Raw genomic sequence first — 55,419 nt, 5'->3', positions numbered from 1 at the left:
TCACACCTGTTCCCATCTCGAACACAGAAGTTAAGCACTTTAGCGGCGACAATATCTAGCCAAGCGCTAGTGAAGATAGTTCATCGCCAGGTAATTTGACACTCTATTTAGAGTGTCTTTTTTTTATATTTGTGTAAGAAGTGTGATATAATTATTCGGATGGTGATGAAAATGAAAAAACAAATAAAAACATACTCAGTAACTGAGACAATGCAATTAGGAGAGCAATTTGGACAAAGTCTGTCAAAGGGTTGCCTTATATCTTTAGCAGGTGATCTAGGCGTTGGAAAAACTGCGTTTACAAAAGGCCTTGCGAAGGGTTTAAATATTTCTGAGACAATTAGTAGTCCGACATTTACGATTCTAAAGGAATACGACGGTCGACTGAATTTAAAACATATTGATGCATATCGATTAGAAGGTGTTTCTTCGGATGCGATTGGTTTATTTGATTTGTTAGACGATGAAAATGTTGTCGTACTCGAATGGGGAAAATATCTGGATGACTTGGATTTCAAAATAGACTATCTAATAACTCTTGATTATGATGATGAAAATGAGAGAACAATTACAATTGAGGAGCTGAATTAATGAATACACTAATTATTGATACATCGCATAAATTTCTTGCTGTTGGCTTGGAGGTTGATGGGACCTTGAAAGTAAATAAACAATCTCTTATGGATAAAAAGCAATCTGAATTTTTATTAACTTATGTGGATGAAGCAATTCGAGAAGCTAAATTGGTTCCTATGGATATCGACCAAGTCGTAATTACAAGTGGACCAGGAAGTTACACTGGTTTAAGAATTGGGATGACTTTCGCTAAAACATTTGCACTGACTAATCATAAACTAAAGGTTTATAAAGTTAATACATTGCTTTCTTTATCTGGAAATAATAATGGTTTCTCATTCATTGATGCACGATCAGGTCGTGTATTCGGTGCTTATGTATCAAATGGTATAGTTAATGATGAGCGTATATATATGATGGATGAATTAAAGGATATTGATCTTGATTTATTTGGTGATCTGGATTTGTTGGATCAAAAATCAGAAAACCCACGCATTATACTGAATATTCTTGATGTAAAGGACTCTTGGGAAGTAGAAACAAATATTGATTTACTTGTTCCGAATTACATCAAATAATGATTCGTAACGCAACAATTGATGATGTTCAAGCAATTATTCAAATTGATCAACTTACACTTGCTTCGCATTGGACTGAAAAACAATATTTGGATGAACTATCAAACACAAATTCCGTGGTGGATGTCATTGAAACGAATCATAGCGTGATTGGTTTTTATAGTCTTAGGTTGATTGGAGATACATGTGATATACTCCAAATTGCAATTCATCCAGATTATCAATCCCAAGGTTATGGAAAGAAACTTATGAATCATCTATGTAGTATTTCCACAAATTACAAGGTAAAAGAAATCTTCTTAGAAGTTGAAGAAAATAATACAAATGCACTCCAATTCTATCTAAAATTTAATTTTGAAATGATATCAATTCGTCAAAATTATTATGGTACAAACAGAAATGCAATTGTGATGAGAAAGGTGTTATAAATGTTAATATTAGCTATAGAGTCAAGTTGTGATGAAACATCTTGCGCAATAATTAAAGACGGTATTGAGGTTTTAAGTAACTCGGTATCAACTCAAATTGAAATTCATAAACAATATGGTGGTGTTTTTCCAGAAGTCGCTTCAAGACTTCATGTAGAAAACATCAACATCGTAATTAAGGATGCTTTAAACAAAGCAGATATAAAAATTGAGGACGTGGATGCGATTGCTGTTACACAAGGACCCGGTTTAATTGGGTCTTTACACGTAGGTGTTATGGCAGCCAAAACAATTGCCTGGAGTTTAGGAAAACCTTTGGTACCAGTACACCATATTGCGGGTCATATTTATGCCAATAAATTGGTTGGAGATTTGAAATTTCCATTGCTTGCTCTTGTTATTTCGGGAGGTCATACTGAGCTCGTCTCAATGATCGATGAATATCAATTCGAAGTAATTGGTAAGACTCAGGATGATGCTGTAGGAGAGGCATTTGATAAGGTTTCGCGTCTACTTGGATTAGGCTATCCCGGCGGACCGGTAATTGACAAACTCGCACAGACAGGAAAAACGAATTATCAATTACCAAAAGTAAAAACAGAAAATCCACTGGATTTCTCTTTTAGCGGACTAAAATCTGCAGTGAGACAATTAACGCTTCGTGAGGAGCGCAATGGTCGTGAGGTTATTGTAGAAGATGTTGCATATGCATTCCAGCATGCAGCGGTTAGAGAGCTCATGTCACGTGTTGAATACGCTCTTGAGAACTCAACAATTCAATATAAATCGCTTGTGTTGGCAGGCGGGGTCGCTGCTAACTCAGAGGTTCGTAAACAAATTGTAGATTTAAATATAAAATATCCAAACTTAAATATTTTAGTTCCGCCACTTTGGGCATGTATGGATCAAGCGGCCATGATCGGATTAGCTGGTCAAATCGCTTATGATAAAGGTGTGCGCGGAGATTGTGAAATATCGGCGCTTTCTAACAAACAACTAATTTCTTATTAAAGTTTTCACATTTAATATAGGAAGACTTTGTGATATGATTTACACGGTGGTGATATCATGAGTAATATATCTAATGTACCAAAGGCAACTATGCAAAGGTACCCAATATATTTAAAGGCATTAAGAAAACTCTATAATATGGGAGTTGAACGTATTTTATCGCGAGAATTATCTTTATTTGTAGATATTGAATCTACTACAATTCGTCGTGATTTTTCGTTTATTGGTTCTCTCGGTAAGCAAGGATATGGTTATGATGTGAAAACGTTAATTGAAACGTTTGATAATCTTTTAGGTGTGAGTTTTGAAGAAGAGTTGATTTTAGTGGGTGCCGGTAATTTAGGGCGTGCTATTCTAAATTATAATCGTTGGAATCACGTAGTTGGAGAAATTGCGTGTGCATTTGATATTGATCCTAATAAATTAGGGGAGGCATCGGACATTCCGATTTACCATATGAGTGAGTTGGAAGAGCGAATGCCCAAAGGATGTCGCATTGCTATCGTAACGGTTTCAAAAAATGTGCAAGAAACAATCGATAAACTTGTGGATTTAGGAATTGTAGGAATTGTTGACTTTTCGAGTGAACATATTCAAGTTCCAAAACATGTAATCGTAAAAACTGTAGATGTCGTATCTACGGTTCAGGAATTAATTTTCCAAACTAATAATATTCGTTAAAAATAGTTGAGGTGTAAAGATGATTTCATATTTAACAATACGAGAGTGCTATGACTTATTAGCATATGGATCGGAAATTGAAGTAGATGCAATTGAGTTTGTTCAATTGCAAGGTTGGGTTCGAACCAACCGCAAAGGGAAAAATGTTGGGTTTATAGAACTGAACGACGGAACCTATTTTAGAAGTGCTCAATGTGTATATGCAGCAAATCTTGAAAATTATGATGAAATTGGTAAATATAATACAGGAACAGCCATTACCGTAACAGGTTTGTTTAAAGTAACACCTGATGGTAAACAACCTTTTGAAATTGAAGTTAAAGAAGTCAAGTTGGAAGGTGAATGCAGTTCAGACTATCCGTTACAGAAAAAACGCCATAGCTACGAGTATTTACGTGAGATTGCTCATTTACGCGTTCGTACCAACTCATTCATGGCAGTTTTCCGTGTTCGATCGGTGCTTTCAATGGCAATTCATGAATTTTTCCAAAACCAAGGATTTGTTTACGTTCATACCCCAGTTATTACTGGAAATGATGCTGAAGGCGCAGGAGAAGCGTTTGTTGTTACAACACGTGATGATGCAAAATATGAAAAGGATTTCTTCGGAAAAAAGGCAAGCCTTACGGTATCTGGACAATTGCATGCAGAAGCTTTCGCACTTGCATTTAGGGATGTGTATACATTTGGTCCAACTTTCCGTGCAGAAAACTCAAATACAGCCCGCCATGCAAGTGAATTTTGGATGGTTGAGCCAGAGATTGCGTTTGCAGATCTCGAAGACAATATGAATTTAATCGAAGACCTTGTAAAATATTGTATTGAATATGTCCTTGAAAATGCACCTGAGGAAATGAAATTCTTCAATGAACGTATTGATACATCATTGTTAGAGCGACTCAATCAATTACTCTCAAGTGAATTCAAGCGAATGACTTATACTGAAGCAGTCGAGTTACTTCAAAAAGAGAATGACCGCTTTGAATATAAAGTTGAATGGGGAACGGACTTGCAGTCAGAACACGAACGTTTTATTAGTGAAGAAGTTGTTAAAGGACCTGTATTCATTACGGACTACCCTAAAGAAATTAAGTCATTCTATATGCGTCTCAACGATGATGGTAAAACCGTAGCAGCTTGTGATTTACTCGTTCCGCACGTTGGTGAACTCGTAGGTGGATCACAGCGTGAAGAGCGTCTTGATGTCCTTGAAAAACGTATGGAAGAACTTGATATACCAAAAGAGAGTCTTGAATGGTATCTTGATTTAAGACGTTATGGTGGTGTCAAGCATGCAGGATTTGGAATTGGATTCGAGCGTTTCTTAATGTATATTACTTCAATGACTAATATTCGTGATGTGCTTCCATTTGCACGTACACCACGTCATTTAGATTACTAGGAGTAGGACATGGATTTTAAATCAAATTATGTTCCAAAAGAAAGAAAAAGAGCGAACTACAAAATTGTAGTTCCTTTTATTCTATTAGTAGGGCTGCTAGTTTATGCTGTTTATGACCTTTATAAGCCTGCAAATCAAGAAATGGATTCTCATTTTTCGATATGTAAGACGGATTTTGTTCAAACACAAGAAATCCTTGCACATTTAGAACATCAACCGCCCATTGATTTGAATGATTATGGTATCTATGGACAAACGTTAGGATTGTATAATAAATCATACACAGTTCATGAACAAGATCCTTTTGATGGCAAAACTGTGTTTTTGAATAACCTTTGTAAAAATGAAGAAAGTGTCTATATGATGAACGTTGATTTGGACAATAAAATTCCAATGGAGATGCTTGAAGATGGTTTTTATCAAATTAAAATACTAGAAGGGCTCAAGCAGTTGTCACTTCGATCAGACAATAAAATTGATGACGTCTTTTATTCCGTATCCAAGGATGGCTATTCTAAAAAAATTCGAATTATCGCGGATAAGGATTTGTTTAATGACGATCAAGAAGTTATGAATGATAATTATGTATTTTTAGAGGTTTCATCAGTAGAAACACCGAAAGAAAATATTGATATCGTTATTGATCCAGCAGCATTTATTGAAGATGAGAATGGAAATATTGATTATGGTGGTCAACGCTCGGATCTAATCGAAAGTCAAGAAATGTATCGTACCGCTGAAGGAATCAAAACTCAGTTAGAGGCTAAGGGACTGACGGTAATGATTGCACGTGATGATAAGCTTCCGAAGTCATTAAATGGTCCGGATGGACGTCTAAAGACTGCTTACGATGTTGGTGCGAAGTATTATATTCAATTGCGTTTTCCGAACAGTCCATATGAAGGTGATAAGGGTGCAACGATTATGTACTCTAACTTTACCTCTAATAAGCTCGCTACAAATATTATGAAAAACATTATGTATACAACGTCCTTAAAACCATCGATCTGGTCTTCAGGTAGAAGTATGGATGGTGTGTATCATCCAGAACAAGTTGATGGGTATGATTCCATTGATTCTATACGTGAAGCAGGTGGTCGTTTTACTGGGGCGGGAAGTATGAATGAAACATATCTCGAATTAAATCAATTTGCGTCGTCAAGTAACAAGGGTATGCAATCGATTGTAATTGAATATGGGTTCATGAATGATGATGAAACATTTAAGACATGGAAACAAGAACATTCGAAAATTGTTGATGCAACGGTAGCGGGAATTCTTGCAGAATTAGGGTATTCAAAATAATTAGGTGAAAGTATATGTTAGTTCAAGTTAAAAGTGCATTTAAATCTTTTGGAAGTCAGGAGCTTTTTAGAGATTTAAATTTAATTATACAAGAGAATGAAAAAGTTGCGCTTATTGGAGCCAACGGTGTTGGGAAAACAACATTATTCAATGTTCTCTCAGGTAATGAAATTTTAGATAAAGGGAATGTGTTTTGGAAGTCAGGTATCCGGACTGGATTTCTAGAGCAAATCCATATAACGCAAGATCAAGTGATCCTCAAAGATTTTTTCGCAGAGGCATACAGTGACATAACTCAACTTCAGGCTCAACTTCATGATTTAGAGCAAATTATGAAGACTGATCATAGTGAAAAGGTTCTAAAATCATATGACCGTATTCAAACTGAATTTTTAAGACGTGGTGGATACTCGATTGAGACAGAAGTTCATACGCTTCTTACAAAATTTAATTTTTCTGTAGAAGATTTGAATCGACCATTGAATACATTTTCCGGAGGTCAAATCACACGTTTAGCGTTCGTAAGACTCTTATTAAGCAAGCCAGATATTCTATTTCTTGATGAACCGACAAACCACCTCGATATTTCAACGATTGAATGGCTCGAAGGGTATCTTAATGCATACGATGGTTCTGTCGTTGTGGTATCGCACGACCGATTATTTTTAGATCGTGTATGTAATGTTGTTGTGGAGATTGAAGATTACATTGCTACAAGATATTCGAGTAATTACTCAGGATATCAAGTTCTAAAAGAAAAAGATATTGAGCGTCATAATATTAAAGTTCGAAATCAACAAAAAGAAATTGAACGTATTGAAGGTCTAATTGAAAAATTTAGATATAAAAAAAATAAAGCAGCTTTTGCGCAATCAAAGATTAAGTATCTCGAGCGTATTGATCGACTTGAGACAAAGGATTCGAAAACAAAAGAGTTTAAAGCAGAATTTAAATCCCAAGTAAGAGGTGGAAAGGATGTTTTAACCTTAAGTGATTTTGTTATTGGTTATGATAAACCTTTAACAACCGTGACACAAACCTTTACGAGGGGGCGTCGTTATGCAATTGTCGGTGATAATGGTACGGGAAAATCAACGCTTCTAAAATCTTTGGCGGGACGTTTAGAACCGCTCAGTGGTGACATTTTACTCGGACATCAAATTGAAATGGGATATTTTGACCAAAATCTTCTAGACTTTTCTATGGAAAAAACTGTTTTAGAAGAAGTATGGGATGACTTCCCTCAGTTAGATCATACAGAAATTCGAACTGCTTTAGGCCAATTTCTTTTTAAGGGTGAAGAGGTTTTTAAATCTGTTTCGGTTCTTTCTGGGGGTGAACGTGTTCGTTTGTCTTTAATTAAATTAATGCTCAGTCACGATAATCTTCTAGTTCTTGATGAACCAACCAATCATCTTGATATCCAAGGTAAAGAAGCACTGGAAAAATCATTAAGTCATTATGATGGTACTATGATTTTTGTTTCGCATGATCGGTATTTTATTGAAAAACTTGCGACGGATATATTGCTCTTAAAAGATGGTGTTCTTGAACACACAGAAAAGAGTATGAATGAGATTGTAAGTGAAAACAAACAAAAGTCCATGGAGCAAAAGGAATCGAACAAAAAAGAATATGTTAATCTAAAAAAATATAAAAATAGACAAAAGAAACTTGAAGAAGAACTGATTGAGTATTATGAAGATTTAGAAATTCATCGTGAACTTCGGTTCAATCCCGATTATTATCATGATTATGAAAAAATGAATGAATTAAATCAAACGATAGATGAAATTCATAATGAAATTAAGAACCGAGAAAATGAATGGGCTGAGGTTTCTGAAATCTTAGAAGAAAACGCTTAGAAATTGCTTTCTTATTTGGCTATTTTGATATTATTGTGTATAATAGGAATTGGTAAAAAATAAAGGAGTAGATTACTATATGGCTAAATGTTTAGTGGCTCAATCAGGTGGGCCAACATCAGTAATTAACGCTACTGTTGCAGGTATCGTTAAAGCAAACCAACTGAACCCAATTTATGATGTGGTTTTAGGTGGTCTTCACGGAATTGAGGGAATTCTTGAAGAAAAATTTGTGGATTTAACACACATGAGTGAAGACGAAAACAATGTTTTACGTCAAACACCTTCAAGTGCTTTAGGTTCATGTCGTTATAAGTTAAAACGCGAGAACGTTGCAGATTTCGAAAAATTGTTTACAATTTTAGAAAAACATGATATCCGTACAATGTTCTACGTTGGTGGAAACGACTCAATGGATACAGTGTATGCATTGTCACAATATGCAGAAGCAAATGGACATACAGAATTCCAGTTTGTTGGTTGTCCAAAAACTGTTGATAATGACCTTATGGTTATCGATCACTGTCCAGGATTTGCAAGTGCAGCGAAATTTATTGCTACAACTGCTTACCAAACATGGTTGGATAGTACAGTTTATACACGTCAAGATGTATTCATTCTTGAAACAATGGGACGCGATGCTGGTTGGTTAGCAGCAAGTGCATGTGTTTCAGGTGTTGTTGATATGGTAGTTCTTCCTGAACTAGCGTTCGATAAAGAAGCATTCTTGAAAACAGTTCAAAAACACATTGATGAAAAAAATAAATGCTATATCGTTGTAAGTGAAGGTGTTCGTTATGAAGATGGAACTTACTTAGCTGCTGGTGAATCAAAAAATGATACATTTGGCCATGCAGTTCTTGGTGGAGCAGGAAATGCTTTACGTGAAATGATTCTTGAAGCAGGTATTTCAGAGCGAGCTAAAGTTCAAGATTTAAGTAACGCTCAACGTTCACACGCTACAGAACAATCAAAAGTAGATGTTGATGAGTCATTCAAACTTGGTATGTCAGCACACATGCGTTCAATGGAACCATCATTTACAGGTAAAATGGTAGCTCTTAAACGTGTTGAAGGTGTAGAAGAATACGATGTTGAATTCTTTGCAACAGATGCAAGCAATGTCGCAAACCATGTTAAGAACTTCCCAGTTGAGTGGATCTTACCAGAATTTGCAGGTATCACTCAAGAAGCACATGACTACATCGCACCTCTATTAGTAGGACGTCCAGTAGTTATGTTTGACGAAAAAGGTTTACCTCGTCAAGTAAAACCATTCTACATGCGTTAATTCAAAAGACTCCAAACGGAGTCTTTTTTCTTTATAATCAAGAACACATCGCGTAAGTTGTTGATTTAAAATCAATAAAGTGGTTAAATGTGGATATACATGCTAATAAAAAAACAATCACTACAAAGTGATTGTTGAAATTTTATTATGGCGGAGAAAGAGGGATTTGAACCCTCGCGAGCTTTCACTCCTATCGGTTTTCGAGACCGACCCCTTCAGCCTCTTGGGTATTTCTCCAACAATGTGTATTATACCAAGTTTTAATAAAAAAAGGAATATTTTATTGAAATTTATTTTTGATAGGAGTATTATAGGTTTTGTCTTTTTAAGGAGGGCAAATTATGGATGAACATATTCTTCGAATATTGAAAGCAAATCAAAGTGCAAAGCAGTTGGTTCATGAACATGAGTTGACGAATGAATTTGATCAAGAACACTTTGAAGAATTAAAAAAATCGATAGATAATGCGTTATCAGAAGTATTTGAACACGAATCTGCAAAGATTCGAGAAGAGTCTAATGCACGCTACGAACGCCTTAAGCCTATGTCAGATCATGAATATAACGAACGTGTCAAGGACTTGGACGAGCGGTTTAATGTAGCCAAAAAAGAATGGGAGCAAATTCTTTTTAAAAGAATTACTACATTAGATGGCAAGTGATTATGCAATGTCTACAAAGGCACGTTCGTTTTATAGTCAACATTTGACGGCTGCACACTATCGATCGATGCTAGAAATGCCTGATATTCCGGGAATTGCAAGTTTCTTGAAGAATGAAACACGATACGAGGATGTATTAGAAGGCATTAATGAAAAAGGGATTCACCGTGGTTTTTTTGAACAGCGTATTCGTTTAAAATCACATTTAGAGTTCTTAAGTCTTATGCGGTTTATTCAAACTAGTAAGCATCATTTTTATGAGTTCTATGTTCGCGAAGTCGAAATCTCGCAAATAATATTTATTCTGCATGCGATTGATGCAGGAACAAGTCATTTTGTGGAGGACTTTGTTGAAGATCTTAATCATCTTATGTCATTTGATGTATATGGTTTAGCGCAATGCACAACATTTGAAGCGGTTTATAAGTATTTAGAACATACGTCTTATAATAAACCACTCGCGTTCCTTACAGATAGTGTTGTTGATATTTCAAAGTGCGAAGATAGCTTAAAAATATTCTATAACCAACGTATGTTGGATCTAATTCGCCATGAACCAAACAACAAAGAATTACTCGAAGTTTTTCGAATTAATATTGAACTTGAAAATATTTCGAACGTTTACCGAATGAAAAAGTATTTTAATATGACATCGAATGAGATTCTAAAACGCGTTCATTATGAACCATACTATATCTCAGAAAATAGACTTCAAGATTGGATTTTTAACTGCGACGCAGACAGTTTTTTAGAAGCATTTAAAGAGACACCTTATGGTAAGTATGAGGATTTTGAAGGAGACCGTCACATCGAATATTACTTTGATATGATTCGCTATAGTATCATGAAACGAAAAATTCGTTTTTCAACAAATTCAGATGTGATTTTGTTCTCTTATATGTTTTTACTGAAAATAGAAATCGAGAATATTATTGATGTTGTTGAGGGAGTTCGATACCAGATGAGCCCCGAAGAAATTGTTAAGTTGCTGATTATTTAGGAGGTGGTTTAGTGGCAATAGAAAAAATGAGACTTGTTATGGTATCAACGGAACCTAAAAATGTGTTATCGATGATTGACAATATTATGACTTGTCCAAACTTTCATCCTGAACTTGCGACGGAGGTTGTAAAGGATGGAGACGGTGGGTTGTTATATCCCAACGATCGAATTTATGACAGTTATCTTTCACGATGTGAGCGTATTATTACAGATTTACATTTAACGCTAAGTGATAACCATGATCGCAGTTATTCAGTGGAACAAATTGAAAATGCTCTACAAGAAGCTGAGCAACGATATAATACACTTCACCGACAAGAATCGTCTTTATCAAGTTTAAATGATGATGACAAAATAGCATTAAGTAAGTTGCGAGAGTATCCTTTAGATCAAGTAGAGGAGGGCTTTATCCGTGTACATTTCGGAAGAATTCCTACTAATTCATTATCTAAAATTACACTGCACAATGATGAACGATTTGTATTCACAGAATTGCATCGAACGAAGCAGTATGGTTGGATTGTTTGGATTTGTTTGGAAGAAGATGAAAATCATCTTGTCCCAATGTTTGAGACGTTATTTTTTGAACCGCTCGCGATACCGATTGGTGCGGATGATAGTTTAAGAAAAGAATGTGCCGATTTGTTAGAGAATATGTATGGATATATTAAAGAACAATCGATGAAAGAGGCATACTATAAATATATAACAATCTACAATCAAGAAGCGGTAATTGTTGGATTTATTCCAGAAACAAGACTTTCGGTTTTTGAGTCGTTATTTCCAAAAGAAATGAAGGTTTTAAACTTTGATGCATCAACGCAAGAAGGTTTATTACCGCCAACACGATTGAAGAATGGTTGGTTCTCTCGACCGTTTGAGACTTTTGTTGAAATGTACAGTTTGCCTAAATATGGCGAATTTGATCCAACTACATTTTTTGCAATAACATATTGCTTGCTGTTTGGGATTATGTTTGGCGATTTAGGTCAAGGGTTTGTAATCGCATTAGGCGGGTATTATTTATCTAAGAAAAAAGGGATTAAGCTTGGAGATGTGGCGGTCCGAATTGGAATGTTCTCCATGTTCTTTGGATTAATTTATGGTTCGTTTTTTGGAAACGAAGAAATTTTGAAACCAATTCTAGCGCCATTTGGATTACCGATTCATGTTACAAGTCCTGATTTCACGATGACGTTGCTCTTAACAACAGTCACACTTGGAGTTGTCTTGATTTTAATGTCAATAGTGCTCAATATCTTTTTATCGTTAAAGAAAAAAGATTTCACGAACGCAATTTACAGTCAAAACGGTATTGCGGGCTTGATGTTTTACGGGTTTATTATGGGGGCCGTCGCATTAAATTCTCAAGGAATCAATGCTGTCAATCCACTAACAATTTTCCTGTTTATTGTTTTACCGTTAGTCATGATTTTATTTAAAGAACCGTTATCGAATCTTATGAATAAAATGAGTGCCTCTCCCCATGAAGGTTGGGGTGGTTACTTAGTCGAAAGTTTCTTCGAATTATTTGAAGTTTTATTAAGTTTTATCGCCAACACGATGTCATTTCTTCGTGTTGGAGGGTTTGTCCTTTCACATGCTGGAATGATGAGTGTTGTTATGACTCTCAATGAGATGGCGGGAAATGCGGGTATTTTAATCTTAATATTCGGTAATATTTTCGTTATCGGTTTAGAAGGACTTATTGTGGGTATTCAAACATTACGCTTGGAATATTATGAAATGTTTAGTCGTTATTACGACGGTGGTGGAAAGCCATTTAAATCAGTTTACTAAGGAGGAAATATTTATGTCATTATCATTATTTGAAATTCTCGGACCAATGCTTTTAATTGGTCTTATCACGTTACCACTTATACCGGTATATAAGAAAAAAGTGGATCCACAAAATGCGAAGTTCCGAGTTTGGTTCCAAGTATCATGTTTCTTTGCAGCATTAATTGGTGTTGTTTTGATTAGTGGTTATACACATGCTGATGAAGCTGTCTCAAATGCGTTTCAAGGAAGTAATGCACAGGGAATGGCTTATTTAGCTGCTTCGATTGCTGTAGGCTGTTCTGTACTTGGTGCTGGATATGCTGTTGGTCAAGCGGCACCTGCTGCAATTGGTGCTATTTCTGAGAAGGGTGAAAACTTTGGTAAAGCAATGATTTTCGTTGCACTTGCTGAAGGGGTTGCGATTTATGGGCTCTTAATCGCTATTCTTATTATTAATAAATTATGAAAATGTATCTTATCAGTGACAACATCGATACCCAAATGGGACTACGTTTAGCTGGTATTGAGGGTGTGGTTGTTCACGAAAAAGAGGAACTTAAAAAAGAACTTGAAACTGCAATTCACAGTGCTGATATTGGAATTGTTTTACTTACAACTAAAATTTTCGATTTAGATCGTGAGTATATTCAAGATTTAAAATTAAATCTGTCGAGTCCTTTAATTGTTGAAATATCAGACCGACATAAATCTCATGAAGTTCAATCGATGATTGATGAAACAATTTCTAAAATTATCGGAGAGGTGGTATAAATGGCTGGAGAAAAAGCTAAGGTTTCAAAAGAAATCGTTAATATTATTGATGAAGAAGCACGAAATTATACAGAAATGAGTCAACGTGCTCAAAAAGAAAAAGTAGATTCAGAACTTTCAGCATATAAAATTCAAGTTGAACATTCAATTAAATCACGTATTCGAAGTATTAAAGATCGCGAAGAAAAAAAACGCAGTCGCGTCGAATCGGAATTAAGATTCAGTGTGCAAAAGCGTCTTAGAATGCGTCGTCAAGAATTGCTTGATTCATTTGGAAATGAAATTAAGGAGAAAGTAGTTCATTTTCGAAAATCGGAGGACTATAAAAATTATCTCGATCAATGTCTTGATGATTTAAATCTTGATCCAACACTGCCGGTAGTGATTTCGATTTGCAGAGAAGATCAGTTATTATTTGATGTAAAAAATGCAACAATCGAGTTTATTGAACTTGAACTTGGCGGGTTTTTATGTGAAGTTGGCAATGTTGTTTATGATTACACATTGGATTCTCGATTTAATGATGCAATGAAATATTTTGTTCAGGAAAGTCAATTATGGATATAGAGGTGATCAATATGAGTACAATTTATTGGATTAATGGTCCAATTATTAAGAGTCAAGATGTTGATAACTTCACAATGTCTGAGATGGTGTATGTTGGACATCAAAAATTATTAGGAGAAGTTATTGGAATCGATGATGATTTCGTGACCATTCAGGTTTATGAATCAACATCTTCTATGAAAGTTGGAGAACCCATTGAACATACGGGCCAACCCTTAAGTATTGAGTTAGGACCTGGACTTTTGGGTAATATTTATGATGGTATTGGGCGTCCTCTCCAAGGATTGTCTGAAAAATATGGTTCCTATCTCGATGTGGGTCAAAGTATGCGTACATTGTCCGAAGATCGTGAGTGGCACGTGAATTTTTCCGTTTCAAAAGGCGATTTTGTTGAGTTAGGTCAGATTTACGCAACATTTGAAGAAACAGGTTCAATCGAGCATCGTTTGATGGCTACGACGGCTGGAACTATTGTATCGGAGTGTCAAGATGGACTTTATAAACTTGATGATACGCTGTTAACATTAGAAGATGGAACCGTGTTTACACTTTCTGTAATGTGGCCAATTCGCCATGAACGCCCTGTTGCGCGTCGTATTGATGCGAAGCAACCATTGATTACGGGACAACGAGTTATTGACACGTTGTTCCCAATTGTAAAGGGCGGTAGTGCCGCAATTCCAGGTGGTTTTGGCGCAGGTAAAACAATGCTTCAACATCAACTTGCAAAATGGTGTGATGCCGATATTATTGTCTATATTGGATGTGGCGAACGTGGGAATGAAATGGCTCAGGTTCTTGAAGAATTTTCAGAATTAATTGATCCAAAAACGGGACGTACGCTAATGGAACGAACCATTTTAATTGCAAATACATCTAACATGCCTGTAGCAGCGCGTGAGGCCTCTATCTATACGGGAATTACCTTTGCAGAGTATTACCGTGATATGGGCTATCATGTAGCCCTTATGGCTGATTCGACGTCACGCTGGGCAGAAGCATTGCGAGAGTTATCAGGACGCCTTGAAGAAATGCCAGCAGAAGAAGGATTTCCAGCTTATCTTGCATCAAGGTTAGCGGCCTTTTATGAAAGAAGTTCGTTTGTTGATACGCTCAATGGTGATGTGGGTTCAATTAGTATTATTGGTGCGATATCACCTCAAGGTGCTGATTTTTCGGAGCCTGTAACACAAAATACGCAACGTTTTATTGGTTGTTTCTGGGCTTTAGATAAAGCTTTAGCGTACATTCGTCATTTCCCATCTATAAACTATAATTTATCCTATAGTGAGTATCTTGTTCAATTAGATGGATGGTATGATCAACATATTGCACCTGAGTTTTTGGAGTATCGACAAATGATTCTATCTATTCTTAATGAAGAAACAAGTCTGATGGAGATTGTGAAATTAATTGGTCAGGATGTCTTGGCAGATAGACAAAAATTAACGCTTGAAATGGGACGTGTGATTCGTGTCGGATACCTACAACAGAATGCATTTCACGAGTACGACAGTTCTGTTTCGCTCCAAAAGCAATTTGAAATGTTGAAGCTCATTAACTATACATATCAACAATGTCAATTGGTGCTACATGATAAAAAACCTATGAACGCAATCACAAACACCCATATTTTTGATGAAATTGTGGGAATTAAATATGCCATTGATGAAGATTTATCAAAGTTTGATGCATACTATAAAAAAGTAGACGACGCACTTGCGTCCATTCAATAGGAGGAGATCGATATGAGTATATTATTTAAAGGATTATCGAGTATTAATGGTCCTCTAGTAGCAATTGAAGGTGTTAAAAACGCATCCTTTGATGAACTCGTGGAACTTGTAGATGATGACAATCATAGACGTCTTGGACGCATTATTGAATTGCAAGGTGAGCGAGCATTAATTCAAGTTTTTGAAAATACTGAGGGCATGTCGAAGAAAAACATGTTAACACGATTAACTGGAAAGCCTATTGAGATTGGTCTTTCTGAAGAAATATTAGGTCGAAGTTTTAGTGGCTCTGGAGTTCCAATCGACGGATTAGGACCCGTGTTTACTGAGAAATTCTCGGATATTAATGGACGAGTTATTAATCCTGTATCTAGAATTTATCCTCGAGATTATATTAATACAGGTGTTTCCGCAATTGACGGGTTAAACACACTTATTCGTGGACAAAAATTACCGATTTTCTCAGGGAGTGGGTTATCCCATAATGAGCTTGCTGCACAGATTGTTCGTCAAGCGAAGTTGCATGGAGATAGTAATGAAGATTTTGCTATTGTCTTTGCTGCGATGGGAGTAAAACATGATGTTGCGGCATTCTTTAAACAGACATTTATGGAACACGGTGTAATGGATCACGTAACCATGTTCTTAAACCTTGCCAATGATCCAATCATTGAGCGAATTTTAACACCACGATTTGCACTTACTGCGGCTGAATATCTTGCGTTTGAAAAAAATATGCATATTCTTGTTGTGATGACAGACATTACATCATATTGCGAAGCATTGCGTGAATATAGTTCTTCCAAAGAAGAAGTTCCAGGTCGAAAGGGATATCCAGGGTATCTCTATTCAGATCTTGCAAGCATGTATGAGCGAGCAGGATGTGTTGAAGGAAGTACTGGATCATTAACTCAAATTCCTATTTTAACAATGCCTAATGATGATATATCACACCCGATTGCGGACTGTACAGGTTATATTACAGAAGGTCAAATTGTACTGGATCGAGGCATGACGCAAAAAGGAATCTATCCACCCATAAACGTTTTACCGTCCCTCTCACGTCTAATGAAAGACGGGATTGGAGAGGGTTTAACTCGGGGCGATCATTCAAGTGTTTCGTCACAACTCTTTGCTGCCTATGCAAAAGTAATTGATGTTCGAAATTTAGCCTCAGTTATCGGGTTGGATGAACTTTCGAAAGCGGATCAAAAATACCTATCTTTCGGTAAGATTTTTGAAAACTATTTTGTTGGTCAAGGCGATGGAACAAACCGCGGTGTCGCTGAAACCTTAGATATTGGTTGGCATTTGTTATCATTGCTACCAATTCATGATCTTGACCGCCTTGATTCAAAATTACTTGAAGCGCATTATGATCATGCTGCTGCAGTGGTATATTTTAAAGAAAATAGCCCCGAACTTGTGGATGCAGTCTTGTTAGAAGGAATGCACTAACGTGTTAATTACTAAAGGAAATTTACTTGCATGTAAAGAGTCGTTACGATTAGCAAAGTTGGGCTACGAGCTAATGGATCGAAAACGAGTTATTCTCATGCAAGAGTTATCCAAAATGATGGATGACGTTAAAGAATTGCGTGATGTGATCGACGAAACTTACGATAAAGCATATCTTTCTTTACAACGTGCAAATGTTTCATTAGGTGTAATTGATCGCATTGCAAAATTAATGCCTGTTGAAGAAGACATTAAAATAGTCTATCGATCTGTTATGGGGATTGAAATACCTAAAGTAACCATCGAGGAAAAGGAAGTTAAAATTCCATATGCACTTAGTGTAAGTAATTCGAGACTTGATGAAGTTTTTTTGCAAATGCGTCAGGTTAAGCTCTATACCGCAAAACTAGCTGAACTAGACAACGGTATGTATCGACTTGCAAAAGCAATTGAGAAAAGTCGAAAACGAGCTAATGCACTTGAACAAATTGTTATTCCAGATCTTGAGATTAAAATCAAAACAATTTCAGATGCGCTCGAAGAAAAAGAGCGTGAAGAATTTATTCGAATGAAATTAGTAAAAAAAATGTAATTGAGAAATGACAGACGGTTATCGTCTGTTTTTTTTATAACTAAGATAAAGCAGATGGCTGAAAAAGATAGAATAAAAATTGGAAATTGCGTATAAGAGCAACTCTGTAATAGAGATGGAATGTTTGGAATGTGATTATTCCAATATTGAGCATCAAAGTTTCATACTAACTTTTACTAAAAACTTTGATTACGCTAGTAAAAAGTGCTAAAATGACAATGATGAATTAGGGAAAAAGGAGATTATTCTATGATTAAAGGTATTGCTGCTTCAGCAGGTGTTTCAGTATCAAAGGTTTTTAAACTTCAACATCCAGTTTTAGAAATTGAAAAACGTGATGCAAACGCCGAAGAGGAAATCAAAAAATTACAAGATGCTGTTCTTGCTACTCAAAAGGATATTACAGCGATTAAAGAAAATGCAGTTGGACGTCTTGCTGATGAAGAACTCGCAATTTTCGATGCTCACTTAATGGTTACTCAAGATCCAGAATTTGTGGGTCAGATTGAAGAGATGATCAAAAATGATGCTGTTAATGCAGAATTTGCAATTAACGAAATTGGTAATATGTTTATTGGTATGTTTGAAAGTATGGATGATCCTTACTTCCGTGAACGTGCTGCAGATATTAAAGATGTGACGTATCGTATGAAGTGTCATGCTTGTGGCTTAAACATTCCTGATTTAACAACAATTAGTGAAGAAGTTGTAATAGTTGCAGAAGATTTAACACCATCCGATACAGCACAATTGGACCGTAATTTTGTTAAAGGTTTTGCTACCGAAATCGGTGGACGTACATCTCACTCAGCAATTATGGCTCGTAGTTTAGAGATTCCAGCAGTTGTGGGTGCAGGAAGTCTTTTAGACCAATGTGAACATGGTGATGAAGTGATTCTTGATGCTTTAGAAGGGGTTATCATTTTTAAACCATCTGAAGAAGAAAAAGCTTCGTACTCTAAAAAAGCTGCAGAATATGCAGAACACCGTAAGAGTCTTCTAGCGTTAAAAGATGCTGAATCTGTATCAAAAGATGGACGTCACGTTGAACTTGCCGGAAATATTGGTACACCTAATGATGTAGAGGGTGTCGTTAATAATGGTGGAGAAGCTGTTGGACTTTATCGAACAGAATTCCTTTACATGGATGCTTCTGAATTACCAAATGAAGAAGAACAATTTGAAGCATACAAGACTGTTCTTGAAAACATGGCACCTGGTCGTGTAGTCGTTCGAACACTTGATATTGGTGGAGATAAGGAATTATCATACCTTAAATTTCCACATGAGATGAATCCATTCTTAGGTTATCGAGCAATTCGTTTATGCCTTGACCGATTAGATATTTTCCGTGTTCAAATTCGTGCACTTCTTCGTGCAAGTGTTTATGGAAAATTAGCAATCATGTTCCCAATGATTGCAACAATTCAAGAATTCCGTGATGCTAAAGCGATTGTGGAAGAAGAAAAGAAAAACCTATCAAAAGAAGGTATTGCATATAGTGATGAGATTGAACTTGGAATGATGGTAGAAATTCCTGCAGCAGCGATGCTTGCAGATCAATTTGCTAAAGAAGCAGACTTCTTCAGTATCGGAACAAATGATTTAATCCAATACTCAATGGCTGCTGACCGTATGAATGAAAAAGTATCATACCTCTACCAACCATATAATCCTTCCATTTTACGTCTTGTAAAAATGACGATTGATGGTGCCCATAAAGAAGGTAAATGGTGTGGAATGTGTGGTGAAATGGCAGGGGATGAGAAGGCAATTCCTTTATTATTAGGACTTGGTCTTGATGAATTCTCGATGTCAGCCTCATCAATTTTAGAAGCACGTCGTATTATCCGTGATTTAAGTTACGAAGATATGAAAGAATTAACAGATAAAGCGCTAAACTGTGCAACAACAGAAGAAGTGCTTGAACTCTTGGATAATGCTATCCAATAATCAAATTTCTATTTTAAATAATCTTGATCAAAATATTTTTGAGATGATGTCTGCGGACAAATCAGGTCATGATTATTATCATATTAAGCGTGTTGTGAATCTCACTTCACGCTTAATTTCTGAAACGGATAATGAGTTCGTAATAAAATCAATTGCTTATTTACATGATGTGTTTGATGATAAAGTATTGAAAACAGACAATCTCGAGTTATCACTACAAAATCTTTTTAAGAAATGGAATCTTGATTTTGAGGGCTTTGAGGATGAAATTATTCTCGGTGTATCTCAAATTGGATATAAAGGTGGATTTGGAGTTCAAAATAAAATTCGATCTGCACAAATCGTATCGGATGCGGATTATCTCGATGCAATGGGTGCTATTGGGATCGCGCGAACATTTTATTATGCTGGAAGTAAGGGGACACCGCTCTATGATCCGACACTAAAAAGTGTTGAGATCGATTCCTTATCAGCTTATCGCACATTAAAACGAAACGCGATTGAACATCTCGATGAAAAATTAGTCAAGCTCTATGATTTACTCGAGACAGAAAAAGCCAAACGTATAGGTAAAGCAAGGCATCAGCGTTTATTAGATTTTTACCAAGATTTTTACGATGAAATGAACGAATCGGAAATGTAAAAAAGACAGGAAACTGTCTTTTTTTAGAGTGCAAGAAAGAATCCAATACTAATAATTGGTACAAACGGGTAATGTTCTTCTAGGGATTGACGTCTCAGTATCAATGAACAAAAGAAAAAAAACGCAACGAATCCCATATAATAGATGCCCATTATACTTTTTTGTATTCCAGAGTAGAAACAAAGGGCCTCGATGAGTAGGACATCTCCGTATCCTATACTAGCTCTAAATCGATAGCAAAGATAAAAAGGGAGTCCAAAAACAATCGAACTAATAAAGTTATCGATTGTGATGGGTATTGGACAGATGATTCGTAAAATGTAGATTAGGTAAATAAAACATTTTGGTATTTTAAGTAATTTAAAGTCAAAATAAGATAAGAGCACCAGGATGACGACTAATAATGTGTTCGTGGTTTCAATAAAAATCCCCCCTTATTAGATAATCTTCATATCAAGGTAACCATAAAAAAAGAGCTTACGCTCTTATTTTGAAAAGATTGTGATTGAAGCAATAAAAGGAAGTTCACCGTGTTTGCATTGGCCATCTGCTTTCCAATTTCGATAATGACCACCGGTAATCTTTCCACGGATATGATAGATTGAATTGAAAGATTTGTGGACTTCTACGAGATGTTTTGTGGGGATGTAACCAATAAGAACAAGATCATCATCAGAAACACCTGCCATAACTTTAATATGAGTAAGTGTTTCTTTACGATTACGCTCCTTAACAAGACTGATTGAAGGAATGTCGTTGAAGATGGTTTCAAAGATATACTTATCCAGTAATTTATGATTTTTTATTTGATCATAGTTCATCTTGTATGCAACGGATTCTTTGAGGAGTCCTCGTGCATTCATTTTGTGTAGTAATTGATAGATATTCTCTTGGTTTTCATCACTTCGCACAAGCGTTAAGGTAATTCTTGATGATTCGTCCGTTGGTTTTGTGCTTTCCAGTGCTGGGTTAGACGCTTCTTTTGGTACGAAAGACGTAGCATTCTTCAGCGGATCATCAAAATTTGAAGGGTTGAAGATACGTGTTGAATTTGTTTCTTCAAATGCTTGCGAATTAGAATCGCTTGATTTATTTTTTTGATTGGTTAGAGCAATATCGAAATCTTCTTCATCTTGATTGTCGAATACGGGCTCTAAGGGATCATCTTCTTCCTCATCATCGGTTAAGTCTTCATAATCCTGTCCCTTATGAATGGAGATTACAATAATACTCATGATTACGAAAAATAATGATGTACCACAAGCTAAAGCTGCATAGAGACGGTAACCTTCTTGATTCAGAATGTAAGCACCACCAAGACATCCGAGTCCAATTAAAATTAATAACGTTGGTAATATATTTCGTTTTTTCATCTAAACACCCTCTCTTTACGACTACATTAAGTGTAACCTATCCCTCTGTCAGAAGGCAAGTAAATAACCAATGTGTTTTCAAATAAAAACAGTAGATTATCTACTGTTTTTATTTATCTTCAAGCGATTTAATATCTTTTCGTAACTTCAAATATTGTAGTGAAAAGTATCCACTCATAAGAACTAATAATACAATTCCAATATACATAATCCATAAGTCAAACTCTGATGGATTAAAGCGTCCGTCTGCATTTCGTGTAACAAGGATAATAATTACAAGCAAAGGCACGATTACATAGGATCCAGTATCGGTTTTTTTGGATTTTAAAGCACTGAGAGAATTGAGTTTCGCATAGTCTTCATCTGATATCTTAATTATGTTGCGATCTTTTAAAAAGATGTATTTTTCATAAAGATAAAAACCGATAAACACTACGACTGACACGATAACTGAAACGAGAAGGGATTGTCTTAATAATCCATAAGACAATACGAATCCAAGCAGAACCCAAAGATTTCGTCCTGTAATAATGTTCATAATCTTCATTTCACGTTCAAGGATATGGTAACCTTCTTGTTTTCCCTTGATGACATAAAGTAAACGACGACGTTTATCTTTTAGCATGTCCATCTTAAATAATTCTTCATCTGTAAAATTCATAATTCGCTCCTACCTACAGTACACCATGATATTTTAAAGCATACATAATGCCGTCTTGATCAACGTCATGTGTAATAAAATCAGCGACTTCTTTTGCGGAATCACACGCATTTCCCAGTGCAACTGAATAATTCGCATTCTTTAAGAAATCCACATCGTTGTCACCGTCTCCAAAACCTACATAACGTGTTACATTGAGGTGTTGGTTTAAGGTTTTTAATCCGTTGTATTTCCCGCCCTGAGAAGGAATTACTTCGAGATTTCCAAGTTGATCAAAAGCGGTGTTTTTATCACCGATAAGTCTATTATAATCATCTTTTGAGAGTGTGTCGATATCATAACTAATTAAATTATAGATTTTTTCATTTTGATAGGGCACAACAGGATACTCAGCAGGGATTCCAAAATGCTTCAAAGAATCCAATAAACGTTTATTGGCCTCACTTGTAAGCGTGTTTCGCGCTCCTTCTAAAAGCAAGGGTCCTTTATTAACTGCAATAAGATCATGTATAAATTCTGGTTCAAAATATATTTCAGAAATAACACGTTGCTCCGAATCTAAAATAAGCGAACCATTTGAAAGAACATAGCCATCCCATGGAAAGATATTATCGACTCCAGCCTCATGAATACCTAATAAACTCCGACCTGTACATAAAGCAACTAAGTATCCTTTTTCTTTTAACAGGTACAATGCATCAAGTGTACTTTGTGGAACTGTATGAGTGGTATTATCCAATAACGTTCCATCAACATCAAAATAGAATATTTCATTGTTTTTCATTTTATCACCTTAGATAGTATAGCATGAATGTGCTATGATACCCTTATGAATATTGAAATCAGTAGAAGTAAACGCAAGACGATGTCAATTTTAGTTCGAGATGGACGCGTTATCGTGAAGGCTCCCTATGGGACATCTGATACCGTAATTGAGTCGTTTGTTGCGCAAAAGACATCGTGGATTGAAAAACATTTACAAGCCTATGAACCCCTTGGATACCATCATAAGAGCATGGATCGGCTTCGTGTTTTTGGTGTGTACAAACACATAATATCGCTTGAAGGAAGCCCCTTTAAGATTGTGGAGTCAGCAGATAGCATAGAAATTACGATTCCGCCTTCGATGTCTGAATCCCGTATCAATCAAAGGGTGGATGATTATTTCAAAGAACAACTTGAATTACGATTAGATGCACTTGTGTGTTTGTATGCATGGCGATTGAAATTAAAAACGCCTCCCTATAAGGTGAGACGTTATAAACGCTTATATGGTCGCTGCAATCAAAATCACGAACTAGCGTTTAATACATATTTATATCATGAGAGCCTTCCATTTATTCATTACGTAGTCCTTCATGAATGTGCTCACATTATTGAATTTAATCATAGTGATCGATTTTATAACGTCATATCATCTATTATGCCAACTTATAAGGCGGTCATTCGTTCAAATAAGATAAGACCAACGTCTCATCTGGATCAATAAAGATGCTCTTTTGTGTCGAAATACTTACCAATCCAGGGTTTGCACCCGGGATTTTTTTTATATTTTTTGCTTGTGTGTAGTATACCTCAACACTGCTTCCATGTCGGGCCTTGGAATAATATGCTGCAAGATGTGCACAGAGACGAATCTTGGATTCATCCAATTCAGATGATTTAATGATGACATGAGCGCCAAATGTATTGGCAGCATGAAACCACATATCATCTTTTCGTGCGAGTTTAAAGGTTAAATAGTCGTTTTGAAGATTGTTTTTACCAATGAAGATTGTTGTTTCATCATCATAAACAATTGTTGAATAGTTCGGCTTTTTCTTTTTCTTTATGGTTTGTTTCCGGATTCGCTTTTGATTAATAATTCCAAGAGAAATTAGCTCGTCACTAATTTCTTGAGCATCCTCAACAGTGGCTTGCTCAGCTTGGGTTTGAAGTTGTTCAAAATAATGGATTCGTGCCTCTGTTTTATGAATTTGCTCCTCAAGATAGAACAAACTGGTCTTTGCCTTTTGATAACGTTTAAAATAGCGCTTCGCATTGTCTTTGCCATTAAATCGTGGATCCAGTTCAATGGTCACATCATTGCCTTCGAAATCTTTTACGGTAATCTCACGGTGCCCGCTAGGTAAGGTGCTTGCGAAAGCAAAGAGGAGGTCACCTTTTTCTCTCAAATAATCACTGTCTTGTGCTTGATCATAATCATCATACAATTTAGGAAGTTTAATGCGACTACGTTTTAACTCGCGTTTGATTAGTTTTAAAAGATCTCCGGTATGGGCTTTAATGCGATCTTTCTGCTGTAAATCCTTAAAGTATAAGTCAAGACCTTCCATGATTGGCTCTTTTTTAAAATCCTGTTTTAGGTGGGTTAACTCAAGAATATGAAAATCACGTTCATACAAATAGATGTTTTGGGACTCAGATAAGCATCGAATGATTGCTTCTGGAGTTTGAGTTTTTAAACGGAATGTAATTTCACGTTCTAAAAGGGGAGAAATTCCATTAAATTGATTTTTTAATGCGTCCTCAGGATTATAAGAGGCAAGTTCCAAAAATGATTTCTTATCAAATTGAGGGGGATATTCATAGAGACCTCCGCTCACGATTGCTCGCGAAGCATTTTCAAAAGGCGCGATGCGCTTGAGTGCATCAATAATCACACCATCCTCATCGACAATGATAATGTTTGCATATTTCCCGAGAAGTTCGACTACGAGACGGTAAGGTCTTATCACTCCCATGTTGTCACGGTGCTCAATATGGATCTCGAGAACTCGATCAAAACCATATTGGGTAATTTGTGTAATAATACCGCCTTCGAGATGTTTTCGCATGAGGGTTAACAAATGTGTCTGATCGAGATTTGCAGTCGGTTTTTCTTTTGTCCATTGAACTCGACTAAACACAGGGTGTGTTGAGATAAACATATTCAATTTTTTACCTGCAAAACAATGAAGCATAAATTCATGATTCGAAGGTTGAGTAATTTTATTAATTTTAACAGGACAATCTTCATTCATCATCCTCACAATTCGATTTAACAGTACGCCATCTATAGCCATTTAATCTACCTCTCAATACTAATATTTAATATTATACCATTAAGTCTGCATGGTTTATAAAATTGTTTGACTTGTTATGGTATAATAAGTAAAATTATTAAAAGGGATGGTGTTTATGAGACGAGGATTATTAATTATTTTTTCAGGTCCTAGTGGGGTAGGAAAAGGAACAGTTCGTAAATTGTTTTTTGATCGTGAAGAGTTGAACCTAGCGTTTTCTATTTCAATGACAACACGCAAACCACGAAATGGTGAAGTAGATGGACAAGACTACTATTTTGTTACTCAGGAGCGTTTTGATGAAGCACTCGCAAATAATGAGTTGCTTGAGCATGCTGAGTTTGTTGGGAATCATTATGGAACGTTGTTAGCGGAAGTGGACCGATTACGAGATTTAGGTAAAAATGTATTACTTGAAATTGAAGTTCAAGGTGCACTCCAAGTGATTGATCGAGTTCCAGATTCACTCAGTATTTTTTTAGTTCCGCCAAGTATGGAAGAACTCAAACGTCGCATTGAGGGAAGACAAACGGAATCCCAAGATGTCATTAATGAACGACTTGAAAAAGCAGCAAAGGAAATGGAATTAATGAATCATTACCGCTATGTAATTTGTAATGAGGATCCACAGAAAGCTGCAGACTCTGTTGCTTTAATTATTAAACGAAACATTGAAACAACTCTATAAGAGTTGTTTTCAGTCTATAGGAGGTGAAGTCATTGAAATACTTAGAGGTTTATATTGAAGAGAGTTTCTTAAATAATCAAACACTTACATACTCAAATAATGGTTTTAATGTCTCACCCGGTGTTCGGGTTATGGTTCGCGTACGAAATCGCTTAATGGTTGCCTTTGTGCACTCTGTAAAAGAACCGTATGAAACATCATATAGAGTCGCGCCCATTGATTCAGTTTTGGATGATGTTCCGATTTTATGTGAGGAACTCTACGATCTTGCATCATGGATGAGTTATGAGTACATGACACCCATGATACGCTGCTTACAAACGATACTACCCAATAAATTAAAACCAAAGCGTTCTGCAGGTACGATTAAAACAGAACGTATTTTGAGCGTTAAGTCTCAAAAAGATTGGTCAGTACTCACACCGAAACAACGTGCTTTTCTAAAGTACCTGCAAGAACATTCAACGCTCACATTAAAAGATGCGCGAGCATATTATTCCGACTATCGAAAACTCATTGATCGAGGTTTTGTGGAGGAATTTGAACGTGAAGTCGCTTATCAGCCTCAATTTGTGAATGCAAATTATCAAAAACCTATTCTGACACAAGACCAAAGGAGTGCACTCCAAAAAATTGAATTTGGTGTGTCCCATACCTACTTATTACACGGTGTAACAGGAAGTGGCAAAACAGAAATATATCTTAATGCTGCTGCAAAGGTATTGAAAGATGATAAGCAAGTATTAATTATGGTGCCGGAAATTTCGCTCACACCTCAAATGATTGAAAGGGTTTCGAAACGATTTGGTGAAGATGTTGCGATTTACCATTCTGCATTAAACGATCAAGAAAAATATGAACAATATGTTAGGGTGCAAAAACAAGAAGTTAAGATTGTTGTCGGGACACGCTCTTCGATTTTTATGCCTTTTGATCATTTAGGGTTAATTGTCATGGATGAGGAACATGATTCAAGTTATAAACAAGATCAAATCCCGATGTATCATACTCGAGACGTCGCCATCAAACGCAGTCAATATCATCAGTGCCCCTTAGTTTTAGGGAGTGCATCCCCAGCTTTGGAAAGTTATGCACGCGCCCTTAGGGGAAAGTATCAACTGTTAGAACTCAATGATCGCATCAATCATATGTTTCCCAGTGTTACGCTTGTCGATACGCGAACAGCGCTTTATGATAAACAGTCGCCTTATCTCACTCAAACACTTATAAATGGCATTCATAAACGGCTAAGTCAGGGCGAGCAAGTGATTTTGCTGCTTAATCGAAGAGGGTATAATACCCTTCTGAAAAACGCTAATACAGATGAGGTATTGCTTTGCGAACATTGTGATGTTGCTTTAAATTATCATAAAGATGACCAAACAATTCGCTGTCATATGTGCGGAGAAATCTACCACCAATTACCACTGGTTGATGGAAGACCACCCAAAATAATCGGAAGTGGTGTTGGAACACAACGCTTGGTTGAGGAGTTGGAAAGTATTTTTCCTCAAGCACGCATTGCGCGGATGGATGCTGATACGACTTCAAAGAAAAATGCGCATCAACGCATCCTCAATGATTTTATTGATCATCAATCGGATATTCTTGTAGGAACACAGATGATTGCTAAGGGATTGGATGTCGAAAATGTAACGTTAGTCGGAATCGTTAATGCCGATGCAACACTTGCGTACGCTGACTATCGCTCAGTTGAGTTGACCTTCAATATGTTGTTACAAGCTTCAGGCCGAAGTGGTAGGGGTCAGTACCCAGGGGAAGTCATAATTCAAACAAGTAATCCAGATCATTATGCAATTGTGTGTGCAGTAAACCAAAAATATAAACATTTTTTCAAACAAGAAATGGAATACCGAAAAATTGCGGGCTACCCTCCTTACAATTACTTAATTTCACTTGTTTTTTTAGATGAGGATCCTTTGAAATCGTGGCAAGCTGCCGAAGATTTCCAAAAATTATTAAGTGACCAAAAATTTCAAATATTAGGTCCAACTGAACTTCGAAAGCTTCAACGAAAATATCGAACGCGCATGATCCTAAAAGGAAAAGATTTAGATTCAATGATTAACATCTGTAATCAAGCATTGCAGTTATACCGAAAAATTAATGGAACAGGAGTTGTCGTGGACGTTAATCCCATGACGTTAGAATAAGTATGAGAAGATTAGAGACTTATAAAGTACTAAGTGAAGTGTATTTCAAAGGCAGACACGCACACCTTGTGCTCAAAGAACTGGATTTACCAGTGCAAGATCAAGCATTTGTGAGTGCTTTTGTTTACGCTACGCTGCAGAATAGCTTATTTTTAGATTATCAATACGAAGATTTGGTGGATGCAAAGTTGCCTAAAGAAGTACGCCTTGTAATTAAAATGGGATGTGCTCAATATTTCAAAATGGATAAAATCCCTGATTACGCATTAGTGAGCGAGACGGTTGATCTTTGTAAAACCATTGGGAAACACCGTTACGCTGGTGTTGTTAATGCGGTTTTGAAAAAAGTGATTGCACGTAATGAACGCCCTTTATTGGGCAATGACCTTGAAGTCGCATCGATTCAATACAGTATGCCACTTTGGATCATGAAACTTCTCTCAAAACAATACAGTGAATCGTTTTCAATAGACTATGCGAAGTACTGTCAGGCGATAAAGCCAACCTACGTTCGTTTTAACACTTTAAAACCAACAACTGATGATTTATCAAATTATATCCTAAAGGATAATGAAACCATACAAGCAAAGCCAGCACTGTTTAAAAGTGAATATTTACAGGAAGGTTATGTTCTTGTTCAAGATCGAAACAGTCAAGAAGTGGTGCGTTGGATGGATTTAGAACCTTCGTTATCGGTACTTGATTGCTGTTGTGGTCCTGGAACGAAAACCGTTCAAATTGCTAATTATCTTGAGAATACAGGGTCAATTACAGGTGTTGAGCTTCATGAATCACGTGCGCAAGCAACAAAGTCTCTTTTAGAACGCTGTAATGTAATCAATACACAAGTTGTAACAAGTGATGTACTTGAATTTCAAACAAATCAAGAATATGATCGCATTCTTGTTGATGCACCTTGCTCAGGTTTAGGTGTTTTATCGCATAAGCATGACTTGCGCTATCATATATTTCCACAAGACTTGGATGAATTGGTTAAAATCCAACAAAAAATGTTAATTCATACGTCGCAATTCGTAAAAAAACAGGGACTTCTTGTCTATTCCACGTGCACCCTGAATCGAAAAGAAAATGAGAAACAAGTCCAAACATTCTTAGAAAATCACTCAAATTTTGAACTTGTTCAAGAAGTCACCCTTAACCCGGTTGAAACAAAGGGTGATGGGTTTTATATCGCCAAATTGAAGAGAACATGTTAATATAAATAAATAGAATAAGTGAGGTTTTCGCGTGAAGTATACAAGTATCAGTGAAATCGGATTAATCCGCAAAGAAAATCAAGACTACGTTGCTGTAGTTGAAAATGACAATGCACTTTTAGCTGTTGTATGTGATGGTATTGGGGGCGCGAATGCAGGATCTGTTGCAAGTCAAATGGTTGTAAAACTACTTCGTGAAGCTTTTATTGATAAGCGTGAATTTTCAAATCTAAAGGATATTCGTGCTTGGTTTGATAAATCAATTACATCCATTAATCGTGCGACCTACCATGAATCTTTAGTCGTGCGCGAGTATTCGGGCATGGGAACGACACTTGTTGCAGTTGTTGTCTTGGGTGATGATGTGATTGGTTTCAATATTGGTGATAGCAGAATTTATAGTGTGAACCAAGATCAATTAACATGTTTGAGTCATGATCAAACGTATGCATATGAAATGTATAAACGTAATGAAATTTCGAAAGAAGAAATGTATAACCATCCTAAACGTAATATTTTAATGAATGCCGTTGGAATTGATGAAAATGTTGATTTTGAAGTCATTGACATAACGTCACAATGGGAATATTTATTGCTTTGTTCGGATGGACTTCATGGTTATGTTCCGCAAGAACACATTGAAGCAACCTTTAAAATTAATGGCCTTCTTGCTCAGCGGAATCATTTAATGGAAATGGCATATAAAGCGGGAGGATATGATAATATTTCAATTATTCTCCTCGAGGCAGATCGTCATGAATAGTAGTATTATTGGATCACGTTATCGTATTGTTAAGAAGATTGGTACCGGAGGGATGGCGGATGTCTACTTAGCACTCGATACTGTTTTAAATCGTGAGGTCGCACTCAAAGTTTTAAGAGGTGATTTATCACATGACCCGGTAGCGCTTTTGAGATTTCAACGAGAGGCAAATGCAGCCTCTGGATTGAATCATCCAAGTATTGTTGAGGTATATGATGTCGGTGAGGATGAAGGTCAACATTACATCGTCATGGAGATGATTCGAGGAACTACACTTAAACAACTCGTTCATCGCCGAGGTGCTTTAGATAAATATGAATCGGTAGCAATTATGCAACAACTCGCATCTGCATTACAACATGCTCATGCAGCACAGGTAATCCACCGAGATATTAAACCGCAAAATATTCTCGTTAAGGATGATGGAACGGTAAAAATTACGGATTTTGGTATCGCACTTGCCGGTGACGCAATCCAATTAACCAAATCAGATTCCGTATTAGGTTCAGTGCATTATATGGCTCCAGAGTGTTCTCGGGGTGAAGGTGCAGGAGAACAATCGGATGTGTATTCTCTTGGTGTTGTTTTTTATGAATTACTCACAGGGGATGTTCCTTATCGGGGAGAGACACCGGTTGAAATTGCTATGAAACATATGAGGGAACCATTTCCTTCTGTAATGAAGTTTAATCCTACACTGCCCAATTCAATTGCGAATATTATTGCACGTGCTACGCATAAAAACCGTACGCATCGTTATGCAAACATGAAAGAGTTTGTAGAGGATTTAGACACATGTCTCCTTGAATCTCGTGCGGATGAACCTTTATGGGAAGCAACGATGGAAAGTGATGATGGAACGAAATTAATTGAGAAACTTAATGGGGTAACGGAAACGGTCCCCAATCAAGACCAACCTAAAAAGAAAAAAACGATGATTATTGGTGCAAGTTTACTGGCAATTATTATTGTAATTTTTGGTATTTGGATGATCTTCGCCCCGAAAAAACCGAATGATGTAGAAATTCCAGACTTAGCAGGACTAAGTGTATCAGAAGCGAAAGAACATCTTGCAAGTTTAGGTCTTAATTATTCCCCGTCATATTTATACGAGATTTCCGATAAATATGAAGATGGCAAATTAATTGGTACAAAACCCGAAAAGGGAACGAGAGTTCTTAAAGGAGACCAAATTAAACTTATCGTATCGCAAGGAAAGATTTACACTGTAGAAGATTTTTCTGGGAAATCCGTAAATGATGTTAAGGCAATTTTATCTGATAAAAATATAAATATTAAAACGACTTCAGAATATTCAGCATCAGTTCCAACGGGTCATATTATCCGTCAGGAAGGATTGATGCCAGGTGATAAAATTAAGCCAGAACAACGTTATGATATTATTTTGGTTGTTAGTTCCGACAAAGAACTTGTGTTACCTGGGGACTTAATTGGTAAATCCATTGATGAAGCGAAAGCACAATTAGAAGAATTGGGTGTTGAGGTGACCACTTCAGAATTACCAACGCAAAACCTTAGTATTTCAGAGTTAAACAGTCTGAGCTTTGGCACGGTAATTCGGTCAAATCCAATGCCTGGAAGTTATTATATCCAAAATTCAGGGAATTCTGTGACATTGTATTACTATAGTGAGAGCAGTCGTCCCAAAGAAGAAGACGAAAAAGAAGAAAAGCCAAGTGATTCTGATGAGCAATCTGAAGGGAATCACGACAGGGAGGCATAATGAAAGAAGCTGTTATCACACGAATTGTATCCAACCGATATTCCGTTTATTTTGAAGGGGAGTTTATTATCGCGACTGCAATGGGGAAATTGAGGCTCGGTGATAAGCCGATTGTCGGAGATCATGTACATATCGAGGAGTTAGAGGGGAAATGGGTTATCCAACGCGTTCTTCCCCGCCGAAATCAATTGATTCGTCCACTTGTGGCAAATGTTGATCAAGCTCTTATTGTGATGTCTGCGAAAGAACCTGATTTTTCCTTTACTCTGGTCAATCGTCTTATTTTTCTTGTATCCCTTCAAAACATTAATCCTATTATTATAGTCTCAAAGAGTGATTTAGCAGATGAAGCACTCAAACAAAATATTCTTGATGAATATGAAAAATATGGTTATCAAGTCATCATGAGTGGAAGTAATTTACCAACCGATCCGCTTGAAGCGATTATGAAGGGAAAAATATCTGTCTTAGCAGGTCAAAGTGGTGTTGGGAAGTCAAGTATTCTCAATCGCATTAGCGACGATCTAGAACTTAATACACAAGAAATATCTAAGGCATTAGGACGGGGTAGACATACGACGCGCCACAATCAAATTTATCCTTTATGCGGTGGATGGATTGCGGACACACCGGGCTTTTCTTCATTAGATTTTAGTACTGTAGATCCGCTCGAGTTATCGCAAGCAATCCCTGATTTTGCGCCTTATATCGGAAATTGTAAGTACCGTGATTGTATGCATATAAAAGAACCGGGTTGCATTATTAAAGAAAACGTTGAAAGTGGAGCAATCTCAAAACAACGATATCAAGATTATCTTGATTGCTTAACATTAATTAAGGAGGAGTCACGATGAGTAAAATCGTATCACCATCTTTATTATCCTTGGATTTTAAAGATATGAAAACACAATTGAAACGTGTAGAAGTAGCAGGTGCAACGTGGTTGCATTACGATGTAATGGATGGAGTTTTTGTGGACAATATAAGTTTTGGTCCAGCAATAATGAAACAAATTGGTCAAGTTTCAGATTTATTGATGGATGTCCACCTTATGATTGTAAATCCTGAAAAGTACTTTGATATGTTTATTGAAAATGGCGCTGATGCAATAACCTTTCATACAGAATGTTATGGTGACCCAACTCAAGGCATTGAAGCTGTTAAGTATTTGAAGAAAAAGGGGATTAAGTCGGGTATTACATTAAGACCAGGAACAGATCTTGATAAAATTGTCCCTTACTTAAAACATGTAGATCTGGTTTTAGTGATGAGTGTTGAACCGGGATTTGGAGGACAAGCGTTTATGCCTGAAATGCTTGAACGAATCAAGCAACTTGATGAAATGCGAAAACTAAATAATTATGAATATCTTATTTCGGTAGATGGGGGCATTAATGGTGAAACCGGTCCTCGTGCACGTCTTGCGGGCGCAGATATCCTTGTTGCGGGTAGCTATGTATTTGGGGATGATATTGAAAAGGCGGTTTCGTCTTTACTATGAAAACCGTCACAATCGTTTTAGGAGAGCATCACGAAACTATTATAGGAGATGTCATTGGTGTGGATTTTGGTGCTTATGTATGTGCTCGCGATGGTGTAGCGATGACATTAGCCTGTGGCGATTTTGATTCTGTAACAACAGTGCAATTCAAGGAGATTGAGTTGCACTGTTCGCATATTCATAAATTAAACCCCATCAAAGATGAGACTGATTTTAAGTATGCATATTCTCTTTGTGATGATTATGATATTATTCGCGTTCTTGGCGGTTTGGGACGTCGAAAGGATCACGAGTTCATAAATATTATGACAGCGATGAAGGACTCAAGAATCGAGTTATATGATGGCTTAAACAAAATAAAACGATATGACTCAGGGAGCCATATCGTAGATAAGTTAAATTATAAGTATTTTTCGGTTGTTGTACTTAAACAAGGTTATATTACCCTGAAGGGTTTTAAATATCCTCTTACTCGACGAGAAATATTTCCTTTTGATGATTATCTCACTTCAAATGAAATGATTCATGATAAAGGAGAAATAATCCTCGAAGATGCAAGTGTTCTCGTTATTCAAGCATGCGATTCATAATAAAAAAAACGGTGTGAACCGTATTTTTTATTATTTTGCTTGTTGTGCTTTCAATGATTTTAGTGCACGGGCGGAAATACGGACACGAGTTGGTTTTCCATCCACCATAATTGTTGCATTTTGCAAGTTTACATTCCATTTACGACGAGTCGCACGAAGTGAATGTGAACGTTTGTTTCCTGATAGTGTTTTTTTACCGGATACGGAACATACTCTAGGCATACCGTAACCCCCTTTCTTATCTATTTCATAACGCTTGACTATAATATCATATAGATTTTGTTTAATCAAGTATCTCAGGGAAAAATTATCACCAAAAATTCTTGTGTGAAATAACAAGCAAAAATGCACTTAACACACCATCTATCACTTTGCTATTGGACTTTATTATGATATTATGATAATAGCACAAGGAGGTTCGCTGATGGAGAAACAAATAGTTGCAGCTTTAGAAATCGCGGATCATGAAGTGCGCTTATTAGTTGGACAATTTTTCAATGGCCGATTAAATATATTAAAGGTTGAACGAGTCCCACATTTAGGTGTGGCGGGCTATTCGATTATGAGCGAAACGCATGTGGTCGATTCAATTAAAAAAGCGATTGAAAATGCATCGCGTAATTTGGGGGTTGTAATAAAACAAGTACTATTACTTGTTCCTGGCGTCCATATGAAGCGAATCAATAAACAATTGCGCGTACCAATCACTGGGCGTATTTCTGAGAATGATGTAAAAAGAGCATATAAAGAATTATTAAACGTAAAAGCTCCTGAAGGACATATATTAACGAACGTATTAATGAGTAAGTATTTTGTGAACGGAAGTTCGACTCGTAAATTACCATTAAATGAACGATGTGAAAGTTTAACGATAGAAGCAGATTGCTACTTCGGGAAACAATCCATCATTTTCCCATATGTGTCATGTGTTGAAAAATCAGGATTAAAGATTATTGATATTGTTTTAGATGATATTGGTTTTGCAAAAGAGGCTTCATTATTTGAAGCGTCAATTGATAAACCAATTGTTTCTTTAACATTAGGTGAAAAACTAACAAAATTATCACTATTTAGTAAAGGTATTCTCTTATCTAATGATTATATCGATCGTGGATTTGATGTCTTTATGAAGAAAATCGAACGTACATTAAAAGTGCCAACGGATGTTGTGCATCGATTATTGTATTTTAATATCGATTTAAATAATGAAAATCCGAAAGATGACCCTATATTCATATGGTCAACTAAATCAACATCCCATACCTTATCTCAGGTAGATCTTATGGATTTAGTTGCAGAGGATATTCATAAATTTATTGTTGAAATATGTAATAGTTGTGAACCGATTTTTGAAAGTCTTGGGGAACCTCGTTTTATTATTAGTGGAGAAGCCGCAGAGATTTCAGGAATTACAAATTGTATTGAAAAAATAACAGAAGCGGAGGCGGTTACATACCGTTCTACAACATTTGGTGTAAAAGATTATGGTCTAACATCTCTTGTAGGGGCATTTTACTTTTATAAAGACCAAAGTATATTCCGTGATGTAACACTCTCAAGCGTTGATGAAGATGAGTTTAAGCGAGTTGTGTTACAATATGAAAAAGACGAAGATGACTCGATTACTCAAAAACTGAAGAGCATGTTCTTTGAACGTTAGATGGAGGAGTGAACAAATATGGATGCGAATTTTGAACAAGTAGCAAGAATTAAAGTAATAGGTGTCGGTGGCGCTGGATGTAATGCGGTTAATCGAATGGTTGATGAAGGCATGAAAGGTGTAGAATTTTATGTCGCAAATACAGATTTACAAGTGCTTAACTGTTCGCCTGTAGTTAATCGTATAGAATTAGGCCGTGAGGTGACGAAGGGTCTTGGGGCAGGTGCGAATCCAGAAATGGGACGTAAAGCTGCCGTTGAGAGTGAAAATGAAATTCGAGAAGCTGTAAAAGATGCTGATATGGTCTTTGTTACAGCTGGTTTAGGCGGTGGAACTGGTACAGGAGCATCACCACTTGTTGCGAAAATCGCGCAAGAAGAAGGTGCACTTGTTGTAGGGATCGTTACAAAACCATTTACATTCGAAGGACGTCGTCGTTCAAATCAGGCAATGTCTGGATTGGAAGAATTAAAGTCTTATGTTGACTCATTAATTATTGTAAGTAATAATCAATTACTTGAAGTGATTGGACGTATTCCATTCCAAGAAGCATTTAAAGAGGCAGATAATGTACTAAGACAAGGTGTTCAAACAATTACTGATCTGATTGCTGTTCCTGCAATGATTAACCTTGACTTTGCGGATGTTCGATCCGTTATGGCAGGACAGGGAAGTGCTTTAATTGGAATTGGTATGTCACAAGGTGAAAATAAATCAATTGAAGCGGCTCAAAAAGCGATTACTTCTCCACTTTTAGAAGCACAAATTGATGGTGCTCGTAATGCGATTGTAAACGTTACAGGTGGCGATTCAATTTCGATTCAAGATGCATCAGAGGCAGTAGATTATATTCGTGATGCAGCGGGAAATGATATTGATATTATCTTTGGAGTTGCGATTAATGAAAATATTGGTGATTCCATTATTGTAACCGTAATTGCGACTGGTTTTGATGGTGCGGAAGAACCTGCACCTGAAGTCCATGCTACGCGTACTGCGGCTGAAGCAAGACCCGCTTATCAAACGTCACATAACAATCAGGAAGAACGTCGTACTGAAAACAATGATATCCCTGAGTTCTTTAAAACGCGATAAGTCACATTGTTTGATCTTTTAAAAGATTAGAAGTAAAGAAAGAACACGTTTCTTTCTTTTTTTATGAAATTATTTCTGAAGTACATACATAGTAACGGAGGTGATTTATGCTTTCGTTATATATAACTGGATTGATTGTATTAATCGGATTGGCGGCGGTATACAAAATCCTAACAAGTAGTAGCGGCAGTTTATCTTATGGTAAAGCCAAAATTCAGTGGGGACGATGATGGTCGACAATATCACCTAATGCCGCGTGAGAAACTTTTAGCGCTCGGTCCTGAAAAACTTTCGGATGCAGAACTGATTGCAATCTTATTACGGACAGGAACACGCAATAAAAGTGTTACAGTCCTTGCTTCTGAAGTCATACAATCGATTGGCGGAATTCAGAATCTGATTACGATTCAATATGGGGAATTATCAAATATCAAGGGTATGAAAAAAGCTAAATGTTCAACTCTCATTGCGTTACATGAGTTGCTTCGAAGAATTGTCAAGCCAGTGCCTGGGGAAAAGATTCAACTAAGTTCGTGTCAACATATAGTGAGGTGGTTAAATCTTGAGATTGGGTTTGAGGAACAAGAACGCTTTCTTGTGCTTTTTCTTTCCACTCAGAACAGACTGATTCGCTACTTAAATTTATTTAAAGGTACGGTTGATCAGAGTTTAGTTCATCCACGTGATGTCTTTAGAGAAGCGGTACGATGCAATGCATCTCGAATTGTACTCGTACACAATCATCCTGGAGGATCGCTCGCTGCCAGCGAAGCAGACATAGAGATGACTCAAGTTTTGATTAACTCTGGTTATATGATTGGAATTGAGGTGCTCGATCACATTATCGTCACCTCAACAGAGTCTGTTTCATTACGTAAATTGCAACCGGTTTTATTTGGAGAATAGGGGTTAAAACCCTTATTCTTTCATTTGTAAAAAGTTGGATTTGTAAGTATAATAAAGAAGGTGATTAAATGAAACGAAAGAATAATTTTAGACGTGTACTTATTTATTTATTAACAACAGTTATTGTTTGTCTTTTTGGAATGGGATTTGTAAAAAAATCGTCATTTTATGAATCATCAGATCGTAATTTCTTTAGTTTCATTTCGATGGTACGTTATGGGTTAATTGATTATCCAATTGAAACAATGAGCAATGTCGTAAAAGACACATCGACGATGTGGGATGTGCGTCATGAAAACGATAAGTTAAGAACACAATTAGAAACATCTCATCATTGGCAAACGCGATTAAATGAATTAGAGAGTGAAGTGGCTGAACTTAAAGCGCTGAATGAACTTAATTCAGTCTATTCAGAATTTACACAAGTTAACGCAACTGTAAAAAACCGTTCATCTGAAAAATGGGATTCCGTTATCACAATTGATAAAGGAAGTGAAGATGGTGTTGCTGTTGGCGACGGTGTTGTGGCTCCGAAAGGAATTATTGGTAAAGTATTAAGTGTTGATAAAAATCAATCATTGGTAGCACTTCTAATTGCTAATGATGAAAATTCGAATGCTACGGTGCAAATAGAGGTATCGAAAGGGAATTATGTTCAAGGAATTTTAAATTCGTATGATCATGAGAAGAAATTGTTTTCTGTCGTACTTCTTGAGTCTACTTCAACCATTGCCGCAGATATGCCTGTATCAACTGCAAGCATAAGTAGTGTCTATCCAAGTGGTTTGTTTGTTGGGAAAGTCGACTCTGTTAAAAATGTTGCAGATAGTGTTGGCGTGCTTGTGTATGTAAAACCTTCTGTAGATTATAATAATATTAAGTATGTTTCGGTGGTGAAAAAATCATGAGAATGATTCGCTGGATGCATTTTCTATATATTTTGGTTTTATTGGTTTTAGATTCAATTTTTAATGCTCTGTTTACGCAACTTGGTTTGAGTTCGATAACGTTTGTAAGCAGTTTGCATTTTCTTGGACTAATGCTATTAACGCAAAATGATTCTCAGACTGAATCGATTGTCAAAGCGATTCTTTTAGGGATATGGATGGATTTAAACCATATTGGATCGTTTCCAATGTTCTTTGTTAGTTATTCCGTCACAATAGCGATTTTAAGAGTTTGGGATCGTTATATTGGGACATCAACATTTGAGTTTCTAGTTCTAGCAGTTATTGGGTTGTTTATCAAAGAAATGTTAATTTTTGGAATGTTACCTCTTGTTAAAGGGGTATCGTATGGTTTAATTACTTTTATAAGTACTCGAACTTTATGGGTAATTATCGGTAATTTAATTCTGCTACCAATCGCTATGACGTTATATAAATTAATGCATCGTATGATTATGCAACGTGTTCAAAATTTATATATGCGTTAATAAAAACAGAGGGAGATATTGATTTATGAACATATTTCAACGCATTCAAAAATTTTTTGATGATCATTTCAGTTGGAAGCAACTTGTTCCTTTTATGTTATTTTTATTAAGTGTATTTTTATTGATGCAAACATGGGCTGTTTGGCAACATGCAATTGAGTTAGCAAAACGCATTCTACTACCATTTGTTATCGGTTTTGCGCTCGCATATATTGTTAGACCCATTGCTGTTTTCTTTGAAAAATACAATATTAAGCGGGCTATTAGTGTTCCCATCACGCTTGTATTGTTTGTGGTACTGATTGTACTTCTTTTTTCATCAATTTTACCATCACTCTATACAGATATATCACAATTAATTGGTAATAGTATGGATGGGATTCAACAGCTTTACAATTACTATAAAGAGATTAATCATAATAATCCTTCACCTTGGGCAGATGATATATTTAAGCAAGTTATGGGGATGCTCAATGGAATTGTCGGTCAGATACCAACATTGCCTGCTGCAGCATCACAGTTTTTATCAAAGATTTTTTCAACAATCACGACTGGGATTTTTTCATTTATTATTGGGATGTATTTTGTTTTTGATTATGAAAATTTCACGGGAAGTGTTTTACGAATTGCAAATAACATTTCACCTAAATTGGGGAACTCTATCATTGTTATTGATCATGCAGTTAGCCGTTATTTAGGGACGCTTGTAGTTATTATGACCATTACATGCATTGAGTACAGTTTGCTTTATCTAGCTGTCGGCCATAATTATGCATTTGTTCTCGGGGTGTTGACCGCATTTGGATTATTAATTCCATATATTGGACCAACTGTTGTGCATGTACTGGGGATTTTAACGGCATTAACGTTACCGTTACCACGTGTGCTTATTCTTACTATTGGTTTAGTTGTTTTGTCAAATGTAGATGGTTATGTGGTGTCACCGATGGTTTATTCAAAACGCGACAAAATCGAACCCCTATGGTCGTTATTCGCATTTTTTGCGTCGAGTGTTTTATTTGGATTTGTAGGGATTTTAATTTCCATGCCATTATACTTCTCGATACGTGCCTTATTTAACTTGAGAAAGAATAATTGGGTTATCCCTGAAGAAAATTAGTGTATAATAAAATGTGAAAAGAGGTTGTGTATGAAACGATTGATGAGTAAATTACTAGTGTTGGTTATCATACTGGGGACATTGTCGGGATGCGTTCCTAGAAGTCGGAATGTAATCGTTACAAATTATCCAATTCAGTTCTTAGTTGAGCGTCTTGCTGGTGAGCGTGTAAACGTTCAACGGATTGACACCGGTTTAATACCTCAACAGGCGACAGTCAAAGATGATTTTCAAGAAATCATCAAAAAAGCAGATACAATTTTTTATATTAATGAATTACAGCCCTACTGGCAACTTTACCTCGATGATCTTCAAAATTCTAAATTGCAGATGATCGATTTATCGGAGCGATCAATGTTGTATCCATTTAAACGATATACAAATGTAGTAGTTGATGGCCAGTCCCATGCGATTGAATCTGCATATTATGAATCAGAAGCTTTTGCTGCTGTGGATCAATACGACAAAGATCCATTTTTATGGATGGATCCTTTAGCGATGACGTCCATGGCACGTACAATAAAAGATTGGTTGGTTCAGACGTATCCCGATGAGGAAGCTTATTTTACAGAACAGTTTGAAGTCTTAGAAGTTGAATTAACAGGACTTCAAGCGCAGTACCAATTGTTGCGAGATTCAGAAAAAGGGATTAAGTTTGTTTCAATGACACCATCTTTTGGTAACTGGCAAAAGAGTTATAATATTGGTGTTTATCCCGCAACCTTGTCAAAATACGGAGTGTTGCCGGATGAAGAAATGTTGAATGCAATTAGATCACGCATTGCAAAAGATGGTGTTCAATATATTGCGTATGAAGAGAATATGCCAGAAGAATATGTAAAATTATTTAATCAATTAAAAACAGAGTTTAATTTAACACAAATTGAATTAAGCAATCTTTATAATCTATCAGATAAAGATATCGAAGCGAATTATGATTACATCGCGAAAATGAGACTTAATCTAGAAACCCTTGAGACGATTGCTAAGTAATCCCAAGGGTTTTACTTATTTAGAAAGTAGGAAAACATGAATAAATTATTATTAATCGATGGGAATTCAATGCTTTTTAGAGCATATTATGGAACACTTTCAAGGGGTTATATGAAATCCAGTTCAGGTGTAGTGACAAATGCAGTATATGGCTTCTCAACGATGCTTGCAAAGGCTATAGAAATTATCAATCCAACACATGTGCTCGTTGCATTTGATACAAAGGATAAGACGTTCCGTCATGATATGTTTGAAGCCTATAAAGGAACACGTAAAGAGGTTGATGAAGAATTGGTGTCACAATTTGCTCTTGTACGTGAATTTTTAGATGCATATCCTATACAACGGTTTGAATTAAGTGGGTATGAAGCAGATGATATCATTGGAACGATGTCAAAAATGTATCCTGATTCGAAAGTTGAAATTCTGACAAGTGATCGTGATATGCTTCAATTAATTGATGATAATGTTGATGTTTTGTTAATGAAAAAGGGTCTTACAGACTTGCGTTTAATGGATAAAATGAGTCTTTTGGATGAGATGGGTATTGAACCAAAACAAATTGTCGATATGAAAGCTCTCATGGGTGACGCAAGCGATAATATTCCCGGTGTTCCTTCGATTGGAGAGAAAACAGCGCTTAAACTTCTCGGCCAATATGGTAGCTTTGAAAATCTTTATGAACACAAAGATGAAATCAAGGGGAAAATGGGCGAAAAAATTCGAGAATTTGAAGACCAAGCGAGAATGTCATATCAGTTGGCTGAAATCTATACTTCTGTACCACTTGATATTGATCTATCTTCCATTAAGTATGAAATTCCAAATGAATCTTTAAATGCATTCTATCGTAAGTATGATATGAATTCGCTTATTACAGATCATTATGATGTCGAAACAATTGAAAAAGAGAATATAAAGTTTATTCATTTGGATTCATCCTGGCAAAGATCAGCCATTGCAATTTCGATGGAGCTTGATAAAAAGGGAAATCTTCAGGGGTGTTTCATTTCTGATGGGAAGGAAAATATTTACCTCACACTTGGGGAAATGGTTGAAAACCCTGAATTTAGAGCTCTGATTGAGTCCGATATTTCAATTGTAGTAGATTCATCAAAATCGCTTTATCGTTTTTGTCTTGAGAACCATTTTGAAATTCAGCATCAGTTCGATGACCTTTTATTGCTTGCATTTATTGTAAACTCATCGATTACAACTATGGCACGATTAAAAGATGAATTTGCGCTATGGTTTCATGAATACGAAGGGATGGAGAAGGGTGCGGCTTTCACTCAAGCTATTCTTTCTCAATTTAAAACTTTAAGTGATGAAGCAAAACAAATTGATGTGCTTTCTGTCTATGAAGATATTGAAAAACCTCTTGTCCCTATCTTATCAAAATGTGAATTTAGGGGGATTAATGTCGATCGAAGCGTTCTTGATGATATTGCAAGTGCGACACACCAAAAAATTGAGACGTTGAGTAAACATGTTTATGACCTTGCAGGCATGGAATTTAATTTAAATTCACCGAAACAGTTAGCGGAGGTCTTGTTTGATCATTTAAAACTCCCAACGAAAAAGAAACGTTCAACTGCTGTAGATGTGCTTGAAGGTTTGATTGATGAGCATGAGATTATTGCACCTATTTTGGAGTATCGTAAGTATCAAAAACTCTATAGTACCTATGCCGTAGGATTGACCAAACATATTCACGCCGATGGGAAAATACATACTTCTTTTAACCAACACGCAACACAAACCGGTCGTTTATCGTCAAGTGATCCAAATTTACAAAATATCTCTGTTCGTGATGAAGAAACACGAATGATTCGAAAGGCTTTTGTAGCATCAGAAGGATGTACGTTAATGTCAATTGATTATTCTCAAATTGAACTTCGTGTCCTTTCTTATCTTGCTGATGAGAAGCGTATGATGGCGGCATTTAATGGTGGCCATGATATTCATGCTGAAACGGCGAAGGCAATTTTTGGAGTGGATGAAATTACCGATACCATGCGACGTCAAGCAAAAAGTGTTAACTTTGGAATTGTTTATGGTATGTCCGAATATGGATTGTCTAAACAGTTGGATATAACCATACCTGAGGCGCGTCATTTTATAACACGATATAATGAAATATATCCGAACATTACGAAGTATATGGATTCCGTAGTAGAAGATTGTACGCGTGATGGTTATGTTAAAACCCTATTTAATCGACGTCGATATATACCTGAAATCTATGATGCAAATCGAGCGGTAAAAGACTTCGGTAAGCGTGCTGCGATGAATGCACCCATTCAAGGGACTGCAGCGGACATCATTAAGATAGCTATGATCAAAGCAGATGAATTGCTTGTATCCAACAATTACAAATCTGCTATGATTTTACAAGTTCATGATGAGCTTGTATTTGATGTTTATGATGATGAGCTTGAAGCGATTCAAAATCTTATGGTATCAGTTATGGAACACATTGTTTCTTGGCCGATTGATCTGAACGTTTCTGTGGATACCGGTAAGGATTGGTATTAATAATGCCTGAGTTACCAGAAGTTGAGACGATTGTACGGACCCTAGAGAAGTCACTGAAAGGAAAACGTATAATTTCAATTAATTTTATTTATCCAAAGCTTCTTGAAACGCAATCGGAGTATCCACTGGAGGCATTAGAAGGAACATATTTTAAGGATTTCCATCGTCGAGGAAAATATTTGTGGTTTGAGATGTCGAATGGTTTACATTGGATTCTGCATTTGAGAATGGAAGGCAAATTTCACCTATACGACGAGGTAAAAGTGCCATCTAAACATACTCATTGCGTTATTAATTTTGATGGAGGAACGATTCACTATCTGGACACGCGGAAATTTTCGCGTATGGCTGTCGTATCGGATCCAATTCGATATTTAGAAACCAAAAATTTAGGATTTGAACCGTTTGACCCTAATTTAAGTGGTGACTATCTATATCAGAAAATTCATCAATCCAATCGTGTTATGAAAACGATCTTACTAGACCAAAGTATTATTGCGGGAATTGGCAATATCTATGCAGATGAGATACTTTTTGAAGCACAAATTCATCCACTTACCACCGGATCAAAAATATCAAAAAAACAGTGTGATATGATTGTTGAGACGGCACAAGTTATTTTGATGAACGCAATCAAGGCGGGTGGAACAACTATTCGTTCTTACACGTCCTCGCTTAATGTTACTGGTCGTTTCCAAGTTAATTTGAATGCCTATGGGAAAGCGGGGGAACCGTGTTCACGATGTGGAAAGACCTTGGAGCGCATTGTAGTATCAGGACGATCAACTGTTTTTTGCGGAAAATGTCAGAAGGTGAGACGATGAAAATTGGAATAACAGGAACAATTGGGGCAGGTAAATCGAGTGTAAGTCAATATATAAGAGACTCCGGCTATCACGTTTATGATATGGATCGTTTGACGCATTCATTTTACGAACCCAATGGTATTTTATATGATTATATTATCGCGCTACTTGGTTCGCAAATTTTAGAATCAGATGGAACCGTGAATCGTCAGAAAATGTCTACAATTCTATTCAAAAATCCGGAAATGCTGGCGGAACTCGAACGAAACGTTTTTTCGGAAGTCAGAGTATTTATTGAGGAGATTATCGATAATGAAAAATCAATAATTTTCTTTGAAGTCCCACTTCTTTTTGAGGCAAATATGGAAGACTTGTTTGACAGCATCATCATGGTGAGTGCAGATTATAATACACGAATTCAAAGACTGTTGGCTCGAGGCATGAAAATGGAAGATATCAACCTTAGAATGAATCGACAGTATTCGGAAATAATCAAGGAAGAAAAATCAGATTATATTTTATATAATAATGGTACACTTTCCGAATTAAATTACGACACTGAGATATTGATACAAAGAATTAAAATGGAGGGTTTAAAAGATGCAAGAAGTCGTTTATAAAACAAATGTAGATTTTAAAATCGCGCCGGATCAGATGGAAGCGTTAGTACTTTTATATCAGCCACTGTTTTCTTATCCTGCATTAAGTCTTTATCTAACCCTTTATGAGTTTGGGCAATATGAATGCGAAGTACCGATTCAGACCTTAACGCATATGTTACAACTTGGAATTTCAGAAATAAACGATTATCGAAAAGAACTGGAACGGTTTGCACTTGTGCGAACCTTTGATACAGGCGTTTTAACGCTTGTGCTTGTACCGCCAATGAATCCACATGATTTTCTCCAACATCCTACTTTTGGAAGACTCTACGCGATTGTGAGAGGGAGCGAGTCATTCATCGAAGTTTGCACACGCTATCGTAAAGACGTTTGTGTCGAGGTGGATAATGAAATATCGGCGAGTTTCGATTTAACACGGCTATCGTCTTGGGATGAATCACTTGAGGAATCCTATACATCGAAGCGAACTGAAGGAGCGGACCTGAGCCGTAAGCACAAATTTGACGTTGAAGGGTTCTTTAAGTCTATTAGTAATGCGATGTATCCCCAAGCATTTCGAACGGATGATGTCCGAGAAAAAGTAGGTGTTTTTGGATCGTTTTATAACTTAAGTTATTTAGATATGAAATCGGTATTAATGGCATCTACAAATTTTGAAACAGGGACATTTGATTCAAAAAGGTTCCAACATCTTATTGAAAAAAATCATGGAACACAAAGTGTTGCGAGTGTTTCAGATCCATATGAACTTGATCCGATTAGTTTCCTCGCCTACAAACAAGAAGATACTTATATTATCGATGCCGATCGTAAGCTCTTAAAATCTTTGGAGCATAATTTTGGCTTTGATAATAAAGTTATAAATGTCCTCATAGAGTACATATTAGAAACAAATGATAAGAATTTAAATCGAGGGTTTGTTGAAAAGGTTGCATCATCATGGAAACGTCGTGGGGTGAAGACGCTCGAGGATGCCCTCAAAGAAAAAGAAACGCCAAGTCACACAAGCAATAAACGCATTGCGAAACCCAAAGTAGAAGTGGTGAGTCCGACATATTCGACTGATACTACCATTGATAAAGATGTTGATGCCCTGAAATCGCGATTGAAAGGGATGTTAAGTAAAGGAGAAATCTAGATGAGTATGCGCAATCTAAAATTCGAGTTAACCGATGAACAAGTTCAAAAACGTTTGGAGACGTTTGAGCGTTTACGTACATTGCCAGAAATAATTGATTTCATGGAACGTTTCGAATGCCCTGACGCTATCATTGAAGCAAATGCATTTCAATTTAAAAATTGGGTATTAAATAAACGGAAAGCAGAATCGTATACGCCTCAAGAACTTGAAAATGATCCGAGTTTAGGTCAATATGTAGACCTAATTTATGATCAATCAACAGGTATTTTGTCGGAACAGATTTATGAACTTCCAATTGTTCGTGAAATTGCTGAAGAAAATGCATATCTAAATCAATATGTCATTTTTGATTTGCCATTGAGTTTACATAATGCACTTTTTTCGAAAATTTCCATTGAACATGAGAATCCAAATTATTTAAATGTACTTGAAGATATGATTAATTTTGTTGAAAATGATAAGCCGGGATATTATCTCTATGGTAATTTAGGAATTGGAAAGAGTTATTTAAGTGCATGTGTTTCCAATGATTTTGCCAAGAGTGGACGTAATGTGGCGTTTATTCATGTTCCAAAACTCATGAGTCATTTAAAGCAATTATTTACACATCCGTCAGAGATGGAATATACGTTGAGGAAACTTAGAAAAGTACCTTTGCTCGTTTTAGATGATTTAGGAGCAGAACCGATAACGTCATGGAGTCGTGATGAAATTTTATTATCAATACTCAATGAACGCCTTGAGAATAAGAAGAAGACCATTATAACAAGTAATTACAGTCCGGATATGCTTGTAGACTTGTATAAACTTGATAATAAGGGAACTTCTGATGAGATTCGAGCTAAAAGATTGGTAGATCGTATCCATGCTTTAACAATCCCATATGAAATGGTGGGTCAAAATCGACGAAACAAGTAATTTCTCAACATTTTGTAGAGAAATAGCAATAAAATAGTGGTATGATTACAAGAGAGGTGAATTATGAAGAAGATTGGCATATTAACTTCAGGTGGTGATGCTCCGGGCATGAATGCAGCGATTCGTGCCGTTGTCCGTTCTGGTATTTCAGCAGGACTTGAAGTATTTGGTGTTTTTGACGGATACGAGGGCCTAGTTAACGATAATATTCGTAAACTAAGTCGTGGTGATGTTAGTGACATTATTATTCAAGGTGGAACAATTTTAGGGAGTGCACGTCTTGAGGACTTTAAGCTTCTTGAAGTTCGTGAAAAAGCTGTAGCGAACTTAGAGAAACACGGTATTGAAGGTTTGGTTGTCATAGGCGGTGATGGTAGTTACCGTGGTGCGATGGCACTTACAGAGATGGGGATTAACTGTATTGGAATTCCAGGTACCATTGACAATGATATTGCATCTACTGATTACACGATTGGTTTTGATACAGCATTAAACACAGTTATTCTTAATGTTGATAAACTCCGTGATACTTCGAGTTCACACCATCGTTGTTCAGTTGTAGAGGTTATGGGAAATCGATGTGGTGATTTAGCCCTCTATGCTGGATTAACAACAGGTGCTGAAGTAATTATTACAAAAGAAACAGGATATGATGAATCAGAAGTATTAGAACGCTTAAGCAGAATTGAAGAAGTGAAGAAAAAACGTCATGCTATTGTTATTATTAGCGAAAAAATAACGGATGTAGAGCTTCTAGCGCAAAAGATTTCAAGACATACTGGTTTTTCTGGCCGTTCAACTGTTTTAGGTCATATTCAACGTGGTGGATCACCGACGGCACGTGACCGTATTTTAGCAACACAATTCGGTGATAAAGCAGTAAGACTGCTTATCGCAGGTGATGGCGGTAAATGCGTCAGCATCTTAAACGAAGAAATAGTAGCAATTGATATTGATGAAGCATTGAAAATGCCTAAAAAATCAAGTAGAGCGCTGTTTGAATTACATGACAGATTGGTATAGGAGGATAAACAATATGCATGAAATGAAAAAAACTAAGATTATTTGTACTATCGGACCCGCTTCCGAATCACCAGAGATGATCGAAAAACTCGCAAATGAAGGAATGAATATCGTTCGTTTTAACTTCTCACATGATGTTCAAGAAAATCATTTACGTCGTATGAAAGTTGTTCGTGAGGTGAGTGATCGAATTGGTATTAACTTGGGAATTCTTTTAGATACAAAAGGACCTGAAATTCGTTGTGGCGATATGGAAAATGGCGCACTTGAATTTGCAGAAGGTGATATCGTTCGTGTAGGGTTTGATGCAGATTACGTAGGAAATAATGAGCGTTTTACTTTATTAGTACCAGAAGTTTACGAAGACGTTAAAGTAGATGACTACTTACTTATTGATGATGGTAAAATGAAACTAACCGTCATTGATAAAAAAGATGGAGATCTCGTTTGTCGTGTCGATAATCCAGGTCTAATCAAAACACGTAAAGGTGTTAACGTACCGAATGTTGTGTTAAGTATGCCATTCCTTTCAGAAAAAGATCGTGCAGATATCACATTTGGGGCAGTAAATGGAATTGATTATATTGCAGCATCTTTTGTAAGACGTGCACAAGATGTTTTAGATATTCGTGAAGTGATTGAAGCAGCTGGAAAACCAGATATCCAAATCATCGTTAAGATTGAAAACCAAGAAGGATTCGATAATATTGAAAGTATTCTTGAAGTTGCAGATGGTGTGATGGTTGCTCGTGGTGACTTAGGTGTTGAAGTAAGTACACATTTAGTTCCTATTTACCAAAAACAAATCATTAAGACAGCAAATAGAATGGGTAAACCAGTTGTAACAGCTACACATATGCTTGAATCAATGCAACAAAACCCACGTCCTACTCGTGCTGAAGCAAGTGATGTTGCGAATGCAATCTTAGATGGTACTGATGCAATTATGCTTTCAGGGGAATCAGCTGTTGGTGCCTATCCAGTAGAAGCTGTTCGTACAATGGCTGAAATTGCAATTGCTATGGAAGAAATTATTCCTTACCGCGATCGTTTGCGTCATTCAATTGAATCATCAAAACGTACAATTCAAGATTCAATCGGAATTTCTATTGCTGAAACAGCCTTAAACCTTGATGATGTAGCCGCAGTTATTGCATTTACTCAAAGTGGTTCAACAGCAAAACGTATTTCAAAATACCGTCCAAATGTTCCGGTAATCGCTGTTACTTTCACAAAAGAAGTTCAAAATCGTCTAGAAATCGTTTGGGGTGTAAAACCTGTGGTTTCCGATATTCGAAACGAAATGACAAATGATGATGAAATCGCAAATACAATTGCGAAAAACTTTGGTATTGAACCAGGTAAAAAAGTTATTATTGCAGCTGGATACCCAACAGGTACCGGTAATACAAATACAATGAAAATTATTGAAATTAAATAAGGAGATTGTTATGAATAAATATATCGGAGTTGATTTAGGCGGTACGAATGTACGTGTAGCTGTTATTGATGAAGATGGAAAGATTCATGAGCAAGTTAAAAGCGAATCATACGCACTTGAGGGACCGGAAGTTGTTTTAGATAACATCATCTCGATGATAAAAAATCTAAAACAATTTGATGAATGTGTTGGCATTGGACTGGGTTTACCCGGTCCAGTTAACACAGAACTCGGGTGCGTAACCTTATCTACAAACATGAAAGGGTTTACGGAATATCCGGTAATCGACTATCTCAAAAAACATATAGATTTACCAATCTATATGGATAATGATGCAAATGTAGCAGGTCTTGCGGAAGCACTTGTTGGTGCAGGTAAAGGCAATAATGTAGTCTATTATTTAACGCATTCCACTGGTATTGGAGGGGCACTTGTATTTAATGGACAAGTCCTTTCAGGTCATAAGGGTTATGCAGGAGAAGTAGGAAATATCGTAATTGACCGTGAACGCGTTCGTCGTTCGGACATCAACACACTTAATGCAGGTGCAGTTGAAAATGAAGCGAGCGGTTCAGCATTAGTTCGCAAAGCTCAAGAATTGATTGATCCAAAGATTCAGTCTGCTGAAGAAATCTTTACGCTCATGGAACAAGGAAATGAAAAAGCGATTCAACTTATTGATGAGATGTCATATGATTTCGCAATGATGCTCTCTTCAATTGCACATGTATGTAATCCACATATTTTTGTAATTGGTGGTGGTGTTACGAAGTCAAAAAACTTATATTGGGATCGCATGATTGGTTATTATCAGGATTTAGTTCACGAACAAATGAGAGATACTCAATTTGTAGAGGCTGAATTGGATGAACCCGGTGTAATTGGTGCTGCGATGTTGTGTTACTCGAAAGAAGGTCACAGATAATGAATGATTTATTAAAAAAATATGCTAAATTAGCGGTGCGTTCAGGTGTTAATGTTCAAGAAGGACAAACAGTTTTAGTAAATGTTAAAGCTGAACATTATGAATTTGCACGTTTAATTGTTGATGAAGCCTATGCAGCAGGGGCAAAAAAGGTTGTTGTTAAATTTGGTGATGACCACATTGCTAAAATGCATGTACAAAACCAAGATATGGATACTTTAACAGATATTCCTCAATGGCTTATTGATGAATATGACAGTTATTTGGAAGAAGATTTATGTCGTTTATCCATTTATGCACCATCACCAGGTCTTATGGCTGATGTTGATGGCGATAAACTTGCTGCACAAGCAAAGGCACAAGGACAAGCTCTAAAACGTATGCGTGAATATACAATGGCAAATCGAGGACAATGGTCACTTGTTTCACTTCCAACAAAAGAATGGGCACATGTTGTGTTCCCAAATTTAGAAATTGATGAAGCTTATGATAAATTGTTGGAAGCAATTCTCTATGCTGTTCGTATTAATGAAAATGATGATCCTGTGTTAGCATGGGAAAAACATAATGAAAAACTATCACATCAAAACAAAATTCTAAATGATTACAATTTCAAATCCTTGCACTTTAAAAATGGCAAGGGAACAGATATTGTCGTAGGTCTCGTGGATAATCATGTTTGGGCTGGCGGCGAAGAAGTCTCTGAACGCGGTTATACTTTTAATCCAAATATGCCAACAGAGGAATCATTTACGATGCCAGATCGCCTTAATGTGAATGGTATCGTCTATAGTACAAAACCTTTAAATTACAATGGTAAACTTATTGATGAATTTTGGTTGAAGTTTGTTGATGGAAAAGTTGTTGAGTTTGATGCGAAACAAGAACGTGAAACACTTGAACAGCTTTTAAACACGGATGAAGGAAGTCGACACATTGGTGAAATCGCATTGATTTCTCACAAATCACCAATTTCGGATTTAAATATCCTATTCTATAATACACTCTTTGATGAAAACGCATCTTGCCATATGGCTTTAGGACGTGCCTATCCAATGAATATCAAAGGTGGAACAGAAATGACCGACGAGGAATTACTTGCACATAATGCTAACGACTCATTAAATCATGAAGACTTTATGTTTGGTAGTGAAGATATGAGTGTTGTCGGAACAACACACGACGGCGAATCAATTATTGTGTTTAATGAAGGTAATTTTGTAATTTAGTTGATATTTCTTTACTATTGATGTATAAATAATATATAAACAGTGAAGAGGACAAAAATACGTTGTTTTGAACTAGAGAGTGAAGTGGTTGGTGAAAACTTCTCGTAGAATATGCGTATTTACCACCTCAGAGTTGGATTTTAGAAAAAATCCCGTATTCTGGCGTTAACAGTTTAAGTGCACAATTTAAATTGTGAATTAAAGGTGGTACCGCGTAAATTCGTCCTTTTGGATGGATTTACGTTTTTCTTTTTTATAGAGGAGGTTATTATGGTAAATATTAGAGAAGATGAACGTCTTAATATCTTGAATCACTCATCAGCACACTTACTTGCTCATGCTGTGAAACGTCTTTATCCTGAAGCAAAGTTCTGGGTAGGACCTGTAATTGAAGATGGTTTTTATTATGACATGGATTTAGGAGATCAAGTACTTACAGAAGAGGATCTACCTAAAATTGAATCAATGATGCGAAAAATTGCTAAAGAAGACAAGCGCATTACACGAGAAGTGTTAACAAAACAAGAAGCGTTAGAAATCTTTAAAGATGATTCGTATAAAATCGATATTATTAACAATCTTGAAGATGATGCAACAATAACTGCATATCGTCAAGCTGAATTCATCGATTTATGTCGTGGTCCCCATGTTGAGACGACAAAGAAAATGAAATATTTCAAATTATTAAAAGTTTCTGGAGCGTATTGGAAAGGGGATTCCAAGAATAAAATGCTTCAACGTGTATATGGAATTACATTTGAAACTGAAGAAGACCTTAATCAATACCTTGAATGGTTAGAAGCTGCGAAAGCACGCGACCACAAAAAACTTGGTAAAGAACTTGAACTCTTTATGATGAGTGAATTTGGGCCAGGATTCCCATTTTGGTTACCAAATGGTATGACATTACGTCATGCTTTAGATGAATACTACTATAACGCGCATATTAAACGTGGTTATGTGTTTACACAAACACCAACAATGCTGAATAAAGAGTTGTGGGAAGTTTCAGGACACTGGGAAAACTACCGTGAAAACATGTATACCTCAACAATCGATGATCGCGAATTCGCAATCAAGCCGATGAATTGCCCAGGTGGAATGCTTGTCTATAAAAACGGCTTACATTCATACCGCGATTTACCGATTCGTCTTGCTGAAATGGGTCATGTGCATCGTCATGAAGCCAGTGGTGCGCTAAATGGTTTATTCCGTGTGCGTTCCTTTACACAAGATGATGCCCATCTATTTATGAGAGAAGATCAATTACAAGATGAAATCGTAGAAATATTAGATTTTATTGACGAGATTTATTCTACATTTGGTCTTTCATACTCAATCGAATTATCGACACGTCCTGAGGACAAGTATATTGGTGACATTGCGGTTTGGGACCGATCTGAACAAGCCCTCAAAGAGGCTTGTATGGCTGCTGGTGTCGACTTTAAAATTAATGAGGGAGATGGTGCGTTCTACGGTCCGAAACTCGACTTTAAAGTGCGAGATTCATTGAATCGTGTATGGCAATGTGGTACGGTTCAATTAGATATGAATCTTCCTGAACGTTTTGATCTTACATATGTCGCAGAAGATGGTAAGAAAAAACGACCTATTATGCTTCATCGTGCAATTTTCGGTTCAATTGAACGCTTTATCGGTATTCTTATTGAACACTTTGCAGGGGGATTCCCATTATGGATGGCTCCAAAACAGATCGAAATTATTCCTGTTAATACAGAGTTCCATATGGACTATGCCAATGAAGTTTGCGATCTTCTTTTAAATAAAGGAATTCGTGCACATGTCGATGGACGTAATGAAAAATTAGGCTATCGCTTACGTGAAGCGCAAAAGAATAAAATTCCACTTCAATTAATCATTGGAGATAAAGAAATCGAAGATCGTAGTGTCAATGTTCGCCGTTATGGTGAGCGTGCACAAAACCCATTTGAACTTGATGCATTTATGCAATTAGTGGAAGCAGAAATTAAATCCCGTTATATTCATAAAATTGAGAAAGACTAGTTTTTAAGGCATTAAATCGATCATAAATCGAGCGTAAATACACCATTGTATTTACGCTCTTTTTTGATATGTCAGTCCTCAAAGTGAAGTAGAGGGGCACTTATCCCTACATATATGATACCGGTTACATTTATTTGTGACATTTCTATTGATTATCAATATAAAATTCGATACGATATAGATACAAGGAAACTTGTATGGAGGAAACAGATGAAAAAACTATTTTCTAGTGTTTTAGTTGTCTTGTTAGCTCTTTCTCTAACCGCTTGTTCAGGTGGCGAAAAAGCACAAGATGGTAAAGGCGCAGAAATCGCTTTGATTACTGACGTTGGTACAATTGATGACCGCTCATTTAACCAAGGTTCATATGAAGGCGTTAAACAGTATGGTGACGAAAATAAAGTCACATATACATACTATCGTCCCGTTGCAAAAGATGACGAGGCATACTTTAACGAAATCGAAAAAGCGATTACTGAAGGGGGCGCTAAGGTTGTCGTTATGCCAGGATTTTTATTCGCGAACGCAGCTTTTAGAGCACAAAAGGAATTCCCAGATGTTAACTTTATTTTTGTAGATGGTGCTCCTTCGGAAACACCACAGTCAGAGCCTGTAATTGGTCCTAATATGTATTCTGTTGTTTGGGAAGAACAACAAGCTGGATTCTTAGCAGGATACGCTGCAGTCAAAGATGGCTATACAAAACTAGGTTATATTGGTGGTATGAAAGTTCCAGCTGTTGAAAAATTCGGTTTAGGTTATGTTTACGGAGCGAATCATGCAGCTGAAGAATTAGGTATTACTGTTGATATGATGTACAAGTATTCAGGAACATTTGAAGCATCTCAAGAAGTTCAGATGTTAGCTTCAGGTTGGTATGCAGGGGGAACTGAAGTAATCTTTGTTTCTGCTGGTGGTGCTGGTCCTTCAGTATTTAAAGCTGCAGAGGATAAAGAAGCTAAGGTTATTGGTGTTGACGTTGACCAATCAGGCGAAAGTGAAACAATCATCACTTCTGCTTTAAAAGAACTTCAACTTGCTGTTTATGAAGGATTAAAAGCACACTATGATGGCAAATTCCCAGGTGGTACGCAACATGCTTACAATATCAATGACGACGGTGTCGGATTACCTAAGAATTTCGACCGTTTCAAAACCTTTAAACAAGAAGATTTAGAAAAAGTTATCGCTGATATGAAAGCGGATAAAGATGGTGTTACTTCAACGATTAAAAAACAACATGCTGATGACTTTACAGATGTTATCAGTGATCCAATCTTGAAAAATATCAACATCACATTTATTAAATAGTAATGTAAAACGGCTAATTAGCCGTTTTCTTTTATCAAATCTCAACCGCACCACTTTTACTTTTATTAAAGTCTATCTCATAGGCCGTTTTGAAGTCAAATATTTTTCGCGGCATTGAGTTAATTTTGAAGCAAATATCATCAAGATATTG

Annotated in this window: 52 protein-coding genes, 1 tRNA gene, 1 rRNA gene, 1 pseudogene and 1 other annotated feature; of the genes and pseudogenes, 48 read left to right on the top strand and 7 right to left on the bottom strand. The window is 36.5% G+C overall.

What is annotated here, in order from left to right:
* The 10 genes from rrf to EPJ90_RS06565 all read left to right on the top strand — a co-directional run.
* Positions 1–92: ribosomal RNA gene (gene rrf, locus EPJ90_RS08735) — 5S ribosomal RNA — on the top strand; the annotation flags it as partial.
* A gap of 79 nt (positions 93–171) precedes the next feature.
* Entirely contained in the window at positions 172–591 is a 420-nt protein-coding gene (tsaE, locus tag EPJ90_RS06605) for a tRNA (adenosine(37)-N6)-threonylcarbamoyltransferase complex ATPase subunit type 1 TsaE (protein ID WP_125164346.1), read from the top strand.
* On the top strand, positions 591–1,154 hold the full coding sequence (gene tsaB / locus EPJ90_RS06600) for a tRNA (adenosine(37)-N6)-threonylcarbamoyltransferase complex dimerization subunit type 1 TsaB (protein ID WP_200542828.1): 564 nt from the start codon (positions 591–593) through the stop codon (positions 1,152–1,154). The genes tsaE and tsaB overlap by 1 nt, the downstream gene beginning before the upstream one ends.
* Positions 1,154–1,582, top strand: a complete 429-nt coding sequence (gene rimI, locus EPJ90_RS06595; protein WP_161637494.1) for a ribosomal protein S18-alanine N-acetyltransferase — start codon at positions 1,154–1,156, stop codon at positions 1,580–1,582. Before tsaB ends, rimI begins: the two co-directional genes overlap by 1 nt.
* Complete coding sequence (gene tsaD / locus EPJ90_RS06590) at positions 1,583–2,593, top strand: tRNA (adenosine(37)-N6)-threonylcarbamoyltransferase complex transferase subunit TsaD (RefSeq protein ID WP_161637495.1); 1,011 nt, start codon at positions 1,583–1,585, stop codon at positions 2,591–2,593.
* Positions 2,594–2,650: 57 nt separating this feature from the next.
* Positions 2,651–3,274 carry a redox-sensing transcriptional repressor Rex gene (locus tag EPJ90_RS06585; RefSeq protein WP_003774010.1) on the top strand — a complete coding sequence of 208 codons (624 nt, stop codon included), beginning with the start codon at positions 2,651–2,653 and terminating at the stop codon, positions 3,272–3,274.
* A gap of 19 nt (positions 3,275–3,293) precedes the next feature.
* Entirely contained in the window at positions 3,294–4,676 is a 1,383-nt protein-coding gene (gene asnS / locus EPJ90_RS06580) for an asparagine--tRNA ligase (RefSeq protein ID WP_161637496.1), read from the top strand.
* A 9-nt stretch (positions 4,677–4,685) separates the two neighbouring features.
* Positions 4,686–5,981, top strand: a complete 1,296-nt coding sequence (locus tag EPJ90_RS06575) for an N-acetylmuramoyl-L-alanine amidase (RefSeq protein WP_200542827.1) — start codon at positions 4,686–4,688, stop codon at positions 5,979–5,981.
* A gap of 14 nt (positions 5,982–5,995) precedes the next feature.
* Positions 5,996–7,846 carry an ABC-F family ATP-binding cassette domain-containing protein gene (locus tag EPJ90_RS06570; RefSeq protein WP_161637498.1) on the top strand — a complete coding sequence of 617 codons (1,851 nt, stop codon included), beginning with the start codon at positions 5,996–5,998 and terminating at the stop codon, positions 7,844–7,846.
* A gap of 79 nt (positions 7,847–7,925) precedes the next feature.
* Positions 7,926–9,137 (top strand): diphosphate--fructose-6-phosphate 1-phosphotransferase, encoded by a 1,212-nt coding sequence (locus EPJ90_RS06565; protein ID WP_125164353.1) that lies wholly within the window; start codon positions 7,926–7,928, stop codon positions 9,135–9,137.
* A gap of 148 nt (positions 9,138–9,285) precedes the next feature.
* Here the strand turns inward: EPJ90_RS06565 and EPJ90_RS06560 are convergent.
* Positions 9,286–9,374 (bottom strand) — tRNA-Ser (locus EPJ90_RS06560).
* 104 nt (positions 9,375–9,478) lie between these two features.
* On the opposite strand from EPJ90_RS06560, the gene EPJ90_RS06555 reads away from it, so the two are divergent.
* From EPJ90_RS06555 to EPJ90_RS06505, 11 genes are all read left to right on the top strand, one after another.
* On the top strand, positions 9,479–9,799 hold the full coding sequence (locus EPJ90_RS06555; protein WP_125164354.1) for a hypothetical protein: 321 nt from the start codon (positions 9,479–9,481) through the stop codon (positions 9,797–9,799).
* Positions 9,789–10,799, top strand: a complete 1,011-nt coding sequence (locus EPJ90_RS06550) for a V-type ATPase subunit (protein ID WP_161637499.1) — start codon at positions 9,789–9,791, stop codon at positions 10,797–10,799. The genes EPJ90_RS06555 and EPJ90_RS06550 overlap by 11 nt, the downstream gene beginning before the upstream one ends.
* 11 nt (positions 10,800–10,810) lie before the next feature.
* Positions 10,811–12,601, top strand: a complete 1,791-nt coding sequence (locus EPJ90_RS06545; protein WP_161637500.1) for a V-type ATPase 116kDa subunit family protein — start codon at positions 10,811–10,813, stop codon at positions 12,599–12,601.
* 13 nt (positions 12,602–12,614) lie between these two features.
* Positions 12,615–13,049, top strand: coding sequence for an ATP synthase subunit C (locus tag EPJ90_RS06540; protein ID WP_125164357.1), 435 nt, complete (start codon positions 12,615–12,617; stop codon positions 13,047–13,049).
* Positions 13,046–13,354, top strand: a complete 309-nt coding sequence (locus tag EPJ90_RS06535) for a V-type ATP synthase subunit F (protein WP_161637501.1) — start codon at positions 13,046–13,048, stop codon at positions 13,352–13,354. The genes EPJ90_RS06540 and EPJ90_RS06535 overlap by 4 nt, the downstream gene beginning before the upstream one ends.
* Positions 13,355–13,921, top strand: a complete 567-nt coding sequence (locus EPJ90_RS06530; protein ID WP_161637502.1) for a V-type ATP synthase subunit E — start codon at positions 13,355–13,357, stop codon at positions 13,919–13,921.
* An 11-nt stretch (positions 13,922–13,932) separates the two neighbouring features.
* Positions 13,933–15,657 (top strand): V-type ATP synthase subunit A, encoded by a 1,725-nt coding sequence (locus tag EPJ90_RS06525; protein ID WP_161637503.1) that lies wholly within the window; start codon positions 13,933–13,935, stop codon positions 15,655–15,657.
* 12 nt (positions 15,658–15,669) lie between these two features.
* A complete protein-coding gene (locus tag EPJ90_RS06520) occupies positions 15,670–17,115 on the top strand; it encodes a V-type ATP synthase subunit B (protein WP_161637504.1) in 1,446 nt (481 codons plus the stop codon).
* A gap of 1 nt (position 17,116) precedes the next feature.
* Positions 17,117–17,707 (top strand): V-type ATP synthase subunit D, encoded by a 591-nt coding sequence (locus EPJ90_RS06515; RefSeq protein WP_161637505.1) that lies wholly within the window; start codon positions 17,117–17,119, stop codon positions 17,705–17,707.
* Positions 17,708–17,956: 249 nt separating this feature from the next.
* Complete coding sequence (gene ptsP, locus EPJ90_RS06510; protein WP_161637506.1) at positions 17,957–19,660, top strand: phosphoenolpyruvate--protein phosphotransferase; 1,704 nt, start codon at positions 17,957–17,959, stop codon at positions 19,658–19,660.
* Positions 19,632–20,303, top strand: coding sequence for an HD domain-containing protein (locus EPJ90_RS06505; RefSeq protein WP_237558321.1), 672 nt, complete (start codon positions 19,632–19,634; stop codon positions 20,301–20,303). Before ptsP ends, EPJ90_RS06505 begins: the two co-directional genes overlap by 29 nt.
* 485 nt (positions 20,304–20,788) lie before the next feature.
* On the opposite strand, the gene EPJ90_RS06495 is transcribed toward EPJ90_RS06505, so the two are convergent.
* The 3 genes from EPJ90_RS06495 to EPJ90_RS06485 form a co-directional block, all read right to left on the bottom strand.
* Complete coding sequence (locus tag EPJ90_RS06495) at positions 20,789–21,676, bottom strand: hypothetical protein (RefSeq protein WP_161637508.1); 888 nt, start codon at positions 21,674–21,676, stop codon at positions 20,789–20,791.
* Positions 21,677–21,785: 109 nt separating this feature from the next.
* Positions 21,786–22,337 carry a hypothetical protein gene (locus tag EPJ90_RS06490; RefSeq protein ID WP_125164365.1) on the bottom strand — a complete coding sequence of 184 codons (552 nt, stop codon included), beginning with the start codon at positions 22,335–22,337 and terminating at the stop codon, positions 21,786–21,788.
* Positions 22,338–22,350: 13 nt separating this feature from the next.
* Complete coding sequence (locus tag EPJ90_RS06485) at positions 22,351–23,121, bottom strand: HAD-IIB family hydrolase (RefSeq protein WP_161637509.1); 771 nt, start codon at positions 23,119–23,121, stop codon at positions 22,351–22,353.
* Between the two features lie 45 nt (positions 23,122–23,166).
* Between EPJ90_RS06485 and EPJ90_RS06480 the strand changes: the two genes are divergently transcribed.
* Positions 23,167–23,826 carry a M48 family metallopeptidase gene (locus EPJ90_RS06480; RefSeq protein ID WP_237558322.1) on the top strand — a complete coding sequence of 220 codons (660 nt, stop codon included), beginning with the start codon at positions 23,167–23,169 and terminating at the stop codon, positions 23,824–23,826.
* Here EPJ90_RS06480 and EPJ90_RS06475 read toward each other — a convergent pair.
* Entirely contained in the window at positions 23,780–25,402 is a 1,623-nt protein-coding gene (locus EPJ90_RS06475) for an Rqc2 family fibronectin-binding protein (RefSeq protein ID WP_161637511.1), read from the bottom strand. The genes EPJ90_RS06480 and EPJ90_RS06475 overlap by 47 nt on opposite strands.
* Positions 25,403–25,517: 115 nt before the next feature.
* Here EPJ90_RS06475 and gmk point away from each other — a divergent pair, with 115 nt between their 5' ends.
* The 8 genes from gmk to EPJ90_RS06435 are packed head-to-tail and all read left to right on the top strand — an operon-like array spanning position 25,518 to position 34,079.
* Complete coding sequence (gmk, locus tag EPJ90_RS06470; protein ID WP_125164369.1) at positions 25,518–26,090, top strand: guanylate kinase; 573 nt, start codon at positions 25,518–25,520, stop codon at positions 26,088–26,090.
* A 23-nt stretch (positions 26,091–26,113) separates the two neighbouring features.
* Positions 26,114–28,264 (top strand): replication restart helicase PriA, encoded by a 2,151-nt coding sequence (gene priA / locus EPJ90_RS06465; protein WP_342671843.1) that lies wholly within the window; start codon positions 26,114–26,116, stop codon positions 28,262–28,264.
* A gap of 2 nt (positions 28,265–28,266) precedes the next feature.
* Complete coding sequence (locus tag EPJ90_RS06460; RefSeq protein ID WP_125164370.1) at positions 28,267–29,481, top strand: transcription antitermination factor NusB; 1,215 nt, start codon at positions 28,267–28,269, stop codon at positions 29,479–29,481.
* 31 nt (positions 29,482–29,512) lie between these two features.
* Entirely contained in the window at positions 29,513–30,244 is a 732-nt protein-coding gene (locus tag EPJ90_RS06455; RefSeq protein ID WP_161637513.1) for a protein phosphatase 2C domain-containing protein, read from the top strand.
* Positions 30,237–31,988 (top strand): Stk1 family PASTA domain-containing Ser/Thr kinase, encoded by a 1,752-nt coding sequence (gene pknB / locus EPJ90_RS06450; protein WP_161637514.1) that lies wholly within the window; start codon positions 30,237–30,239, stop codon positions 31,986–31,988. Before EPJ90_RS06455 ends, pknB begins: the two co-directional genes overlap by 8 nt.
* Complete coding sequence (gene rsgA / locus EPJ90_RS06445; protein ID WP_125164373.1) at positions 31,988–32,842, top strand: ribosome small subunit-dependent GTPase A; 855 nt, start codon at positions 31,988–31,990, stop codon at positions 32,840–32,842. The genes pknB and rsgA overlap by 1 nt, the downstream gene beginning before the upstream one ends.
* Entirely contained in the window at positions 32,839–33,489 is a 651-nt protein-coding gene (gene rpe, locus EPJ90_RS06440; RefSeq protein WP_125164374.1) for a ribulose-phosphate 3-epimerase, read from the top strand. The genes rsgA and rpe overlap by 4 nt, the downstream gene beginning before the upstream one ends.
* Positions 33,486–34,079, top strand: a complete 594-nt coding sequence (locus tag EPJ90_RS06435; RefSeq protein WP_161637515.1) for a thiamine diphosphokinase — start codon at positions 33,486–33,488, stop codon at positions 34,077–34,079. Before rpe ends, EPJ90_RS06435 begins: the two co-directional genes overlap by 4 nt.
* A 30-nt stretch (positions 34,080–34,109) precedes the next feature.
* Here EPJ90_RS06435 and rpmB read toward each other — a convergent pair whose 3' ends face one another.
* Complete coding sequence (gene rpmB, locus EPJ90_RS06430) at positions 34,110–34,301, bottom strand: 50S ribosomal protein L28 (RefSeq protein ID WP_013853067.1); 192 nt, start codon at positions 34,299–34,301, stop codon at positions 34,110–34,112.
* 202 nt (positions 34,302–34,503) lie between these two features.
* Between rpmB and EPJ90_RS06425 the strand changes: the two genes are divergently transcribed.
* The 18 genes from EPJ90_RS06425 to EPJ90_RS06340 all read left to right on the top strand — a co-directional run bounded on the left by EPJ90_RS06425 (position 34,504) and on the right by EPJ90_RS06340 (position 55,268).
* Entirely contained in the window at positions 34,504–35,739 is a 1,236-nt protein-coding gene (locus EPJ90_RS06425) for a cell division protein FtsA (protein ID WP_161637516.1), read from the top strand.
* Positions 35,740–35,757: 18 nt separating this feature from the next.
* Positions 35,758–36,834, top strand: coding sequence for a cell division protein FtsZ (gene ftsZ, locus EPJ90_RS06420; RefSeq protein WP_161637517.1), 1,077 nt, complete (start codon positions 35,758–35,760; stop codon positions 36,832–36,834).
* A gap of 198 nt (positions 36,835–37,032) precedes the next feature.
* The gene (gene radC / locus EPJ90_RS06415; RefSeq protein ID WP_161637518.1) at positions 37,033–37,740 is read left to right on the top strand and encodes a RadC family protein; all 708 of its coding nucleotides are present in this window, start codon (positions 37,033–37,035) and stop codon (positions 37,738–37,740) included.
* A gap of 68 nt (positions 37,741–37,808) precedes the next feature.
* Positions 37,809–38,648 carry a rod shape-determining protein MreC gene (gene mreC, locus EPJ90_RS06410; protein WP_161637519.1) on the top strand — a complete coding sequence of 280 codons (840 nt, stop codon included), beginning with the start codon at positions 37,809–37,811 and terminating at the stop codon, positions 38,646–38,648.
* Entirely contained in the window at positions 38,645–39,175 is a 531-nt protein-coding gene (locus EPJ90_RS06405; protein ID WP_125164380.1) for a hypothetical protein, read from the top strand. The genes mreC and EPJ90_RS06405 overlap by 4 nt, the downstream gene beginning before the upstream one ends.
* Positions 39,176–39,200: 25 nt before the next feature.
* The gene (locus EPJ90_RS06400) at positions 39,201–40,295 is read left to right on the top strand and encodes an AI-2E family transporter (RefSeq protein ID WP_125164381.1); all 1,095 of its coding nucleotides are present in this window, start codon (positions 39,201–39,203) and stop codon (positions 40,293–40,295) included.
* Positions 40,296–40,325: 30 nt separating this feature from the next.
* Positions 40,326–41,288: a metal ABC transporter substrate-binding protein gene (locus EPJ90_RS06395; RefSeq protein ID WP_161637520.1), complete on the top strand. Its 963-nt coding sequence runs from the start codon at positions 40,326–40,328 to the stop codon at positions 41,286–41,288.
* Positions 41,289–41,324: 36 nt separating this feature from the next.
* Positions 41,325–43,826: a DNA polymerase I gene (gene polA / locus EPJ90_RS06390; RefSeq protein ID WP_161637521.1), complete on the top strand. Its 2,502-nt coding sequence runs from the start codon at positions 41,325–41,327 to the stop codon at positions 43,824–43,826.
* Positions 43,827–43,828: 2 nt separating this feature from the next.
* Positions 43,829–44,650 carry a bifunctional DNA-formamidopyrimidine glycosylase/DNA-(apurinic or apyrimidinic site) lyase gene (gene mutM, locus EPJ90_RS06385; RefSeq protein WP_125164384.1) on the top strand — a complete coding sequence of 274 codons (822 nt, stop codon included), beginning with the start codon at positions 43,829–43,831 and terminating at the stop codon, positions 44,648–44,650.
* Positions 44,647–45,252, top strand: a complete 606-nt coding sequence (gene coaE / locus EPJ90_RS06380) for a dephospho-CoA kinase (RefSeq protein WP_161637522.1) — start codon at positions 44,647–44,649, stop codon at positions 45,250–45,252. Before mutM ends, coaE begins: the two co-directional genes overlap by 4 nt.
* Positions 45,233–46,393, top strand: a complete 1,161-nt coding sequence (locus EPJ90_RS06375) for a DnaD domain protein (protein ID WP_161637523.1) — start codon at positions 45,233–45,235, stop codon at positions 46,391–46,393. The genes coaE and EPJ90_RS06375 overlap by 20 nt, the downstream gene beginning before the upstream one ends.
* On the top strand, positions 46,394–47,314 hold the full coding sequence (locus EPJ90_RS06370) for an ATP-binding protein (protein WP_161637524.1): 921 nt from the start codon (positions 46,394–46,396) through the stop codon (positions 47,312–47,314).
* 63 nt (positions 47,315–47,377) lie between these two features.
* On the top strand, positions 47,378–48,337 hold the full coding sequence (gene pfkA / locus EPJ90_RS06365) for a 6-phosphofructokinase (RefSeq protein ID WP_123171370.1): 960 nt from the start codon (positions 47,378–47,380) through the stop codon (positions 48,335–48,337).
* A gap of 13 nt (positions 48,338–48,350) precedes the next feature.
* Complete coding sequence (gene pyk, locus EPJ90_RS06360) at positions 48,351–49,778, top strand: pyruvate kinase (protein ID WP_161637525.1); 1,428 nt, start codon at positions 48,351–48,353, stop codon at positions 49,776–49,778.
* A 10-nt stretch (positions 49,779–49,788) separates the two neighbouring features.
* Complete coding sequence (locus EPJ90_RS06355) at positions 49,789–50,703, top strand: ROK family protein (RefSeq protein WP_125164389.1); 915 nt, start codon at positions 49,789–49,791, stop codon at positions 50,701–50,703.
* Positions 50,703–51,932, top strand: coding sequence for an aminopeptidase (locus EPJ90_RS06350; protein WP_161637526.1), 1,230 nt, complete (start codon positions 50,703–50,705; stop codon positions 51,930–51,932). Before EPJ90_RS06355 ends, EPJ90_RS06350 begins: the two co-directional genes overlap by 1 nt.
* 33 nt (positions 51,933–51,965) lie before the next feature.
* Positions 51,966–52,163 (top strand) — a binding site (T-box leader).
* Positions 52,164–52,202: 39 nt separating this feature from the next.
* Entirely contained in the window at positions 52,203–53,957 is a 1,755-nt protein-coding gene (gene thrS / locus EPJ90_RS06345) for a threonine--tRNA ligase (protein ID WP_161637527.1), read from the top strand.
* A gap of 210 nt (positions 53,958–54,167) precedes the next feature.
* On the top strand, positions 54,168–55,268 hold the full coding sequence (locus EPJ90_RS06340) for a BMP family lipoprotein (protein ID WP_125164391.1): 1,101 nt from the start codon (positions 54,168–54,170) through the stop codon (positions 55,266–55,268).
* Between the two features lie 34 nt (positions 55,269–55,302).
* Here EPJ90_RS06340 and EPJ90_RS06335 read toward each other — a convergent pair.
* A pseudogene (locus tag EPJ90_RS06335) lies at positions 55,303–55,419 on the bottom strand (IS30 family transposase); the annotation flags it as partial.

It is taken from the genome of Erysipelothrix sp. strain 2 (EsS2-7-Brazil) (genome assembly GCF_016617655.1).
In the GTDB taxonomy this organism is placed as follows: domain Bacteria; phylum Bacillota_I; class Bacilli_A; order Erysipelotrichales; family Erysipelotrichaceae; genus Erysipelothrix; species Erysipelothrix piscisicarius.
This window is presented reverse-complemented; position numbering and strand designations above follow the sequence as displayed.

Excerpts from the sequence above, each read along its gene's own strand:
- EPJ90_RS06350 (WP_161637526.1), top strand. The coding sequence starts at position 50,703 with ATGAATGATTTATTAAAAAAATATGCTAAATTAGCGGTGCGTTCAGGT.
- EPJ90_RS06405 (WP_125164380.1), top strand. The coding sequence starts at position 38,645 with ATGAGAATGATTCGCTGGATGCATTTTCTATATATTTTGGTTTTATTG.
- EPJ90_RS06525 (WP_161637503.1), top strand. The coding sequence starts at position 13,933 with ATGAGTACAATTTATTGGATTAATGGTCCAATTATTAAGAGTCAAGAT.
- EPJ90_RS06555 (WP_125164354.1), top strand. The coding sequence starts at position 9,479 with ATGGATGAACATATTCTTCGAATATTGAAAGCAAATCAAAGTGCAAAG.
- EPJ90_RS06340 (WP_125164391.1), top strand. The coding sequence starts at position 54,168 with ATGAAAAAACTATTTTCTAGTGTTTTAGTTGTCTTGTTAGCTCTTTCT.
- pyk (WP_161637525.1), top strand. The coding sequence starts at position 48,351 with ATGCATGAAATGAAAAAAACTAAGATTATTTGTACTATCGGACCCGCT.
- coaE (WP_161637522.1), top strand. The coding sequence starts at position 44,647 with ATGAAAATTGGAATAACAGGAACAATTGGGGCAGGTAAATCGAGTGTA.
- EPJ90_RS06550 (WP_161637499.1), top strand. The coding sequence starts at position 9,789 with ATGGCAAGTGATTATGCAATGTCTACAAAGGCACGTTCGTTTTATAGT.
- tsaB (WP_200542828.1), top strand. The coding sequence starts at position 591 with ATGAATACACTAATTATTGATACATCGCATAAATTTCTTGCTGTTGGC.
- EPJ90_RS06485 (WP_161637509.1), bottom strand. The coding sequence starts at position 23,121 with ATGAAAAACAATGAAATATTCTATTTTGATGTTGATGGAACGTTATTG.
- tsaE (WP_125164346.1), top strand. The coding sequence starts at position 172 with ATGAAAAAACAAATAAAAACATACTCAGTAACTGAGACAATGCAATTA.
- gmk (WP_125164369.1), top strand. The coding sequence starts at position 25,518 with ATGAGACGAGGATTATTAATTATTTTTTCAGGTCCTAGTGGGGTAGGA.
- EPJ90_RS06495 (WP_161637508.1), bottom strand. The coding sequence starts at position 21,676 with ATGAAAAAACGAAATATATTACCAACGTTATTAATTTTAATTGGACTC.
- EPJ90_RS06585 (WP_003774010.1), top strand. The coding sequence starts at position 2,651 with ATGAGTAATATATCTAATGTACCAAAGGCAACTATGCAAAGGTACCCA.
- tsaD (WP_161637495.1), top strand. The coding sequence starts at position 1,583 with ATGTTAATATTAGCTATAGAGTCAAGTTGTGATGAAACATCTTGCGCA.
- EPJ90_RS06575 (WP_200542827.1), top strand. The coding sequence starts at position 4,686 with ATGGATTTTAAATCAAATTATGTTCCAAAAGAAAGAAAAAGAGCGAAC.
- EPJ90_RS06490 (WP_125164365.1), bottom strand. The coding sequence starts at position 22,337 with ATGAATTTTACAGATGAAGAATTATTTAAGATGGACATGCTAAAAGAT.
- EPJ90_RS06425 (WP_161637516.1), top strand. The coding sequence starts at position 34,504 with ATGGAGAAACAAATAGTTGCAGCTTTAGAAATCGCGGATCATGAAGTG.
- rpe (WP_125164374.1), top strand. The coding sequence starts at position 32,839 with ATGAGTAAAATCGTATCACCATCTTTATTATCCTTGGATTTTAAAGAT.
- EPJ90_RS06565 (WP_125164353.1), top strand. The coding sequence starts at position 7,926 with ATGGCTAAATGTTTAGTGGCTCAATCAGGTGGGCCAACATCAGTAATT.
- EPJ90_RS06400 (WP_125164381.1), top strand. The coding sequence starts at position 39,201 with ATGAACATATTTCAACGCATTCAAAAATTTTTTGATGATCATTTCAGT.
- rimI (WP_161637494.1), top strand. The coding sequence starts at position 1,154 with ATGATTCGTAACGCAACAATTGATGATGTTCAAGCAATTATTCAAATT.
- radC (WP_161637518.1), top strand. The coding sequence starts at position 37,033 with ATGGTAAAGCCAAAATTCAGTGGGGACGATGATGGTCGACAATATCAC.
- EPJ90_RS06520 (WP_161637504.1), top strand. The coding sequence starts at position 15,670 with ATGAGTATATTATTTAAAGGATTATCGAGTATTAATGGTCCTCTAGTA.
- EPJ90_RS06535 (WP_161637501.1), top strand. The coding sequence starts at position 13,046 with ATGAAAATGTATCTTATCAGTGACAACATCGATACCCAAATGGGACTA.
- EPJ90_RS06475 (WP_161637511.1), bottom strand. The coding sequence starts at position 25,402 with ATGGCTATAGATGGCGTACTGTTAAATCGAATTGTGAGGATGATGAAT.
- pfkA (WP_123171370.1), top strand. The coding sequence starts at position 47,378 with ATGAAGAAGATTGGCATATTAACTTCAGGTGGTGATGCTCCGGGCATG.
- mreC (WP_161637519.1), top strand. The coding sequence starts at position 37,809 with ATGAAACGAAAGAATAATTTTAGACGTGTACTTATTTATTTATTAACA.
- EPJ90_RS06570 (WP_161637498.1), top strand. The coding sequence starts at position 5,996 with ATGTTAGTTCAAGTTAAAAGTGCATTTAAATCTTTTGGAAGTCAGGAG.
- EPJ90_RS06355 (WP_125164389.1), top strand. The coding sequence starts at position 49,789 with ATGAATAAATATATCGGAGTTGATTTAGGCGGTACGAATGTACGTGTA.
- EPJ90_RS06375 (WP_161637523.1), top strand. The coding sequence starts at position 45,233 with ATGCAAGAAGTCGTTTATAAAACAAATGTAGATTTTAAAATCGCGCCG.
- rpmB (WP_013853067.1), bottom strand. The coding sequence starts at position 34,301 with ATGCCTAGAGTATGTTCCGTATCCGGTAAAAAAACACTATCAGGAAAC.
- ftsZ (WP_161637517.1), top strand. The coding sequence starts at position 35,758 with ATGGATGCGAATTTTGAACAAGTAGCAAGAATTAAAGTAATAGGTGTC.
- rsgA (WP_125164373.1), top strand. The coding sequence starts at position 31,988 with ATGAAAGAAGCTGTTATCACACGAATTGTATCCAACCGATATTCCGTT.
- EPJ90_RS06480 (WP_237558322.1), top strand. The coding sequence starts at position 23,167 with ATGAATATTGAAATCAGTAGAAGTAAACGCAAGACGATGTCAATTTTA.
- EPJ90_RS06395 (WP_161637520.1), top strand. The coding sequence starts at position 40,326 with ATGAAACGATTGATGAGTAAATTACTAGTGTTGGTTATCATACTGGGG.
- polA (WP_161637521.1), top strand. The coding sequence starts at position 41,325 with ATGAATAAATTATTATTAATCGATGGGAATTCAATGCTTTTTAGAGCA.
- asnS (WP_161637496.1), top strand. The coding sequence starts at position 3,294 with ATGATTTCATATTTAACAATACGAGAGTGCTATGACTTATTAGCATAT.
- EPJ90_RS06370 (WP_161637524.1), top strand. The coding sequence starts at position 46,394 with ATGAGTATGCGCAATCTAAAATTCGAGTTAACCGATGAACAAGTTCAA.
- EPJ90_RS06435 (WP_161637515.1), top strand. The coding sequence starts at position 33,486 with ATGAAAACCGTCACAATCGTTTTAGGAGAGCATCACGAAACTATTATA.
- EPJ90_RS06530 (WP_161637502.1), top strand. The coding sequence starts at position 13,355 with ATGGCTGGAGAAAAAGCTAAGGTTTCAAAAGAAATCGTTAATATTATT.
- EPJ90_RS06460 (WP_125164370.1), top strand. The coding sequence starts at position 28,267 with ATGAGAAGATTAGAGACTTATAAAGTACTAAGTGAAGTGTATTTCAAA.
- pknB (WP_161637514.1), top strand. The coding sequence starts at position 30,237 with ATGAATAGTAGTATTATTGGATCACGTTATCGTATTGTTAAGAAGATT.
- thrS (WP_161637527.1), top strand. The coding sequence starts at position 52,203 with ATGGTAAATATTAGAGAAGATGAACGTCTTAATATCTTGAATCACTCA.
- EPJ90_RS06540 (WP_125164357.1), top strand. The coding sequence starts at position 12,615 with ATGTCATTATCATTATTTGAAATTCTCGGACCAATGCTTTTAATTGGT.
- ptsP (WP_161637506.1), top strand. The coding sequence starts at position 17,957 with ATGATTAAAGGTATTGCTGCTTCAGCAGGTGTTTCAGTATCAAAGGTT.
- mutM (WP_125164384.1), top strand. The coding sequence starts at position 43,829 with ATGCCTGAGTTACCAGAAGTTGAGACGATTGTACGGACCCTAGAGAAG.